This window comes from Rubrobacter calidifluminis, assembly GCF_028617075.1.
In the GTDB taxonomy this organism is placed as follows: Bacteria; Actinomycetota; Rubrobacteria; order Rubrobacterales; family Rubrobacteraceae; genus Rubrobacter_E; species Rubrobacter_E calidifluminis.
In genome coordinates, this window is sequence record NZ_JAQKGV010000010.1 from 55,840 (window position 1) to 113,510 (window position 57,671).

General features: G+C 65.3%; 51 protein-coding genes, 3 tRNA genes, 3 rRNA genes and 1 pseudogene (2 of these 58 only partly in view). 43 read left to right on the top strand and 15 right to left on the bottom strand.

The window, feature by feature from the left end:
* The 14 genes and pseudogenes from PJB24_RS09505 to pheT all read left to right on the top strand — a co-directional run.
* A protein-coding gene (locus PJB24_RS09505; RefSeq protein ID WP_273845192.1) for an isocitrate/isopropylmalate dehydrogenase family protein crosses the window boundary here: on the top strand, positions 1-695 show its 3' portion. Its footprint begins 310 nt before the window's first position; 695 of the gene's 1,005 nt are visible here — the last part of the coding sequence; its start codon lies beyond the left edge, outside the window; the stop codon is at positions 693-695.
* 136 nt (positions 696-831) lie between these two features.
* A complete protein-coding gene (locus PJB24_RS09510; RefSeq protein ID WP_273845194.1) occupies positions 832-1,896 on the top strand; it encodes a glycosyltransferase family 4 protein in 1,065 nt (354 codons plus the stop codon).
* A 45-nt stretch (positions 1,897-1,941) separates the two neighbouring features.
* Positions 1,942-2,014 (top strand) — tRNA-Gly (locus tag PJB24_RS09515).
* A gap of 41 nt (positions 2,015-2,055) precedes the next feature.
* A tRNA-Cys gene (locus PJB24_RS09520) sits at positions 2,056-2,126 on the top strand.
* Between the two features lie 18 nt (positions 2,127-2,144).
* Positions 2,145-2,216: transfer RNA gene (locus PJB24_RS09525), tRNA-Val, on the top strand.
* An 82-nt stretch (positions 2,217-2,298) separates the two neighbouring features.
* Entirely contained in the window at positions 2,299-4,233 is a 1,935-nt protein-coding gene (gene thrS / locus PJB24_RS09530) for a threonine--tRNA ligase (RefSeq protein ID WP_273845195.1), read from the top strand.
* A gap of 145 nt (positions 4,234-4,378) precedes the next feature.
* Positions 4,379-4,915: pseudogene (gene infC, locus PJB24_RS09535) on the top strand (translation initiation factor IF-3); the annotation flags it as partial.
* 130 nt (positions 4,916-5,045) lie between these two features.
* On the top strand, positions 5,046-5,243 hold the full coding sequence (gene rpmI / locus PJB24_RS09540; protein WP_273845197.1) for a 50S ribosomal protein L35: 198 nt from the start codon (positions 5,046-5,048) through the stop codon (positions 5,241-5,243).
* Positions 5,244-5,636, top strand: a complete 393-nt coding sequence (gene rplT, locus PJB24_RS09545; RefSeq protein WP_273845198.1) for a 50S ribosomal protein L20 — start codon at positions 5,244-5,246, stop codon at positions 5,634-5,636.
* Between the two features lie 81 nt (positions 5,637-5,717).
* Positions 5,718-6,989, top strand: coding sequence for a TrkH family potassium uptake protein (locus PJB24_RS09550; RefSeq protein ID WP_273845199.1), 1,272 nt, complete (start codon positions 5,718-5,720; stop codon positions 6,987-6,989).
* Complete coding sequence (locus tag PJB24_RS09555) at positions 6,986-7,657, top strand: potassium channel family protein (protein ID WP_273845201.1); 672 nt, start codon at positions 6,986-6,988, stop codon at positions 7,655-7,657. The genes PJB24_RS09550 and PJB24_RS09555 overlap by 4 nt, the downstream gene beginning before the upstream one ends.
* A complete protein-coding gene (locus PJB24_RS09560; RefSeq protein WP_273845203.1) occupies positions 7,654-8,334 on the top strand; it encodes a TrmH family RNA methyltransferase in 681 nt (226 codons plus the stop codon). The genes PJB24_RS09555 and PJB24_RS09560 overlap by 4 nt, the downstream gene beginning before the upstream one ends.
* Before the next feature lie 8 nt (positions 8,335-8,342).
* Complete coding sequence (pheS, locus tag PJB24_RS09565; protein WP_273845204.1) at positions 8,343-9,371, top strand: phenylalanine--tRNA ligase subunit alpha; 1,029 nt, start codon at positions 8,343-8,345, stop codon at positions 9,369-9,371.
* 12 nt (positions 9,372-9,383) lie between these two features.
* Positions 9,384-11,828 carry a phenylalanine--tRNA ligase subunit beta gene (gene pheT / locus PJB24_RS09570; RefSeq protein WP_273845205.1) on the top strand — a complete coding sequence of 815 codons (2,445 nt, stop codon included), beginning with the start codon at positions 9,384-9,386 and terminating at the stop codon, positions 11,826-11,828.
* A 22-nt stretch (positions 11,829-11,850) separates the two neighbouring features.
* Here pheT and PJB24_RS09575 read toward each other — a convergent pair whose 3' ends face one another.
* Positions 11,851-12,450: a GNAT family N-acetyltransferase gene (locus PJB24_RS09575; RefSeq protein WP_273845206.1), complete on the bottom strand. Its 600-nt coding sequence runs from the start codon at positions 12,448-12,450 to the stop codon at positions 11,851-11,853.
* Between the two features lie 53 nt (positions 12,451-12,503).
* On the opposite strand from PJB24_RS09575, the gene PJB24_RS09580 reads away from it, so the two are divergent.
* Together PJB24_RS09580 and PJB24_RS09585 are read left to right on the top strand one after the other, a co-directional pair.
* A complete protein-coding gene (locus tag PJB24_RS09580) occupies positions 12,504-12,845 on the top strand; it encodes a hypothetical protein (protein WP_273845209.1) in 342 nt (113 codons plus the stop codon).
* Positions 12,842-13,480: a DNA-3-methyladenine glycosylase gene (locus PJB24_RS09585; protein WP_273845210.1), complete on the top strand. Its 639-nt coding sequence runs from the start codon at positions 12,842-12,844 to the stop codon at positions 13,478-13,480. Before PJB24_RS09580 ends, PJB24_RS09585 begins: the two co-directional genes overlap by 4 nt.
* Here the strand turns inward: PJB24_RS09585 and PJB24_RS09590 are convergent.
* Positions 13,453-15,450 (bottom strand): transglycosylase domain-containing protein, encoded by a 1,998-nt coding sequence (locus tag PJB24_RS09590; RefSeq protein ID WP_273845212.1) that lies wholly within the window; start codon positions 15,448-15,450, stop codon positions 13,453-13,455. The genes PJB24_RS09585 and PJB24_RS09590 overlap by 28 nt on opposite strands.
* A 131-nt stretch (positions 15,451-15,581) precedes the next feature.
* Here PJB24_RS09590 and tyrS point away from each other — a divergent pair, with 131 nt between their 5' ends.
* The 10 genes from tyrS (at position 15,582) to ruvC (ending at position 26,902) form a co-directional block, all read left to right on the top strand.
* Positions 15,582-16,778, top strand: coding sequence for a tyrosine--tRNA ligase (tyrS, locus tag PJB24_RS09595; RefSeq protein WP_273845213.1), 1,197 nt, complete (start codon positions 15,582-15,584; stop codon positions 16,776-16,778).
* A 306-nt stretch (positions 16,779-17,084) separates the two neighbouring features.
* Positions 17,085-18,638: ribosomal RNA gene (locus PJB24_RS09600) — 16S ribosomal RNA — on the top strand.
* A gap of 246 nt (positions 18,639-18,884) precedes the next feature.
* Positions 18,885-21,880 (top strand): 23S ribosomal RNA (locus tag PJB24_RS09605).
* Positions 21,881-21,962: 82 nt separating this feature from the next.
* A 5S ribosomal RNA gene (rrf, locus tag PJB24_RS09610) occupies positions 21,963-22,079 on the top strand.
* Together the 16S, 23S and 5S rRNA genes form the textbook arrangement of a ribosomal RNA operon.
* Positions 22,080-22,195: 116 nt before the next feature.
* Complete coding sequence (locus tag PJB24_RS09615) at positions 22,196-22,582, top strand: TraR/DksA family transcriptional regulator (protein WP_273845215.1); 387 nt, start codon at positions 22,196-22,198, stop codon at positions 22,580-22,582.
* Between the two features lie 42 nt (positions 22,583-22,624).
* On the top strand, positions 22,625-23,800 hold the full coding sequence (locus tag PJB24_RS09620; protein WP_273845218.1) for an ArsA family ATPase: 1,176 nt from the start codon (positions 22,625-22,627) through the stop codon (positions 23,798-23,800).
* Between the two features lie 331 nt (positions 23,801-24,131).
* Positions 24,132-25,028: a pyridoxal 5'-phosphate synthase lyase subunit PdxS gene (pdxS, locus tag PJB24_RS09625; RefSeq protein WP_273845220.1), complete on the top strand. Its 897-nt coding sequence runs from the start codon at positions 24,132-24,134 to the stop codon at positions 25,026-25,028.
* Positions 25,018-25,617 (top strand): pyridoxal 5'-phosphate synthase glutaminase subunit PdxT, encoded by a 600-nt coding sequence (gene pdxT / locus PJB24_RS09630; RefSeq protein ID WP_273845223.1) that lies wholly within the window; start codon positions 25,018-25,020, stop codon positions 25,615-25,617. Before pdxS ends, pdxT begins: the two co-directional genes overlap by 11 nt.
* Entirely contained in the window at positions 25,614-26,366 is a 753-nt protein-coding gene (locus tag PJB24_RS09635) for a YebC/PmpR family DNA-binding transcriptional regulator (RefSeq protein WP_273845225.1), read from the top strand. The genes pdxT and PJB24_RS09635 overlap by 4 nt, the downstream gene beginning before the upstream one ends.
* 14 nt (positions 26,367-26,380) lie before the next feature.
* Entirely contained in the window at positions 26,381-26,902 is a 522-nt protein-coding gene (ruvC, locus tag PJB24_RS09640; protein WP_273845228.1) for a crossover junction endodeoxyribonuclease RuvC, read from the top strand.
* Here ruvC and PJB24_RS09645 read toward each other — a convergent pair.
* From PJB24_RS09645 to PJB24_RS09655, 3 genes are read right to left on the bottom strand one after another with little or no spacing between them, the layout of a single operon-like run.
* Entirely contained in the window at positions 26,899-27,702 is an 804-nt protein-coding gene (locus PJB24_RS09645; protein WP_273845230.1) for an ABC transporter permease, read from the bottom strand. The genes ruvC and PJB24_RS09645 overlap by 4 nt on opposite strands.
* Before the next feature lie 5 nt (positions 27,703-27,707).
* Positions 27,708-28,127 carry an ATP-binding protein DrrA1-3 family domain-containing protein gene (locus PJB24_RS09650; protein ID WP_273845232.1) on the bottom strand — a complete coding sequence of 140 codons (420 nt, stop codon included), beginning with the start codon at positions 28,125-28,127 and terminating at the stop codon, positions 27,708-27,710.
* Between the two features lie 56 nt (positions 28,128-28,183).
* On the bottom strand, positions 28,184-28,690 hold the full coding sequence (locus PJB24_RS09655; RefSeq protein ID WP_273845235.1) for an ABC transporter ATP-binding protein: 507 nt from the start codon (positions 28,688-28,690) through the stop codon (positions 28,184-28,186).
* A gap of 121 nt (positions 28,691-28,811) precedes the next feature.
* On the opposite strand from PJB24_RS09655, the gene ruvA reads away from it, so the two are divergent.
* On the top strand, positions 28,812-29,408 hold the full coding sequence (ruvA, locus tag PJB24_RS09660) for a Holliday junction branch migration protein RuvA (protein ID WP_273845238.1): 597 nt from the start codon (positions 28,812-28,814) through the stop codon (positions 29,406-29,408).
* A gap of 25 nt (positions 29,409-29,433) precedes the next feature.
* On the top strand, positions 29,434-30,444 hold the full coding sequence (gene ruvB / locus PJB24_RS09665; RefSeq protein ID WP_420541922.1) for a Holliday junction branch migration DNA helicase RuvB: 1,011 nt from the start codon (positions 29,434-29,436) through the stop codon (positions 30,442-30,444).
* Between the two features lie 42 nt (positions 30,445-30,486).
* On the opposite strand, the gene ilvD is transcribed toward ruvB, so the two are convergent.
* Complete coding sequence (gene ilvD, locus PJB24_RS09670) at positions 30,487-32,166, bottom strand: dihydroxy-acid dehydratase (RefSeq protein ID WP_273845241.1); 1,680 nt, start codon at positions 32,164-32,166, stop codon at positions 30,487-30,489.
* Between the two features lie 81 nt (positions 32,167-32,247).
* Positions 32,248-33,216: a cation diffusion facilitator family transporter gene (locus tag PJB24_RS09675; protein ID WP_273845243.1), complete on the bottom strand. Its 969-nt coding sequence runs from the start codon at positions 33,214-33,216 to the stop codon at positions 32,248-32,250.
* Between the two features lie 82 nt (positions 33,217-33,298).
* Here PJB24_RS09675 and PJB24_RS09680 point away from each other — a divergent pair, with 82 nt between their 5' ends.
* From PJB24_RS09680 to PJB24_RS09740, 13 genes are all read left to right on the top strand, one after another.
* A complete protein-coding gene (locus tag PJB24_RS09680; protein ID WP_273845245.1) occupies positions 33,299-34,222 on the top strand; it encodes a DMT family transporter in 924 nt (307 codons plus the stop codon).
* Between the two features lie 88 nt (positions 34,223-34,310).
* Positions 34,311-34,529 (top strand): DUF2905 domain-containing protein, encoded by a 219-nt coding sequence (locus PJB24_RS09685; RefSeq protein ID WP_273845247.1) that lies wholly within the window; start codon positions 34,311-34,313, stop codon positions 34,527-34,529.
* Positions 34,529-35,530, top strand: coding sequence for a tRNA preQ1(34) S-adenosylmethionine ribosyltransferase-isomerase QueA (gene queA / locus PJB24_RS09690; protein WP_273845249.1), 1,002 nt, complete (start codon positions 34,529-34,531; stop codon positions 35,528-35,530). The genes PJB24_RS09685 and queA overlap by 1 nt, the downstream gene beginning before the upstream one ends.
* Before the next feature lie 20 nt (positions 35,531-35,550).
* The gene (gene tgt, locus PJB24_RS09695; RefSeq protein ID WP_273845320.1) at positions 35,551-36,660 is read left to right on the top strand and encodes a tRNA guanosine(34) transglycosylase Tgt; all 1,110 of its coding nucleotides are present in this window, start codon (positions 35,551-35,553) and stop codon (positions 36,658-36,660) included.
* A 13-nt stretch (positions 36,661-36,673) separates the two neighbouring features.
* On the top strand, positions 36,674-38,152 hold the full coding sequence (gene secD, locus PJB24_RS09700) for a protein translocase subunit SecD (protein ID WP_273845251.1): 1,479 nt from the start codon (positions 36,674-36,676) through the stop codon (positions 38,150-38,152).
* A gap of 3 nt (positions 38,153-38,155) precedes the next feature.
* Positions 38,156-39,070 (top strand): protein translocase subunit SecF, encoded by a 915-nt coding sequence (gene secF / locus PJB24_RS09705; RefSeq protein WP_273845254.1) that lies wholly within the window; start codon positions 38,156-38,158, stop codon positions 39,068-39,070.
* A 62-nt stretch (positions 39,071-39,132) separates the two neighbouring features.
* On the top strand, positions 39,133-39,501 hold the full coding sequence (locus PJB24_RS09710; protein ID WP_273845256.1) for a phasin family protein: 369 nt from the start codon (positions 39,133-39,135) through the stop codon (positions 39,499-39,501).
* A 52-nt stretch (positions 39,502-39,553) separates the two neighbouring features.
* On the top strand, positions 39,554-41,224 hold the full coding sequence (locus PJB24_RS09715; protein WP_273845257.1) for an ABC1 kinase family protein: 1,671 nt from the start codon (positions 39,554-39,556) through the stop codon (positions 41,222-41,224).
* Positions 41,225-41,300: 76 nt separating this feature from the next.
* Positions 41,301-43,529: a RelA/SpoT family protein gene (locus tag PJB24_RS09720; RefSeq protein WP_273845258.1), complete on the top strand. Its 2,229-nt coding sequence runs from the start codon at positions 41,301-41,303 to the stop codon at positions 43,527-43,529.
* 14 nt (positions 43,530-43,543) lie between these two features.
* Positions 43,544-44,125 (top strand): MBL fold metallo-hydrolase, encoded by a 582-nt coding sequence (locus PJB24_RS09725; protein ID WP_273845259.1) that lies wholly within the window; start codon positions 43,544-43,546, stop codon positions 44,123-44,125.
* The gene (gene hisS, locus PJB24_RS09730) at positions 44,122-45,399 is read left to right on the top strand and encodes a histidine--tRNA ligase (protein WP_273845260.1); all 1,278 of its coding nucleotides are present in this window, start codon (positions 44,122-44,124) and stop codon (positions 45,397-45,399) included. Before PJB24_RS09725 ends, hisS begins: the two co-directional genes overlap by 4 nt.
* Positions 45,396-46,139, top strand: a complete 744-nt coding sequence (locus tag PJB24_RS09735) for an SIR2 family NAD-dependent protein deacylase (RefSeq protein WP_273845322.1) — start codon at positions 45,396-45,398, stop codon at positions 46,137-46,139. The genes hisS and PJB24_RS09735 overlap by 4 nt, the downstream gene beginning before the upstream one ends.
* A gap of 32 nt (positions 46,140-46,171) precedes the next feature.
* The gene (locus tag PJB24_RS09740) at positions 46,172-47,362 is read left to right on the top strand and encodes a sensor histidine kinase (RefSeq protein ID WP_273845261.1); all 1,191 of its coding nucleotides are present in this window, start codon (positions 46,172-46,174) and stop codon (positions 47,360-47,362) included.
* On the opposite strand, the gene PJB24_RS09745 is transcribed toward PJB24_RS09740, so the two are convergent.
* From PJB24_RS09745 to aspS, 8 genes are all read right to left on the bottom strand, one after another.
* Positions 47,295-48,827 carry a glycosyltransferase family 2 protein gene (locus tag PJB24_RS09745; protein WP_273845262.1) on the bottom strand — a complete coding sequence of 511 codons (1,533 nt, stop codon included), beginning with the start codon at positions 48,825-48,827 and terminating at the stop codon, positions 47,295-47,297. The genes PJB24_RS09740 and PJB24_RS09745 overlap by 68 nt on opposite strands.
* On the bottom strand, positions 48,824-50,008 hold the full coding sequence (locus tag PJB24_RS09750) for an NAD(P)/FAD-dependent oxidoreductase (protein WP_273845263.1): 1,185 nt from the start codon (positions 50,006-50,008) through the stop codon (positions 48,824-48,826). The genes PJB24_RS09745 and PJB24_RS09750 overlap by 4 nt, the downstream gene beginning before the upstream one ends.
* On the bottom strand, positions 49,998-50,579 hold the full coding sequence (locus PJB24_RS09755; protein ID WP_273845265.1) for a class I SAM-dependent DNA methyltransferase: 582 nt from the start codon (positions 50,577-50,579) through the stop codon (positions 49,998-50,000). The genes PJB24_RS09750 and PJB24_RS09755 overlap by 11 nt, the downstream gene beginning before the upstream one ends.
* The gene (locus PJB24_RS09760) at positions 50,576-51,712 is read right to left on the bottom strand and encodes an acyl-CoA dehydrogenase family protein (RefSeq protein ID WP_273845266.1); all 1,137 of its coding nucleotides are present in this window, start codon (positions 51,710-51,712) and stop codon (positions 50,576-50,578) included. The genes PJB24_RS09755 and PJB24_RS09760 overlap by 4 nt, the downstream gene beginning before the upstream one ends.
* Entirely contained in the window at positions 51,709-52,347 is a 639-nt protein-coding gene (locus PJB24_RS09765) for a polysaccharide deacetylase family protein (RefSeq protein ID WP_273845268.1), read from the bottom strand. Before PJB24_RS09765 ends, PJB24_RS09760 begins: the two co-directional genes overlap by 4 nt.
* 102 nt (positions 52,348-52,449) lie before the next feature.
* A complete protein-coding gene (locus PJB24_RS09770) occupies positions 52,450-52,740 on the bottom strand; it encodes a hypothetical protein (RefSeq protein WP_273845270.1) in 291 nt (96 codons plus the stop codon).
* Between the two features lie 33 nt (positions 52,741-52,773).
* Positions 52,774-54,225 carry an MFS transporter gene (locus PJB24_RS09775; protein ID WP_273845272.1) on the bottom strand — a complete coding sequence of 484 codons (1,452 nt, stop codon included), beginning with the start codon at positions 54,223-54,225 and terminating at the stop codon, positions 52,774-52,776.
* 78 nt (positions 54,226-54,303) lie between these two features.
* Positions 54,304-56,082 carry an aspartate--tRNA ligase gene (gene aspS / locus PJB24_RS09780; RefSeq protein WP_420541923.1) on the bottom strand — a complete coding sequence of 593 codons (1,779 nt, stop codon included), beginning with the start codon at positions 56,080-56,082 and terminating at the stop codon, positions 54,304-54,306.
* Positions 56,083-56,458: 376 nt separating this feature from the next.
* Between aspS and PJB24_RS09785 the strand changes: the two genes are divergently transcribed.
* Complete coding sequence (locus PJB24_RS09785; RefSeq protein WP_273845277.1) at positions 56,459-56,830, top strand: hypothetical protein; 372 nt, start codon at positions 56,459-56,461, stop codon at positions 56,828-56,830.
* A 57-nt stretch (positions 56,831-56,887) separates the two neighbouring features.
* Positions 56,888-57,671 carry the 5' portion of a cysteine desulfurase family protein gene (locus PJB24_RS09790; protein WP_273845324.1) on the top strand. It continues 377 nt past the right edge of the window, so the window shows 784 of its 1,161 coding nt (coding positions 1-784); the start codon lies at positions 56,888-56,890; the stop codon falls past the right edge of the window.

Here is a 57,671-nt window from a genome sequence, read left to right on the forward strand (position 1 = left end):
TCGACCTCCCGTACAAGGACATAGACATCGTCCTCTACCGGGAGAACACCGAAGATCTCTATGCGGGCGTCGAGCACTGGGTCGGCAAGCACGCGGCGGAGTCCATCAAGATCATCACCGAGGAAGGCACCGAGCGCTTCTGCCGCCTGGCCTTCGAGCGTTCCAGGGAGCAGGGCCGCAGGCACGTAACGGTCGTTCACAAGGCCAACATCATGAAGTACACCGATGGGCTCTTCCGGGATGTCTTCTTCCGGGTCGCAAAAGAGTACGAGGACGACTTCGAAGAGATAGACGACCGCATCGTTGACAACATGGCGATGCAGCTCGTCACGAAGCCTCATCTCTACGACGTGCTCGTCTGCCCCAACCTCTACGGCGACATCCTCTCCGATCTCTGCGCCGGCCTCACCGGTGGTCTCGGGGTCGCGCCCGGAGCCAACATCGGGGACGAGATAGCCGTCTTCGAGCCGGTGCACGGCTCCACCCCCAAGTACGCCGGTCAGAACAGGGCCAACCCGCTCGCGACCCTGCTCTCGGCCAAGAACATGCTCATCCACCTCGGTTACGAGGAGGACGCGGAGCGGATGCAGCGAGCCATAGAGGCGGCTCTCAAGAGCCCCGAGACGCGCACCAAAGACCTCGGCGGGACTGCGGGGACCAGGGAGTTCACGAAAACGATCGTGGCCAACCTCTGAGCGCCGGAGCGGTGGGGTCCTGAAGAAGGTGAAGGTCGAGGACCATGGGCCTGCACGCACCGGCCTGAGACCGTCCCGCAGGGCCTTGCGTATAGCGTACTTCACGGAGACTTTCCTCCCTGCAACGGACGGTGTGGTGACCCGTCTGCGCCACACCCTCGACGAGCTCTCCCGTCTCGGAGATGAGGTGGTCGTCTTCGCTCCCTCCGGGGGGCCCGAGCGCTATGCCGGGGCCAGGATCCTGGGGGTCCGCGGGATCCCTTTCCCGATGTACCCCCAGGTCAAGCTCTGTCCGCCCCATCCCGGGCTCGGGCGGGCTTTGAGCGAGTTCGGGCCGGATGTGGTTCACGTGGTGAACCCGGTGATACTCGGACCCGGGGGCGTCTACTACGCCCGCAGGATGGGGGTGCCGCTCGTCGCCTCCTACCATACCAATATAGCCACCTACGCCTCGCTGTACAAGCTGGGTTTTCTGGCGAACTTCGCCCGCCGGGCGATAAGAGGGTTGCACAACCAGGCCAACCTCAACCTCTGTACATCTGAGGCGACGGCGCGTTACCTCCGGAACGAGGGCGTCCGGCGCGTCCGGCTCTGGCCGCAGGGGGTGGACTCGCGCCTCTTCTCTCCCGAGAAGCGCTCGGTGGCATGGAGAAAACGCCTCTCCGACGGACACCCCGACGAACGTCTGCTCTTGTTCGTCGGCAGGCTCGCTCGGGAGAAGGGGATATCTTCCCTCAAGCACGTTCTGCGGGAGCTGTCGGGGGTAAGGCTGGCCGTGGTAGGTGATGGACCGGACCGCGGGAGGCTCGAGCGTGAGTTCTCCGGCCTGCCGGCCACCTTCACCGGTTTTCTGCACGGTGAAGATCTCGCGCGGGCCTACGCTTCCGCGGATCTTTTCCTCTTCCCTTCTACCACCGAGACCCTCGGGATGGCGATGCTCGAGGCCATGGCCTCCGGGCTCCCGGTCGTGGCGGCCCGCAGCGGGGCTTCGGAGGAGGTGGTGGAGGAGGGAAAGAGCGGGCGGCTGTATTCGCCCAAGGATCCGTCCGGTCTGGTCGATGCCGTGAGCGAAATACTCGGGGACGAAGAGCGGATGCGTCGGCTGCGGACGGGAGCCAGAGGTGCGGCTCTGGGGCGCAGCTGGGAGGAGGCGACGCGTACCCTGAGGGGGTACTACAAGGCGCTCGGCGGCCGGTTGTAAGGTGGGCGGAGGCGTGCTAAATTACACGGGCGACCGAGATGTTAGGCGGACGTAGCTCAGCTGGTAGAGCATCACCTTGCCATGGTGAGGGTCGCGGGTTCGAATCCCGTCGTCCGCTCTGGCCGCGGAGCCGGAACATGACCGGCGCTGGCCGGCTTTGGCGGCATGGCCGAGTGGTTAGGCAAGGGTCTGCAAAACCCTGTACCCCGGTTCGATTCCGGGTGCCGCCTCCCGGCTTTATTGAGGACGGGCGATTAGCTCAGGGGGAGAGCGCTTCCTTGACGCGGAAGAGGTCAGTGGTTCGAATCCACTATCGCCCACTTCGCTCTTGTGTCACCCGAACTAGTTAGCCGGCGCTGAATTCCCACGCTGTCCGATTTCTGAGAGAGAGGCGCAGGATCTATGTCTTCAGTCAGGTTGCCCGATGGAACAGAGTTGCACGTCGAGCCCGGGGAGCGGGCCAGTGACGTCGCGCGGAGGATAGGTCCCCGCCTGGCGCGTGAGGCGGTCGCGGCGCGCCTGGATGGGCGACTCGTCGACCTCGATGCGCCGCTGGATGGGGCGCGGGAGTTCGAGGTCATAACCAGGGATTCGCCTGAGGGGCTCTACGTGATGCGGCATTCGGCGGCGCACGTGATGGCGCAGGCGATACTCGAGCTCTATCCCGGCAGCAGGCTCACCATCGGGCCGCCGGTCGAGGACGGTTTCTACTACGACATCGAGGTGGCGGGGCGTATAACCGAGGAGGATCTGCCGCGCATCGAAGAGAAGATGCGCGAGATCGTGGAGAGGGATCTCCCGATAAGGCGCGAGGAGGTCTCAAAAGAGGAGGCCGAGCGGCTCTACGCGGACAACCCGTACAAACTGGAGCTGATCCAGGATCTGGAGGACGGGGAGATCTCCATCTACCGGCAGGGTGATTTCTACGATCTGTGCCGGGGGCCGCACGTGCCGAGCACGGGCAGGATCGGGGCTTTCAAGCTGCAGAGCATCGCTGGAGCCTACTGGCGGGGGGATGAAAATAACCCCATGCTCACCCGCATCTACGGCACCGCATGGCCGAGTGAGAAGCAACTCAAGGCGTATTTGAAGAGGCTCGAGGAGGCGAGGGCCCGGGATCACCGCCGACTTGGGCGCGAGCTGGATCTTTTTACCTTTTCTTCCGAGGTCGGGGCCGGGATACCGCTCTTTTTACCCAAAGGAGAGACGCTCCGGCACCTGATGGAGAGCTTCGTGCGAGAGGTGCAGAGCCGCCACGGTTACGAGCACGTCTGGACGGGCAACGTGGTCAACGAAAAGCTCTACGCCCGCTCTGGGCACCTCGACCACTACCGGGATGCGATGTTCCCCCCGATGAAGGACGGGGAGAACGTCTACCGGCTCAAACCGATGAACTGTCCGAGCCACATGGTCCTCTTCAACTCCCGCTCTCACTCCTACCGGGATCTCCCGGTACGCTACGCGGAGTTCGCCACCCTCTACCGCTACGAGAAGAGCGGAGAGCTCTCCGGCCTGACGCGGGTGCGCGCGCTCACCCAGGATGACGCCCACGTCTTCTGCACCGAGGAGCAGGTGCAGGAAGAGTTCGCCCGGGCGCTCGCGATCATCCGGGAGGTGCTCGATACCTACGGTTTTACCGACTACCGGGTGCGGCTCTCGCTGCGCGATCCCGACAGCAGCAAGTACATCGCCGACGAAGAGAAGTGGCAGCGGGCCGAAGACGCCCTGCGGAGCGCGCTCGACGCCGCCGGGATAGCCTACGAACCCGTCGAGGGCGAGGCTGCTTTCTACGGGCCTAAGGCAGACTTCATGGCGAAAGACGTACTCGGGCGTGAGTGGCAGCTCTCCACGATCCAGGTCGACTTCATCCAGCCCGGCCGGCTCGGGTGCGAGTACGTCGGTGAGGATGGAGAGAAACACACCCCGGTCCTGCTGCATCGGGCGGTGACGGGAACCACCGAGCGCTTCATGGCCGTGCTAATCGAGCACTACGCGGGTGCGTTTCCGGTCTGGCTCGCTCCGGTGCAGGCCGTCGTGATCCCGGTCGCGGACCGTCACCTGGAGTACGCCAGGGAGGTGGGCGGGAAGCTCTCTGCCGGAGGGGTACGGGTAGAGGTAGACGACTCTCCGAACACCATGCAGAAGAAGATCCGGGAGAACTCGCGCAGAAAAGTCCCCTACCTGCTCATAGTAGGAGACAGAGAGGCCGAGGCGGGGAGCGTCAACGTACGTCGGCGAGGGGAGAAGAAGCAGGAGGAGATGGACCTCGCTTCCTTCGTCGCTCTCGTCGATGGTCAGGTCGGAGAGGTCTTCGGCTCCCGTAGACGTCCGAGTTGAGGGCGCAGTATAATCAAAGATGAAAGGGTCCGCTTGATCACCTCGCAGAGACGATAAAGGGCGAACTATTGATTATCTCCGGACCCGCGTAGGCTAGCTCAGAGAGGAGTGGTGTACAGTAGCACCTGAAGGAGAACCGAGAGTAAACGACCAGATCCGGGCTCGCTCGGTGCGGTTGATCTCGGAAAAAGGCGAACAGCTCGGCATAAAGCATATCCGCGAGGCTCAGGAGTACGCGGATAGGCTGGACCTCGATCTGGTGGAGGTCGCGCCGAACGCCAACCCGCCGGTGGTTCGTCTGATGGACTACGGCAAGTACAAGTACCAGAAGGAGCAGGCCCGCAAGGCCGCGCGCAAGAAGCAGACCAACATAAACGTGCGCGAGATAAAGCTGCGGCCCAAGATCGGGGACCACGACTTCAACACCAAACGCTCCCACGTCGAGCGGTTTCTGCGCGGCGGAGACAAGGTCAAGGTGACGATCATGTTCCGCGGGCGCGAGGTGCAGCATCCGCAGCTCGGGGAGCGTCTCCTCAGAAGGCTTGCCGAAGACCTGAAGGATCTCGGGCAGATAGAAAGCCAGCCCAACCTGGATGGCAGGAACATGATCATGGTCCTCGCCCCCAGGAAGGACGCCCAGGGGGGCAAGGATCAGCAGAAGAAGAGCGCGGCCCGCGGCTGACCTCTGGCGGGTGGTGTAGAATAGTCAGCCGGAGCAGAGAAAGGGAGGCGAAACGGCCTGCTCCCGTGCCGCGAGCCTCCATCTTCAATCCGTCTTTGCGTCCGTAGGAAAGAAAAACGTGGAGGAAGAGATGCCGAAGATGAAGACGCACAAGGGCGCCGCCGGGCGCTTCGAGGTGGGCAAGCGAGGGAGGATCCGGCGCCGCCGCAGCGGTCACAACCACATCCTGGAGAAGAAGAGTCCGAAACGCAAGCGCAGGCTCAACACCGAGACCACGGTCCATCCGAACGACGTGGCTCAGGTGCGGCGTCTTCTGGGGGTGAGGTAGTTGGCCCGGGCGGCGCGCAGCGTACACGCCCGCAAGAAGCGGCGCAAGATCCTCAAGCAGGCCAGGGGCTATCGCGGGACCAAGCACAGCTCCTACAAGCGGGCGAAGGAGCAGGTCTGGAAGAGCGGCGTCTACGCCTACGTCGGGCGCAAGCAGAAGAAGCGTGACTTCAGGGCGCTCTGGATCCAGCGGATAAACGCCGCCGCCCGTCAGCACGGGCTATCCTATTCGCGGTTCATCCAGGGCGTGAAGCTGGCCGGAATCGACCTCGATCGCAAGATCCTGGCGGACCTCGCCGTGAACGAGCCGGAGGCTTTCGCCGCCGTGGTCTCGCGGGCCAAGGAGGCGCTTGAGGCCGACGGGGAAGCGCGGCAGCCGGCTGCCGCAGACTAGGGGGTACAGCCGGCACTGGGAAGGGGCCTGTTTTCCAGGTTCTCGGCCCCCAGGCTGATAGCGGCCGGGTTCGCCACGCTCATGCTCGCCGGTACCCTGGCGCTGAAATTTCCGGCGTCTACCCGGGAGGGAGGTATCTCCTGGGTGGACGCCTTTTTCGTCTCCGTCAGCGCTTCCAGCGTGACAGGGCTCACGACGGTGAGCTTCCCGAAGACCTTCACCGCCTTCGGTGAGGTGGTGGTCATGGTGCTCATGCAGCTCGGTGGTATAGGGATCATGACGTTCGCGACGCTGGGTGTCCTTCTGTCGGGGGGAAGGGTCGGATTTCGGGAGATACTGGCGGTGCGCGAAGAGCTCGGGACCTTCGACTCGCCGCGCAACACCCTGCGGCTGGTGCGGCAGATAGCGGGGATGACGCTACTCGTAGAGCTCGTGGGAAGTTTGCTTCTGGCCGCGGGTTTCGTCCTGCACGGCATGGGACCAGGAGAGGGCGCCTTCCAGGGTGTCTTTCATGCGATCATGGCGTACTGCAACTCGGGTTTTGCCGCTCTTCCGCACGGGGACCTTCTCCCTTACGCGGGTGATCCCCTGGTGATCCTGCCACTCTCCTTTCTGATAGTGCTCGGCGGGCTTGGTTTCCCCGTGCTCGCGGACCTCTACCGCTACCCGAAGGTCCGCCATCTCAGCCTGCACTCCAGGCTGACGCTCGTCGCCACCGGGCTCCTCATCATGATCGGGGCCCTGAGCGTCGCCATCCTGGAATGGGACAACCCGGCGACCCTCGGGGGCCTGGGGCCGGCAACAAAGATCCTCGCGGCGCTCTTCCAGGGGATCACGCCGCGCACGGCCGGGTTTAATACGGTCGACTACCAGGGGCTGCATCAGCCGACGGTCCTGGTACAGATCGTGCTGATGTTCATCGGGGGAGGGCCGATCTCGACGGCGGGGGGGATAAAGGTGACGACGGCGGCGCTGATGGTGCTCTCGGTGGCCGCGGTGATCCGGGGAGAGGAACACGTCTCGGTCTTCGGGCGTCGTCTGCCACGCCAGCTGATGGCCCGGGCGCTGGCTCTGGTTTCCCTCTCGGCCCTGCTCGTGCTCTCGGCCACCTTCGCCCTGATGCTCTCGGATGGACTCCCCCTTATCCGGGCGCTTTTCGAGGTGGTCTCGGCGTTCGGGACCGTGGGGCTGACACTGGGCGTCACACCCCACCTGAGCTTCTTCGGTAAACTTCTCATAGCGGTGGTGATGTTCCTCGGAAGGGTCGGTCCCGTGACCTTCGTGGTCGCGCTCTCGGCCCGCTACAGGCCGCGCCGGTACGCCTACCCGGAGGAGGAAATAGCCATAGGATGAGCAAGCAATTCGCTGTCATCGGGCTCGGGAGGGTGGGGGCCTCCCTGGCCAGGACCCTGCGCGAGATGGGGCACGAGGTTCTCGCCATGGACCGCAACGAGGATCTCGTGCAGGAGCTCTCGGCCGAGATGCCCGGCGTGGAGCTGGTTAGCGCGGATGCTTCAGAGAGCGGGATACTCGCCGGGTTTGGCCTGGAGGACTTCGATGGAGCGGCGGTGGTCATAGGGGAGGATATACAGGCGAGCGTGCTCATAACCCTGATCCTGAAGGAGCTCGGTGTCCCTCTGGTGCTTGCGCGTGCGGGGAGCCCGCTACACGCCCGGGTTCTGGAGAAGGTCGGCGCGGACCACGTGGTAGAACCGGAGCGAGAGTTCGGGGAGCTCCTGGCGCACAGGATGTCTTCGCCAGCGATACAGGAATATCTGGAGATAGGCGGAGGGCAGGCGGTAGCCCGGGTGGCCGTCCCCGGGGAGTGGGTTGGACACAGCCTCTCCGAGCTCGGGCTGCCGGGCAGGAGAGGATTGCTCGTACTCGCCATCCAGCAGCCCGACGGGAGCTGGAGACTGCCTGATCCCGGGGAGAAGTTGCGATCCTCGGATACCTTGATGCTGGGTGGTCCAAGACGCGAGCTCGACCGCCTCGAGATCCCGGCTTCGCGAGAAGGTTGAGCTCGAAGGGTTCGCTCAGGCGCTACGCGAGGCTGCGACTCAAGAAGTACCGCGAGAGGGAGAGGCTGTTCCTCGCGGAGGGAGAGACCCTGTTGCGCGAGGCGACGGTGCCCTACGTGGCCTTCTTCGAGAGGCCAGAGGAACTGCGCGCCATCTCCACGCTCTCTACCCCCGCGGGCCCCGCTGCCGTCTTCCCCTTCCTGGATGTCGACGCTGGCGAGCTATTGGAAGTTGGCGGTCCCATCGTCGTGCTCTGCGGCGTGCAGGATCCTGGGAACGTCGGCACCGTGGTGCGCTCGGCGCAGGCCTTCGGCGGATCCGTGGCGCTCTCCAGGGGGTGTGCGGACCTTTATAATCCCAAGACGGTCCGGGCCACGATGGGCTCCTTGTTCCACGTGCCGGTGGCGCGAGACGTCGATCCGGTGGAGTTCCTGCGTCTCGCCTCGGAGTGCGGTTACCGGAGCGCCGCCGCGGTGGTGGAGGGTGGCGTCCCGCCGCGCCGGATGCCCGGTGGGAAGGTGCTGCTGGTGGTGGGAAACGAGGGGGCCGGGCTCCCTGTAGAAGTGGTGCGGGCCTGCGAGCTGCGGTTGACCATACCGTCCCGGGCACCCTCGCTCAACGCGGCGGTGGCCGCTTCGATCCTGCTCTACGAGGCTGCGGCGCGTGTGCTACCATAGCGCCCTGCATGGAGGCCTTAGAGCGCATAAGAAAGCTGAAATCTCAGGCGCTGGAAGATGTCGCACGCGCTCGCTCCACGGCCGAGGCTGAGGAAGCGCGCATCAGGCATCTGGGCAGGAGCTCCGGACTCGCGGGGATGCGCAGGTCCATCGGGACGCTGCCCCCGGACGAGCGCCGCGAGATTGGTCGGGAGGTCAACCTCGCGGTGCGGGAGGTCGAGAGCGCGCTCAGAGAACGGTTGGCGGAGCTCGCCGGGGCTGAGCTGGAAGAGAGGCTGCGTGAGGAGGCCGTGGACGTAACCCTCCCCGGCGTTCCCTATCCCAAAGGACACCTTCACCCCACGCAAAGGATCATAGACGAGGTCGTTGATTTCTTCGTGGGGCTGGGCTACCGGGTCGCGGAAGGGCCGGAGGTCGAGACCGACTACTACAACTTTACCGCGCTCAACATCCCACCCGGCCACCCGGCTCGCAGCATGCAGGATACCTTCTTCCTCGACGAAGGGCTGGTCCTCCGGACCCACACCTCGCCGGTGCAGGTCCGGACGATGCTCTCGCAGGAGCCGCCGGTCTACGTGGTCGTTCCCGGCAGGGTCTACCGGCGCGATTCCGACCCCACCCACACCCCGATGTTCCACCAGATAGAGGGGCTCGCCGTCGACCGGGGTCTCTCGCTCGCCCATCTCAAAGGCACGCTCGCGGCGATGGCCCGGCACGTCTTCGGTGAGGGCGTCGGTATACGCCTCAGGCCCAGCTACTTTCAGTTCACCGAGCCGAGCGTCGAGCTGGACGTGAGCTGCTTCGTCTGCGGCGGGGCCGATCCGGATTGTCGGGTGTGTAAGGGGGCCGGCTGGCTGGAGATGCTCGGGGCCGGGATGGTGGACCCGGCGGTCCTGGAGGAGGTCGGCTACGACTCCGAGGAGTATACCGGGTTCGCCTTCGGGATGGGGCCGGATCGGATGGCGATGGTCAAGTACGGCATCCCGGACCTGAGGCTTTTCTTCGAGGGTGATCTGCGCTTCCTACGTCAATTCTGAAGGAGTCCCGATTTGCGCGTTCCGCTTGGCTGGCTGCGAGAATACGTAGACTTCGAGCTCTCCGCGGAGGAGCTCGCCGAGCTCTTCTCCCTGCACAGTCAGGAGGTCGAGGGTATAGACCATCTGGGCGTCCTCGACGGCGAGGTGGTGGTGGGCGAGGTGGTGGAGTTCGGCCCCCATCCCAACGCCGATCGGCTCTTCGTGGCGAAGGTAGACCTGGGGGGCGAGGAGGTGCAGATAGTGGCCGGCGCCTCCAATCCCTATCCCGGAGCTCGGGTGCCGGTGGTTCTGCCGGGCAGCACCCTCGCCGGCGTCGGGAAGATAAGGAAGGCCAGGTTGCGCGGGCTGGAGTCCTACGGGATGATGATGAGCGAGCGCGAGCTCGGCGTCTCTGGCGACCACGAGGGGATACTGCTCCTCGACGGTGACTTCGAGGTCGGACGCCCGCTCTCGGATTACTTCCCGGTCGGGGAGACCGTGCTCGATATAGACGTGATGCCGAACCGACCGGATCTGTGGGGCATGATCGGGGTGGCCAGGGAGCTCTCCGCGATCCTCCGCACGGGTTTCCGGGTGTCGGAGGTGGACTTTGATACGCGCGGGGACAAGACCGCCGAATTCACCCTGCGGGTGGAAGAGCCGGATCTCTGTCCCCGCTACGACCTGAGGCGTGTGAGCTCGCTCACGCAGGGACGGGCGCCGGTCTGGATGCGCCGCAGGATACATGCTGCCGGCATGCGCCCGATCAACGGCATCGTCGACGTGACCAACTACGTGATGCTCGAGACCGGGCAGCCTATCCACGCCTTCGACTCGTCCAAGGTGCGACGCGGGATCGTGGTGCGCCGCGCCGGCGCCGGGGAGAGGCTCACCCTGCTCGACGGCTCGACCCGCACTCTGGACGCTGACACGCTCGTCATCGCCGACGAGGAGCGTCCGCTGGTCGTCGCGGGGGTGATGGGCGCGGAGGACGCCGAGGTCGGAGAGGAGACCTCGGATGTGCTCGTGGAGGTCGCGACCTTCGACGGACGCAGCATCCTCGAGACCTCCTCCAGGCTGGGGTTGCGCACCGACGCCTCCGGGCGATTCGAGCGCGGGCTCGACCCGAACATGGTCGACTACGCGATGGGTCGGGTGTGCCAGCTGCTTTCGGGTCTTTACGGCGGACAGGTGGCCCCGGATGTGCTGAGGCACTATCCCGAGCCGGTCGAACCGTGGCGGGTTCCGCTCCGACTCGAGAGGTCCGCACTCCTGCTCGGTGTGGAGGTGGATGACAGGGAGGCTGGCGAGGTTCTGGAAGGGCTCGGATGCGAGGTCTCGAGAGAGCAGGAGAGAGCTTTCTCGGTCATGGTCCCCACGTTCCGGCGCGATCTCAGGCGCGAGGTCGATCTCATCGAGGAGATCGGCAGGATCGTCGGGCTGGAGAGGGTTCCAGAGGAGGTGCCCTCCACGAACCTCCCCGGAGGTCTGAGCGTACCACAGCGCAGGCTCCGTACACTCCGGCGTCTGCTCGCGGACCTCGGTCTCGCCGAGACGATAACCTATCCGTTTGGGCCGGATCTATGGGAGGAGGTGCTGGGGCTGCCTGGTGATCCCGTGCGCATCCAAAACCCCCTTAGCTCCGAGGAGAACAACCTGCGGCGCTCCCTGTTGCCGGGGCTCTTGGGGGCGGCTGCCCGCAACCGTGCTTTCGGGGAACGTGGCGGGGCTCTCTTCGAGATAGGGAAGACCTTCGAGCTGCTGGAGGTCGGAGAGCGCGAGGCCGCGCTCCGCTTCCGGTTCTCCGGGGAGTCGTCAGGGGGGCTGGAGGAGGTCTCCCTCGTTGGGGTCGGGGAGCGTTCCCGGCTGGGGGTACTGATGTTCGGCTCTTTCCAGCCTCAGGGCTGGAACGCTCCCGAGCGCCGGGCAGGGTACTTCGAGGTTCGGGGTATCGCCGAGAGGGTGGTGCCCGGTGCTCTCTTCGAACCCCCGGAGGGTGATGCGCTCCCGGCGTTTTTGCATCCGGGACGGTCGGCGTGGATATCGAGTAATGGGAGCCGGGTCGGTTGGATCGGGGAGCTTCACCCGGAAACCGCCGAGAATTTCGACCTGCAGGGGATGCCGGTCGCGTTCTTCGAGGTGGAGCTCTCGTCCTGCGATCCAGACCCCGAGCCGCGCTTCGAGCCTTTCGTGAACGTGCCCGCGGTGGGGCGCGACCTCGCGGTGGTGGTTGACCGTGGGGTGAGAGTCGGTGATATGATGCGTGAGATAAGGAGCCTCGAGGTTCCGATCCTGGCCGGGTTCTGGCTCTTCGACGTCTACGAGGGTGAGCAGGTGCCTGAAGGAAAGAAGAGCGTCGCCTTCGGTTTCAGCTTCCAGGGAGACAGGACCCTCACGGACGAGGAGGTCGATGCGGAGCTCGATCGCATCGCCTCCCGGCTGCACGAGCGCTTCGGCGCAGAGGTAAGGGGACGGTAGAGTCCGTTCGCGCCCCTCTGGGCTAGGGGGTCTCCCTGCCCCGCTCCTCTTCTGGATTCCCTCTCTCCTTCCTCTGCTCCCACTCCACCTTCGAGAGGGACATCAGGATGGCGTCATGGAGTCTTTCGCCGCGCCTTACCGCCCGGTTCATCCGCCCGTCCTCGTGGAATCCCAGCTTCCGATAGGCCGAGATGGCCCGCTCGTTGAACTCAAAGACCGAGAGGCCGACCCGCTCCAGCCGCAGCGTGCCGAAGGCGTGATCCAGGAGCAGGCCGATCGCCTCCGGTCCGTAGCCCTTCCCCCTGCTCTCCGGCGGTCCGAGCATGACCGAAAGATCCGCCGAACCCTTCGTCCGGTTGATGTTCACCAGGCTTATTATCCCGATCGGTTCGTCCTCTCCTCTCACGTGGATAGCGAAGGATTCCTCGGTGGGGGATGCCTCCCGGTCCCGGAAGAGTCTCTCCGACTCGCGCCGGGTCAGCGGGGCCGGGGCCCAGCTGGTGAGGTTCCATATCTCTTCGTCTGCGTACCACTCACCGTAGAGAGGGTAGTGTCTGCGCGAGTGGTGCCTGAGCTCCACCCTTTCCCCGGTCAGCTTCCGCGGCCTTCGTATGAGCCTCATGCAAGAAATATATCCGTTTCGGAATCTCCCCGCTATGTTAAGATTCGTTCAACATGAAGGTCATGCGGGATCGTATCGTGCCCCTGGGATTTGGCAAATACGTTCGCTCGGACAGGATCGTGGCGCTCGTGCCCATCGAGGAGGATCGTGGGAGCGGTCGTCGGACGCTGGTGTACGTCGAGGGGGTGGACGAGCCGATCGTGGCCGGGCGCACCGAGTCGACCATCCTGCGGGATATGGTTGGTGAGGAGAGCGGATACGCGGAGCTCCTGCGCGAGCTGCAGGCTCAGATAGGACAGGTGCGGCCACTCCTCAAGGCTTCGATACGCTCCGAGGCGGGGTTGGATCTCGACGAACTCTCCCGCCGGATCTCCGAACTCACCGGCGAGCGATGAGCCTCGGCGAGCCGCTCCCGGCCGACTTTTTCGACCGCGACCCCCGGGAGGTGGCGGTGGACATCATCGGGTTCGTGCTGGCGCACCGTTCTCCGGAAGGGGTCACCTCTGGGATTATCGTTGAAACCGAGGCTTACCGCCCGGATGACCCCGCCTGCCACGCGTACCGCGGGCCCACGATGCGCAACCGGACGATCTTTGGGCCACCCGGGCTGGCCTACGTTTACCTCTCATACGGGATGCACAGCATGCTCAACGTGGTCTGCGAGCCAGAAGGCGTGGGGAGCGCGGTGCTCGTCAGGGCCCTGCGCCCGCTGGAGGGGAAGGATCTCATGGCCCGCCGCCGGGGGCGTTCGTCGCATCTGTGCGACGGACCGGGCCGGCTTGCCCAGGCTCTCGGTATAGGGCTCCACCACGATGGTTGCGACCTCACCCGGGGGCCCATTGTCCTGCGCCCCGGTGCTCCCCCGGAGGGGGAGATCGTATCGACCACCAGGGTTGGCATCAGCCGCGGAACCGGGCTGCCTTGGCGATATCTCCTGCTCGGGGACCCGGACGTCTCGGTGCACCCGAAGGTGGTTTTCGAGCGGGGTCTGGTACGCTCAGACTACCTCGCCGGTAGCGGGTTGCCGTAGAAATCGGTTGCGTCCGACCCAGAGGGGGGCTTCACGCCGTCGAACCTCTCCACCGGCTCACCCTGCAGCGCCCGCTGCATATAGTCGTGCCAGATGATGGTGGGTGTCGGGGCGTCGCCTATCTGCTGTGCCTCCGGCCCGATGATTCCTTCGAGAGTCTTCCCACCCTTCGCATAGCCCATCCATACCGCGGTGGTGAGCTGCGGTGTGGAGCCGATGAACCACGAATCGAAGAAATTCTCCGAGGTTCCGGTCTTCCCTGCTACCTGACGCCCCGGGAGGGCGGCCTCCCGCGCAATACCCTGGGTCACGTCGCCAATCATGATGCTCAGGGTTTTCCGGGCGACGTCCTTCGGGATCACACGCTCGCCTCCTGGGCTGGCCGGGGCATCGTAGAGGATCTTCTCCCTGCCTTTGCCCTCCTCCCGCATCACCCGGACGATCGCCCTGGGTTTCAGCCTGCGGCCCTCGTTGGCTATCGTGGCGTAGCCCTGTGCCATTTCGAGCGGTGAGGTCTCCTTCGTCCCGAGAACCACCGACGGGCCTGGATTTCTGCCGTAGTCTGCCTCTACACCGGCCTCTCTCGCTACTTCGACGACCTTTTCTGGTCCGTCTTTCAGGCCCCGGCCTTTCGCGTTGGTGACGAGGTCGGTGAAGACCGTGTTGTCCGACTGCCAGAGGGCGTTCTCCAGCGTGATCGGCCCGCGCTCTATACCACCGTAGTTGTCGACCTTCCAGACCTCGGTCCTGCCTCCGGGCTTTCTGAGGTGGTAGGTTTTCTTCTCCGAAACGTACTCTCTCTTCGGGCTTATGACCTGCTCGATCGCCGCTATCAGCGCGAACGGCTTGAAGGAACTGCCCGGCTGCCGGCGACCCTGGGTCGCCAGGTTGAAGTCGGACTTCCCGCCATGACCGCCGATCATCGCCTTTATGTCGCCGGTTCTCGGGTCAAGAGAGACTAGTGCTGCGTCCGGATAACCGGGGTGGGAGAGGTGGCCGGAAGGCCCGTAGAGCACATCCCAGGCCGACGTCTGGTCTTCGAGGTCCAGCGTCGTGTAAACGCTCAGGTTTCCTTCCAGCACGGCGCGGGTTCCGTACCGCCTCGTCAGCTCCTGCTCGACCATCGCCGCGAAGTCTCTGGTGAGCATCGGGGCTTCGAGTCCGCTCCCGTGTGGAGGGCTGGAGGGCCATCTCTCCGGCATGGGTTCGTGGAGCGCTCTTTCGTAGTCCTGCTCCGTGATGTAACCGGCCCCGAGCATCTTCTTCAGGACGAGATCCCGCTGTTTTCGGGCGGCTTCTTTGTCGGACCCGAGCGTGGATGGTGACCACAGGAGCCCCACCAGCGTGGCTGCCTCTGCGGTAGTGAGGTCTTTCACCGGTTTTCCGAAGTAGGTCTCCGAGGCGGCCCCCACGCCGTAGGCGTTGTTCCCGAAGTAGACGGTGTTGAGATACTTCGCCAGGATCTCGTCCTTCGAGTAGTGGCGCTCTATCTCGATCGAGATCAGAGCCTCCCTCAGCTTGCGGGTGAGCGTGGGAGCCGGGCTGAGATAGGCGTTCTTGACGTACTGCTGGGTGATGGTCGAGGCTCCCTGCACCGTTCTCCCGGCCTTCAGATCCGCGTAGAGAGCCCGGATTATCCCCCACAGATCTACCCCTCCGTGTTCCCTGAAGCGCCTGTCTTCTTTTACGACCACGGCGTTTAGCAGGCCCGGTGGCATGTCCCGGAGGGGTGTCTTGAGGTGGTTGCGCGCCGGATAGATGATGCCTATCACCCGGCGGGTGTCGTCCCCTTTGCCGAGGGAGGCCGAATATATGTAGGTGGGGCCGGTGGAGACTCCGGATGGATCTCCGAGGCGGTCGACCGCACGCATCAGGCCGATGTAGCCACCGGCGGAAAAGCCGGCTGCTGCTGCGAGCAGGGTAAGAAGAAAGAGCAGGAGGCGTCTTGATCTCACCGTTGCTCCGTCCATCGGTCCCTTCGAAGCCCCGGCGTGTCCGCTCGTCGCACCTTTTGGACGGGGCCCGCTCATGGGGCTGGTATATTACAACAGTCTGTTTTCGCATTGGTTGCCCATCGGAGAGCTTGAGGGGTCTTCGCTTTATGGCTGATAACACGGATTTTGAGGGTATCTTCCGCAACGCGGTGGACGTGGTGAGCCGCGAGGAACTCGAGCAGCGCATGCGCGAAAGGCGGTTGCGCGTCAAGCTCGGCATAGATCCCACCGCACCCGACATACACCTCGGGTTCACCGTGGTCCTGCGTAAGCTACGCGCGTTCCAGGACCTCGGTCACACCGCGGTCCTGGTGATAGGCGACTACACGGCGCGCGTGGGCGATCCTTCGGGACGCTCCAAGACCCGCCCCGTCCTCTCGGTCGAGCAGATAGAGCGCAACACCGAAACCTACCTGGATCAGGCATACCTGATCCTCGACCCCGAGCGCACCGAAGTCCGGCGCAACTCGGAGTGGCTGGGCGGGCTCACCATGGCGGATATCATCCACCTGACCCGGGCCGTGACCGTGGCCCGCATCCTGGAGCGTGACGACTTCGCCAGGCGCTACGCCTCCGGCAGCCCGATCTCGCTGACCGAGCTGCTCTACCCGCTCATGCAGGCCTACGACTCCGTCGCCATCGATGCCGACGTCGAACTCGGCGGCACCGACCAGCTCTACAACCTGCTCATGGGACGCCAGATAATGGAGTACTACGGCAAGCGTCCTCAGTGCATCCTCACCGTGCCCCTCCTCGTCGGCACCGACGGCAAGGTCAAGATGAGCAAGTCCGTCGGCAACTACATAGGGGTCACCGATCCACCGGAAGAGATGTTCGGCAAGGTGATGAGCATCCCCGACCAGATCATGGCGGATTACTACCGGCTCTTGCTCGATCGCGAGCCGCCCGAGGCGGAACCCGTCGAGCAGAAGCGCGAGCTCGCCCGCTCCATCGTCCAGCAGTTTCACGGTGAGGAACAGGCCCGATCCGCCGAACACCACTTCGACACCATCGTCAGGCGCGGAGTTCCGGAGGACGTCCCTGAGGTGTTCCTCCCCGACGAGCCGCAGGTCTGGATAGTAGACCTCATAACCCGTGCCGGCTTCGCCCGGACGAACGGCGAGGCCCGCCGCTTCATCCGGGGAGGTGCGGTCAGGCTCGATGGGGAGCAGGTCACCAAGGAGGACCTCAATATTCCTCTTGACAGGCTACAGGGGGCCGTGTTGCAGGTCGGCAAGCGTCGCTACGCCCGGCTCGCCGCTCCTTCTGAAGGGGCCGGAGAAAAATTTTCCGCAGGTCGTTGACAACCCGCCGGGGCCTGCTATACTCCTCCACGCACATGAGAGGGAGATTGACAACCGAAGAGGGACTCACCGGGTAGGATCCCCGAGAAGAGGGATCTCCGGAGCCCGCCGACAGGCGGGCGTTTGAGTCGCTCGAAGGTCTTCCCTCCGCCAGTCCCGCCGAGAGGCGAGGGACCTGGAGGTCTTGAAAACTGAATAGCAGCGAAACAGAGTGACGGAACCCGTCATCTGAGATGAGCCAAGGCTGACTCCCTGCGATCCGGGAGTCTAATGTGGATCGCCAAGGCGGGTAGCGCCCGCAGGTCTAGTTCGGAGAGTTTGATCTTGGCTCAGGACGAACGCTGGCGGCGTGCTTTAGGCATGCAAGTCGAACGCGAAAGCCCCTTCGGGGGTGAGTAGAGTGGCGAACGGGTGAGTAACACGTGGGTAACCTACCCCTCGCAGGGGGATAACCGGGGGAAACCCCGGCTAATACCCCGTACGCTTGGCGGGGCGCATGCCCCGGCAAGGAAAGGTAGCTTCGGCCATCCGGCGAGGGATGGGCCCGCGCCCCATTAGCTAGTTGGTGAGGTAACGGCTCACCAAGGCGACGATGGGTAGCTGGCGTGAGAGCGTGGCCAGCCACACTGGGACTGAGACACGGCCCAGACTCCTACGGGAGGCAGCAGCCAGGAATCTTGCGCAATGGGCGAAAGCCTGACGCAGCAACGCCGCGTGGGCGAAGAAGGCCTTCGGGTCGTAAAGCCCTGTTGTCGGGGACGAAGGGCGAAGGGTTAATAGCCCCTAGCCTGACGGTACCCGACGAGGAAGCCCCGGCTAACTACGTGCCAGCAGCCGCGGTAATACGTAGGGGGCGAGCGTTGTCCGGAATCATTGGGCGTAAAGAGCGTGTAGGCGGCCCGGTAAGTCTGCTGTGAAAACCCGGGGCTCAACCCCGGGCGTGCAGTGGAAACTGCCGGGCTAGAGGGCGGCAGAGGCGAGTGGAATTCCCGGTGTAGCGGTGAAATGCGCAGATATCGGGAGGAACACCAGTAGCGAAGGCGGCTCGCTGGGCCGTTCCTGACGCTGAGACGCGAAAGCTAGGGGAGCGAACAGGATTAGATACCCTGGTAGTCCTAGCCGTAAACGATGGGCACTGGGTGTGGGGGGAGTCGAATCCCTCCGTGCCGTAGCTAACGCGTTAAGTGCCCCGCCTGGGGAGTACGGCCGCAAGGCTAAAACTCAAAAGAATTGACGGGGGCCCGCACAAGCAGCGGAGCATGTTCTTTAATTCGATGCAACGCGAAGAACCTTACCTGGGCTTGACATGCTGGTGGTAGGCGCCGGAAACGGTGTCCGACCCTTCGGGGAGCCAGCACAGGTGCTGCATGGCTGTCGTCAGCTCGTGTCGTGAGATGTTGGGTTAAGTCCCGCAACGAGCGCAACCCCCGCCCTGTGTTGCCAGCATTGAGTTGGGGACTCACAGGGGACTGCCGGTGACAAACCGGAGGAAGGTGGGGATGACGTCAAGTCATCATGGCCCTTATGCCCAGGGCTAGAAACGTGCTACAATGGCCGGTACAATGGGCTGCGATGCCGCGAGGCGGAGCGAATCCCATCAAAGCCGGTCTAAGTTCGGATTGGAGTCTGCAACTCGACTCCATGAAGGCGGAGTTGCTAGTAATCGCGGATCAGCATGCCGCGGTGAATACGTTCCCGGGCCTTGTACACACCGCCCGTCACACCACGGGAGTCGGCAATACCCGAAGCGGGTGCGGCCAACCCCTTTTGGGGAGGCGGCTCGCGAAGGTAGGGCCGGCGACTGGGGTGAAGTCGTAACAAGGTAGCCGTACCTGAAGGTGCGGCTGGATCACCTCCTTTCTAGGGAGAGGTTAGGGCAGCAATGCCCGACCGGTCGGCCGTCTGGAGGTCAGGCTGGAGCTTTGCTCGCCGCTCCGGTGGTCGCCCTAGGATACTTCGACCGGTCTTGGCTTTCGGGTTTCGTCCTCTTGGGGAGCTGCTATTCAGTTTTCAGGACCTTTCGGGTCCTGGGGCTTGAACCTTGCGCCCGCGAGAGCGGAGGTGCCTGGTCTTTGAAAACTGCATAGTGTCAAGCCGATACTACGCCATTAAGATAGTAAGGGCGCATGGTGGATGCCTTGGCACCGGAAGCCGATGAAGGACGTGGCAAGCTGCGATAAGCCACGGGGAGCCGCAAGCAGGCTTTGATCCGTGGATCTCCGAATGGGGGAACCCGGCGGGGGTAACGCCCCGTCACCCACACCTGAACACATAGGGTGTGTGGAGGTAACCCGGGGAACTGATACATCTTAGTACCCGGAGGAAAAGAAAGAAACTCTCGATTCCCTGAGTAGTGGCGAGCGAAAGGGGAAGAGCCCAAACCGGATACGTGGAAGGCTGCGGCCGTTGCGTATCCGGGGTTGTAGGACCGGACTTGGTCGCTCCGCAGGGCGGCCGGGGAGTTACAAATCGCATGGGTAGCCGAACCGGGCTGGAACGTCCGGCCGTAGAGGGTTAGAGCCCCGTAGGCGAAACCCTGGCGACTCCCTTGTCCGGCTCCTGAGTAGGTCCGGACACGTGAAACCCGGACTGAATCCGCGGGGACCACCCCGCAAGGCTAAATACTAACGGTGACCGATAGTGGACCAGTACCGTGAGGGAAAGGTGAAAAGTACCCCGCAAGGGGAGTGAAACAGTACCTGAAACCATGCGCCTACAAGCGGTCGGAGCACCCCTTTTGGGGTGTGACGGCGTACTTTTTGCATAACGGGCCAGCGAGTTGCTCGTGCCTGGCGAGGTTAAGCGTAAGCGAGCCGAAGCGAAAGCGAGTCTGAACAGGGCGTTCAGTCAGGTACGGCAGACCCGAAACCGGGCGAGCTATCCATGGCCAGGCTGAAGCGGGGGTAAGACCTCGTGGAGGGCCGAACCCACCAGGGTTGAAAACCTGGGGGATGAGCTGTGGATAGGAGTGAAAGGCTAATCAAGCTCGGCGATATCTGGTTCTCCCCGAAATATATTTCGGTATAGCCCGGCGTGTTTCGTCGCGGGTGTAGAGCACTGTTTGGGCGCGGGGCCCTACAAGGTTACCAACCTCAGACAAACTCCGAAGACCGTTGACGTGAGAGCGCCGGAGTCAGGGGCCGGGGGATAAACTCCGGTTCCGAGAGGGGAACAACCCAGACCGCCGGCTAAGGTCCCAAAATGACGGCTAAGTGGTGAAAAGGATGTGGCGCTGCCCAGACAGCCAGGAGGTTGGCTTAGAAGCAGCCATCCTTTAAAGAGTGCGTAATAGCTCACTGGTCAAGTGGTGCTGCGCCGAAAATTCAGCGGGCCTGAGAAGCCGTCTACCGAAGCCGCGGACTTCCGCTTTTGCGGGAGTGGTAGGGGAGCATCCCGTCGCGGGTGAAGCGGCGCCGCAAGGCAGCCGTGGACGCATCGGGAGAGAGAATGCTGGCATGAGTAACGAGAGACGGGCGAGAAACCCGTCCGCCGAAAGCCCAAGGGTTCCTGGGTAAAGCTAATCTTCCCAGGGTCAGTCGGGACCTAAGCCGAGGGCGAAAGCCGTAGGCGATGGACAGCAGGTTGATATTCCTGCACCACGTACGTGGCGTTTGAGCGATGGAGGGACGGAGAAGGGTAGGCCATCCACGGCGCTGGTCGACCGTGGGCCTGACCGTAGGGCGGGGACCAGGAAAATCCGGGCCCCGTTACATGCCTGAGGGTTGGGCCGAATCCCGCTTTAGGGCAAGTGGCTGAACCCATGCTTCCTGGAAAAGCTTCTAAGCGAGTCACGTGCGTGCCCGTACCCCAAACCGACACAGGTGGGCGAGTGGAGAACACTAAGGCGATCGAGCGAACTCTGGTCAAGGAACTCGGCAAACTGCCCCCGTAACTTCGGGAGAAGGGGGGCTCCTGCCGGTGAAGGCCCTCGCGGCCGGAGCTGGCGGGAGCCGCAGAGAATAGGCCCAGGCGACTGTTTACCAAAAACACAGGTCTCTGCTAAGTCGCAAGACGATGTATAGGGGCTGACGCCTGCCCAATGCCAGAACGTTAAGGAAGGGGGTTAGCCTTCGGGCGAAGCTCCCGACCGAAGCGCTGGTCAATGGCGGCGGTAACTATAACCGTCCTAAGGTAGCGAAATTCCTTGTCGGGTAAGTTCCGACCTGCACGAAAGGCGTAACGATCTGGGCGCTGTCTCGACCAGAGGCTCGGTGAAATTGTAGTATCGGTGAAGATGCCGATTACCCGCGGAAAGACGGAAAGACCCCGTGAACCTTTACTGTAACCTGGCATTGGACATCGGCACGCCTTGTGCAGGATAGGAGGGAGGCTGAGAAGCCGGGGCGCCAGCCTCGGTGGAGCCGTCCTTGAGATACCTCCCTGGGCGTGTTGGTGTTCTAACCCGGCGCCGTGATCCGGGTCGGGAACAGTGTCAGGCGGGCAGTTTGACTGGGGCGGTCGCCTCCTAAAGGGTAACGGAGGCGCCCAAAGGTTCCCTCAGCACGGTCGGAAATCGTGCGCAGAGTGCAAAGGCATAAGGGAGCTTGACTGCGAGAGGGACACCTCGAGCAGGGACGAAAGTCGGGCTTAGTGATCCGGCGGTTACGCGTGGAAGTGCCGTCGCTCAACGGATAAAAGGTACTCCGGGGATAACAGGCTTATAGCTGCCAAGAGTTCACATCGACGCAGCTGTTTGGCACCTCGATGTCGGCTCGTCGCATCCTGGGGCTGGAGCGGGTCCCAAGGGTTGGGCTGTTCGCCCATTAAAGCGGTACGCGAGCTGGGTTCAGAACGTCGTGAGACAGTTCGGTCCCTATCTTCCGCGGGCGTTGGAGGCTTGAGGGGAGCGACTCCCAGTACGAGAGGACCGGAGTGGACGCACCTCTGGTGTACCGGTTGTCCTGCCAAGGGCATCGCCGGGTAGCTATGTGCGGAAGGGATAACCGCTGAAGGCATCTAAGCGGGAAGCCCACCCCAAGATGAGGCCTCCCACCCCTTCGAGGGGGTAAGGCTCCTGGTAGACTACCAGGTTGATAGGCCACAGGTGTAAGCGCCGCGAGGCGTTCAGCCGAGTGGTACTAATAGGCCGAGGGCTTAATGGTTTTCGGCTTGGCGCTATGCAGTTTTCAGAGACCGGGCCCGTTTCTCGTATGGGCGCGTTTAAAACAGAATAGCTGCTTTCGAAAGGGTGACGATAGCGGCGGGGATACACCTCTTCCCATTCCGAACAGAGAAGTTAAGCCCGCCAGCGCCGATGGTACTGCGGGGGGGACCCCGTGGGAGAGTAGGTCGTCGCCCATTTTTTATGCGCTTTTTCGGTGCTGGTTCCGAGCCCGCCGGTCTCTGGCGGGTCCTGTCTCTACGATCTGCGGTTTGTAGTATAAGGAAGGTGTGATACGGGTGAGACAGGGGGTTGCGTGAAGAACGAAGAGATCGACGAGGGGTTCGTGACGCGTCAGCGAGAGAGGCTCGAGCGGCTGCGGGAAGAGCTCGTGCAGAGACGGCGCGGCATGGAGGAGGACGAGCGGGAGCGGAGCGAGGAGCAGCAGGACGTCCAGCCGGACTCTGGGGATCAGAGCCGATACATGTTCGATCGGGAGATGGACGCCACGATCGGGGAGCGTGCCGCCCGGCGCCTGGAGGACGTCGAACGGGCGCTGGAGAAGATCGAGGAGGGGACCTACGGGATCTGTGACGATACTGGACAGCCGATCCCGCGGGGGAGGCTGGAGGCGATGCCGGAGGCCATACGGACGGTCGAGGCACAGGAGAGGTTCGAGCGCGAGCGGCGCCCCGGACGTTAATGGGAGGAGCGCTGGTGGTGTACCGAGAGAGGGTCGGCGGATTTGCGGATCATACTGTACACGGGTAAGGGAGGCGTCGGGAAGACGAGCGTTGCGGCCGCGACCGCGCTGAAGGCGGCCTCGGGAGGGAAGAAGGTGCTCGTCATGAGCACCGACCCTGCGCACTCGCTCTCGGATTCCTTCGACGAGGAGGTTGGCGCGGAGCCGAGAGAGATCGTGCGGGGCGTGTGGGCCCAGGAGATGGACCACACGACCATGGTCGATAGGCACTGGGGTGAGATACAGGGCTATCTGAAGGCCCTTTTCGAGTGGCAGGGGACCGATTCGCTGACGGCAGAGGATCTCGCGATGTTGCCGGGGGCGGATGAGATCTTTGGGCTCCTGCTGGTGAGGGAGCACTGCAAGGGGGGGATTTACGACGCCTTGATCCTGGACGCCGCGCCGACCGGGGAGACGTTGAGGCTACTCAGCCTGCCGGACCAGCTCAGCTGGTACGTGGAAAAGATCTTCCCGATACAGCGTCGAGCGGCGAGGCTGGCGAGGCCTTTCGTGCGACGGGCGAAGTCGCTGCCGCCCATGCCCGATGAAGAGTTTTTCGCCGCGGCCCAGAGGTTCTACGATATGCTCTCCGAGGTTAAGGACATGCTGGCCGACAGGGAGAGCGCCTCGGTGCGGCTGGTGGTCAACCCCGAGAAGATGGTCGTTGCGGAGGCAAGGCGATCCTACACCTACCTGAACCTCTACGACTACGGGGTGGATGCGGTGGTGGTGAACAGAGTGTTGCCCGAGGATGTCTCCGATCCTTACTTCGACCGCTGGCGTGAGGCTCAGAAAAGGCATCTTGCTGCGATAGAGGAGTCGTTCTCTCCGCTCCCTATATTCAGGTCCAAGCTCTTTGGCAGGGAGATGTTCGGCGTGGAGGCTCTATTGGAGCTCGGGGACGAGATATTCGGGGAGCGTGACCCCCTCGAAGTTTTCTCCAGGGGCAGGGTCCACCGGATAACCAGGGGACAGGAGGGATACGAGGTTTCTGTACCGCTGCCGCTGGCCAGGAGGGAGGATCTCGAGCTATCCAAGCGAGGGACGGAGCTGGTGGTGAAGGTGAGAGGATACAGGCGGAACATACTACTGCCAGACTTCATGGGTAGGTTTGAGGCCGGGGGTGCCAGCTTCGAGGACGGCATGCTAAAAGTGAGGTTGCATGACGAGACCCGGTAAGAAGGAGCAGGTCGGGCGCTACCCCTTCCTCGGCCTCATCGCCTACGTTCTGGTTCCCGGAGAGCGTAGAAGCCGCGCTGCGGATCATATGCAGAGGGCAGCTATCGAGGTGGCAAGGGGCCTGCGCGCGCTCGCCGTTCCCCAGGTTCGCGAGGAGGAGAGACCCCGCTCTGGGGGCGGTTCAGGCCAGAAGATAGAGATACGGTAAGCGGGCTTTCCCGCACGGTTGGGTTCGCGCCCTGTGGGCGTGATTGGCTAAAAGTATGCCCGGTAGTAAGATTATCTTGGCGGAGTTCGATCGTGTGAGGATCGTATAAGACAGGAGAGAAGCATGGCGGAGAACGAGCAGGTCACCGGCACCTTCAGGGTGAAGAGCGGGATGGCCCAGATGCTCAAAGGTGGGGTCATCATGGACGTCGTGAACGCCGAGCAGGCCAAGATCGCCGAGGAGGCCGGGGCCGTGGCGGTCATGGCGCTGGAGAGGGTTCCGGCGGACATCCGGGCGCAGGGCGGGGTCGCCAGGATGAGCGACCCGGAGAAGATAATCGAGATCCAGGAAGCCGTCACCATCCCGGTGATGGCGAAGGTGCGCATCGGACACTTCGTCGAGGCGCAGGTTCTCGAGGCACTCGAGGTGGACTACATCGACGAGTCGGAGGTCTTGACCCCGGCGGACGAGACCAACCACATAAACAAGTGGGACTTCACGGTTCCCTTCGTGTGTGGGGCGACGAACCTCGGGGAGGCTCTCCGGCGCATCGGGGAGGGGGCGGCGATGATCCGCTCCAAGGGCGAGGCCGGAACCGGGAACGTCGTGGAGGCCGTCAGGCACATGCGGGCGATCGTGGGCGGGATAAGGAAGCTCACCACGCTCGGTCCTGAGGAGCTGATGGCCGAGGCGAAGTCTCTCGGGGCGCCGTACGAGCTGGTCAAGTGGGTGGCACAGAACGGGAAGCTCCCGGTGGTGCTCTTCACCGCCGGTGGGATCGCCACGCCGGCGGATGCCGCCTTGATGATGCAGCTCGGGGCGGATGGCGTCTTCGTGGGGAGCGGGATCTTCAAGAGCTCCGACCCCGCGAAACGGGCGGCGGCGATCGTGAAGGCGACGACCAACTACGACGATCCGAAGGCCATCGCGGAGGTGAGCCGGGGGCTCGGCGAGGCGATGGTCGGCAGGGAGATGAGCGAGCTTCTCGAAGGGGAGCGTCTGGCGACGCGTGGCTGGTAAGGAAGCGGAGAGAGACGGCAGGCGGATAGGGGTGCTCGCGCTGCAGGGGGATGTACGTGAGCACCTCCAGATGCTGCGCGAGATAGGCGTCGAGGCCGTGGAGGTCAGAAAGCCGGAAGACCTCCGGGGGCTCGCGGGCGTGATCGTGCCGGGTGGGGAGTCCACGACCATTGGCAAGATGATGGCCGAGGGTGGGCTCCTCGACGCCATAAGGAGCTTCTTCTACGGCGGCGGCGGCGTCTGGGGAACCTGCGCGGGGATGGTCCTCGCGGCTTCGGCCACCACCGGTCCTTCGCAGCCGCTGCTCGGGTTGATGAACGCGCTGGTCGAGCGCAACGGCTTCGGGCGGCAGGTCAGGTCTTTCGAGCGGGATCTCGAGGTGAAGGGGTTCGATCGTCCGTTCAGGGGGGTCTTCATCCGGGCCCCGTTCTTCGAAGATGTAGGGCCCGGGGTGGAGGTGCTCTCCGAGGTGGATGGCAAGGTGGTCGCCGCCCGCGCAGAGAACGTGCTGGTGACCGCGTTCCACCCGGAGCTCACCGACGACACCCGCTTCCACGAGTACTTCTTGAAGGAGGTCTGCAAGAGATGAGCGGTCATTCCAAATGGTCTACGATCAAGCGCAAGAAGGGTGCCCAGGATGCCAAGCGCGGGGCGCTCTTCGGGAAGCTCTCGCGAGCCATAACCGTGGCGGCCCGGGAGGGAGGAGGGGATCCGGGTGCGAACCCGGCGCTCGCCCTGGCGGTGCAGAAGGCGAAGGACGCCAACATGCCCAACGACAACATACAACGGGCCATAGACAAGGGGACGGGCGCCGGCTCCGAGGCGGAAGCCTACGAGAGGATCACCTACGAGGGCTACGCGCCGGGCGGTGTGGCGGTGCTGGTGGAGGTGCTCACCGACAACCGCAACCGGGCGGCCTCGGACGTACGATACATCTTCTCCAAGCACGGCGGGAAGCTCGGGACCACCGGGTCGGTGTCGTACCTGTTCGAGCGCAAGGGCGTGATCCTGGTCCCCAGAGAATCTGTGGACGAGGACCGGCTGATGGAGGCGGCGCTCGAAGTTGGGGCCGAGGACGTCGAGGTGCAGGAGAACGACTACAGGATACTCACCACCCCGGAAGATTTCGCCCGGGTGCGGGACGGTCTGCGCGAGGCCGGGATAGAGATAGAGGACGCGCAGCTCACGATGGAGCCGCAGAACACGGTGCCGCTCGATCCCTCGACCGCCCGCCAGACCCTGCGCCTGATCGACGCACTCGAGGAGAACGACGACGTGCAGGAGGTCCACGCCAACTTCGACATCTCCGACGAGGTGATGGCCGAAGTGGCGGGCTGAGACCCGACCACCCGTTGGGCCACGACATCCAAAGGGGGCGAGTCATACTCGGCGTGGACCCCGGCACCGCGACGACGGGCTGGGGGGTGATACGCCAGAACGGCAACCGCATCCGCTACGTGCAGCACGGAGCGATCACCACCCCATCCGAATGGGAGATGCCCCGGCGCCTGAACCGGCTCTTCGAAGGGGTATCTGAACTCATAAAGGGCTACCGCCCCGATGCGGTGGCGGTGGAGGAGCTCTTCTTCAACACCAACGTGACGACCGCCATCACCGTCGGTCAGGCACGGGGCGTGGTATTGCTGGCGTGCCACCGTGCCGGGGTAGGGCTCTACGAATACACCCCGCTGCAGGTCAAACAGACGATCACCTCCTACGGCCGGGCGGACAAGCGGCAGGTGCAGGAAATGGTCAGGACCCTGCTGAACCTGCGCGAGATCCCGCGCCCGGACGACGCGGCGGATGGGCTCGCCATAGCCCTCTGCCACGCGTTCACCTCGAGGATGTCTGGTAGGATCGAGGCTGCCCGCTAACCGCGGCGGGTAGCGGCGATCGCGCTACGGGCGGCGAATACCCAGGTCAGCGTGGCGAAGATCACCACCGCGCCGAATCCCTGTACGAGAGGTATCGTCTGCCAGCCGTCGAGCAGCACAGAGCGCATCCCCTCGAAGACGTAGGTCGTCGGGTTTATGGTGGCGGCGAACTTGATCCAGCCGGCTCCGAGCAGGTCTTTGGGGACGAAGGTGGTCGAGAGGAAGATGAGCGGGAAGAACACGAACGTCGCCGCCTGCGCGGCCTGACCGTTGCCGCTCCGGAGTGCCACCCCGACCGAGTAGCCGGCGAAAGCCAGACCCCAGAAGAGCGCGAGTATCAGGACCACCGCGTAGCCACCCGGGCCCGTGGCGGAATGCAGGCCCAAAAGCTTGCCGACTATGATGAGGAGCACTACCTGCAGAGCGAGCTGCAGGGCGCCGGCGAGCATCGGACCGAGGACTATGGCCGCCCGGCTCGCCGGTGTCAGCAGCAGCTTGTCGAAGTAACCGTTCTCGAGGTCGCGCACGATGGACTGGCCCGAGCTCCCGGCCCCACCGACGGCAGCCGAGACGATCGCGACCGGCAGGATGAACCCCAGGTAGTTGTCGGTGCCAAATCCGGGGATGTCGACGAGCTTGCTGAGCGAACCGTTGTACACGAAAAGAAAGAACAGGGCTATCGCGGTGCCCGGGATCCAGGCCGAAGGTACCCGCCAGGTAGTCGCCACGGCTCTCCAGGTCAGAACCCTGAAAGAGGTAACCCACGAGGCTCTGCCAGCCGGCTTGACCGATACTGCCATCTTTGCTACCTCCTTCTCTCCTCGTGCTGATCCGCGAGTTCTTCCTGCTCCTGCCCGGAGGTGAGACGCTCGCCGGTGACCTGAAGGAACACGTCGTCGAGGGAGGGCTCCGAGAGGTTTATCCTCGCCGGAGGTGCTCCCGCGCCGTCGAGGGCCCGCACTATCTCCGGGATGGCGGTAGCGGCCTCGGGCAGGTAGAGGGTGAGACGCCCGTCCTCTCCGCGTACCTCCCCGAATCGGGAGATCGTGCTGGAAGCCCTCTGGGTGGTCGCTTCATCCTCGAACTCCAGCGTGACGGCCTGCCCTCCGATCTGCTCCTTGAGCTCGTTCGGGGTCCCCTCGGCGACGATCCGGCCATGGTCTATTATCGAGAGCCTTCCTGCGAGCTGGTCGGCTTCCTCCAGGTACTGGGTGCTGAGCAGCACCGTAGCCCCACCCTCCTGGTTGAGACGCCTGATCTCTTTCCAGATGTCCCGCCGGCTCACCGGGTCGAGGCCGGTGGTGGCTCGTCGAGGACGAGTATCCCAGGGCCGTGTACGAGCGCGAGGGCCAGGTCGAGCTTGCGGCGCATGCCCCCCGAGTAACTGCCGGTGCGCCGCCCGGCCGCCTCTTCGAGCCCGACGAGCGAAAGCAACTCGTCGGCCCTCTGTCGTGCCCGGCGCTTCGGCATCCCAAAGAGGCGCGCCTGCACCTCGAGCAGCTCCCGCCCGGTGAGCAGCGGATCCACACCGATCTCCTGCAACGCCACCCCCACCTCCATCCTTACGGCACCGGGCTCCTTTACCACATCGTGCCCGGCAACCTCGACCTTCCCGGAGGTGGGCAAGAGCAGCGTGGTGAGAATCTTTATCGTGGTGGACTTCCCCGCCCCGTTGGGACCGAGAAAGCCGAAGATCTCTCCCTCCTCTACCCGAAAGCTGATTCCGTCTACCGCCGCAAAGGCGCCGTATTTGCGTACCAGATCCTCGACCACTATGCTGCTCGCCACATGTGACCTCCATCCTTTCGATGGATGTGCTGATATTTAAGTCAATAATAAAGATACTACATACAAAAGATAAATGGTGTACGGGTATAGGAAACCGGCTGTGTTGTAGGATAATCGGCGTATGATCGAAAGGTTGAGGGGCAGGCTCATCGAGCGGGACGACTCGGGTGTCGTGGTCGAGGTTGGCGGTGTCGGCTACCGGGTGCTCGTCTCGCGTTCGTCGCTGCGGGAGCTTCCGGAGCTCGGGGAAGAGTGCGTGCTGTACACCCGGATGGTGGTGAGGGAGGATGCGATCACGCTGTTCGGGTTCGCGGGGTCGGACGAGAGAGGTGCCTTCGATGCGCTCACCTCGGTGAGCAAGGTGGGCCCGAAGCTCGCGCTCGCGGTGCTTTCGGCGCTCTCTCCGGAAGAACTGGCGGAGGCCGTTGCGAGGGGGGACGTGATCCGGCTGTCCAGCGTGCCGGGTCTCGGGAAGAAGACCGCCGAGCGGCTGGTCCTGGAGCTGCGCGGCAGAGAGTTTGCGGCGTGTGGTGCTACCGTGGATGGTGGTGTAAATTCCGGGGGGCACCAGGGGCCGTTCATGGAGGCGAGGGAGGCGCTCGTCGGGCTCGGGTACACGCTGGAGGAGGCCGAGGAGGCGCTCTCAGGGGTGCCGCAGCAGGATACGGTCGAAGGTTACGTGAGAGAGGCGCTAAGGCGGATAGGGAGCAGGCGCTAGGGTGGAAGAGTTCGACGACTTCACGGTGCACGGGGAAGGAAGAGAGCGGCCGCTCGACCCCGGGGAATTCCCGGAGGACGACGAGCCGACCCTGAGGCCGCGTACCCTGGACGAGTTCATCGGGCAGGACGAACTCAAGGAGAACCTGAGGATCTTCGTCGAGGCCGCCAGGCGGCGTAACGAGCCGCTCGACCACGTGCTCCTCGCCGGGCCCCCGGGGCTCGGCAAGACCTCGCTGTGCTACATCCTGGCGCGTGAGATGGGGGTCGGCATCCGGATAACCAGCGGTCCGACGCTCGAGCGGGCCGGGGACATCGCGGCGATCATCACCAACCTGGAGGAGGGCGACTTCCTGTTCATCGACGAGATCCACCGTCTCAACCGGGCGGTGGAGGAGGTGCTCTACCCGGCGATGGAGGAGTTCGCGGTGGACATCGTGCTCGGGCAGGGACCCTCGGCGCGTACGATAAGGATGGACGTGCCGCGCTTCACGCTCGTCGGGGCGACGACGAGGACGGGGCTCATCACCTCGCCCCTGCGCGACCGTTTCGGCTTCTCCAGCCGGCTCGACTACTACTCGCCGGAGGATCTGGAGAAGATCGTGCTGCGCAACGCCAGGATACTCGGTGTCCCGATCACCGGGGAGGGGGCGCGCCAGCTCGCCCGGCGCAGCCGCGGGACCCCGCGGGTGGCGAACCGGCTGCTCAAGCGGGTGCGCGACTACGCCGAGGTCGTCGGCGACGGCAGGATCGACGAGAAGACCGCCCGTGACGCGCTGGCGATGCAGGGGGTGGACGACCTCGGGCTCGACCGCATCGACCGCGAGTACCTCAGGCTCATCATCGAGAAGTTTGACGGCGGGCCGGTCGGGCTCGGGACGCTCGCGGTGGCTCTGGGAGAAGCGCGGGACACGGTGGAGGACGTCTACGAGCCGTACCTGCTGCAGAGCGGGCTCATCCAGCGTACCAGCCGCGGACGCATCGCCACCCGCCGGGCCTACGAGCACCTGGGGATCCCGCTGCCGCATCGGAGCTAGGACGGACGGCTCGCGAGCCGTCCGTCCCAGGACCTCACCTCGTCAGCGGGGACGGGTGATCGCCCCCTCCGAGGCGGACGCGACGAGCGCTGCGTACTTGGCCAGCACGCCGGTCTTGTAGCGAGGTTCGGGCTCGCGCCACCGCGCCATCCGGGACCTTATCTCCTCCTCGGAGACGTCCATGTTGAGGGTGCGGTTCGCCACGTCTATCGTGATGGTGTCCCCCTCTCTCAGGGCGGCGATGGGGCCGCCCTGGGCTGCCTCGGGGGCTATGTGGGCGGCCATGAGGCCGTGGGTCGCGCCGGAGAAGCGGCCGTCGGTGAGCAGGGCAACCGAGTCACCGAGGCCCTCGCCGACGAGGGCCGCCGTGACGCCGAGCATCTCGCGCATCCCGGGGCCGCCCTTCGGGCCCTCGTAGCGGATTACGACCACGTCGTTCTCGCGTATCTCCCCGGCCGTCACCGCGCGCATCGCGTCCTCCTCGGAGTCGAAGACGCGCGCCGGGCCGGTGTGGAGCATCCGCTCGTGACCGGCGACCTTCAGGACGCAGCCTTCCGGGGCGAGGTTGCCGTGCAGGATGACGAAGCCGCCAGTCTTCTTCAGCGGTTTCTCGACAGGCACGATCACGTCCTGCCCCTCCGTCTCCCGGGCCTCTCCCACCTCCTCTGCCAGGGTGCGGCCGGTGGCATTGAGGCAGGAGCCGTCTATGAGTCCGGCGTCGAGGAGGCGTTTGCCGAGCAGGCGGCTCCCGCCGGCCCGGTCCATATCGACCGCGGTGTAGCGCCCCCCGGGCTTGAGGTCTGCGATGATGGGAGTGCGTTCGCTCACCCGGTCGAAGTCGTCTATGTCGAGCGGGACGCCAGCCTCACGGGCTATGGCGAGCAGGTGCAACACGGCGTTGGTCGAGCCGCCAGTGGCGGCGACCGTGGCGATCGCGTTCTCGAACGAGGCGCGGGTCAGGATGTCTTTGGGGGTGAGGTCGCGCTCGAGGAGCCGCATGAGGAGGGAGCCAGCCTCGTGGCAGATCTCGTCCTTGCGGGCATCGAGGGCTGGAGGGCTCGCCGAGCCGAGCGGAGAGAGCCCGAGGATTTCGAGGGCGAGGGCCATCGTGTTCGCGGTGTACTGGCCGCCGCAGGCGCCCGCGCCGGGGCAGGCCGAGCCCTCCAGCTCCCGCAGGTCTTCATCGGAGATCTTTCCTGCGGCGTGCGCCCCGACGGCTTCGAAGACGTCCTGGATCGTGACGTCGCGCCCCCGGAAGCGGCCCGGGGCTATCGAGCCGCCGTAGATGACGAAGGAAGGGATGTCGAGGCGCACGAGCGCCATCGCGGCGGCCGGTATGGTCTTGTCGCAGCCGACCAGGACGACGAGGGCGTCGAACATGTGTCCGCGCCCGAGCAGTTCTATCGAGTCGGCTATCACCTCGCGGGAGACGAGCGAGGTTTTCATGCCCTCGGTGCCCATAGTTATGCCATCGGATATGGCGATGGTGTTGAACTCCATCGGAGTTCCGCCCGCCTGGCGGATACCTTCCTTTATGCGTTCGGCGAGGCGACGGTGGTGGAAGTTGCAGGGCATCGTCTCCGTCCAGGAGTGTGCCACGCCTATGATCGGTTTGCTGAGATCTTCGTCGGTGTAGCCTATGCCCTTCAGGAAGGAGCGGGCGGCGGCGCGCGAGGGACCATCGTAGAGGATGCGGCTTCTACGGCGGGTGTCGGTCTGCATGATCTGCTATCGCTCCCTGGGTTCGGATTGCTTACAGCGCGGAGTATAGATACGCCGTGGCTGGAGCGCCAGCTCCGGTTTTCAGCCCGGGCCCGGCCTGTTCTGGCTGCGGCCGGGGTGGAGCTCGATGAAGGTCTGGGTGACCTCCGGGACTTCGCTGCGTACGGCCTGCGTGATCCTCTCCAGCAGGTCCTCTATCGCGTCGGTATCGAGCCCGTCCACGACGTGTATCTCGGCGTTGAGCAGGACCGAATCGGGTCCCAGGTGCATGGTGAGCAGGCGCAGGACATCGCGCACCTCGGGGAAAGAGGAGATGATCCTGAGGGCCCTCTCGCGGTCTTCCTTCACCATGGCCTCGCCCAGGAGCAGCGCGTGCGAGTCTGCGCCGAGCCGCCAGGCCACCGCGGCGAGTATCAGGCCAATGCAGATGGAGGCGAGCCCGTCGAAGAGCTCGCGCCCGGTGATCTGCGTGAGGGAGATGCCCGCGGCGGCGATCACGACGCCGACCAGTGCCGCCGCGTCCTCGAAGAGCGGTACCTTCATCGTGGTGTTGCGGGTGAGCCGGAAGTGTTCGAGCGGCTGGCGTCCCTCGCTGCGGGCCTCGTGCAGGAACTCCCGGCTATTTATCGCAAGCGCACTCCCCTCGAAGACGAACGCCGCGAGCAGGACCAGGTAGTTGATCAGGAAGGACCCCCGGTCGCCCTCTCCGCCGAGCACGGCTTTCAGACCCGTGTAGAACGAGAAGAGTGCTCCGACGAAGAAGATCAGCACCGCCACCAGGAAAGACCAGAAGAATCGGTCTTGTTCGTGGCCGAAGGGGTGCTCTTCGTCGGGGCGGCTGCTGGAGGTGCGCAGCCCGATGAGGAGCAGCACCTCGTTGGCGCTGTCCGCTATGGAATGGACACCCTCGGAGAGGAGGGCGGCGCTGCCCGAGATGCTCCCGGCGAAGAGCTTGGACGCCGCGATCAGGACGTTGGCAGCCAGTGCCGCGTAGACGGCTTTTCTGGTTCCGGGCTCTGATCCGGAGGTTCTGTCTGCTCTTTCTGTCACCCTGCTCCTTCCTGCTCGTTTCTTCATGCAGGTTACCCGATGACGACGCGGGCGGGTCGGGGCGGCGTGTAGAATTTCTCCGGTGAGGAGAGATCGTTCCGACGTCCGATTCCAGGTGGCGCTAGGCGTGACGCTGGTTTTCTGGGCCTCGGCTTTCGCGGGTATTCGCCAGGCGATGACCTCTTACGGGCCTGGGGAGGTGGCTCTCTTCAGGTTGCTCGTAGCCTCTGCGGTGCTCGCGGTATTCGCCGTCGCGAACGGTATGCGGCTTCCGGAGGCGCGGGATCTGCCGGCCATACTCGCCTGCGGTCTGCTTGGCTTCACCGTCTACCACGTGGGGCTCAACTTCGGGGAGCGCACGGTGGAGGCGGGGGCGGCGAGCCTGCTCATCGCCACCGCACCAATCTTCGTCGCGCTACTCTCCCACCTCTTCCTCAGCGAGCGCTTGAGGATGGCGGGGTGGATCGGGATGTCCCTGAGCTTCTGTGGGGCTGCAGTGATCTCCTTTGGACAGGGCGGTGGGTACGCCTTCGATCCGAACGCCCTGCCCGTGCTGCTTGCAGCCCTGGGGGAGAGCGTTTACTTCACCATCCAGCAGCGCTACCTTCGCAAGTACGGATCGCTCGCCTTCACGACGTATGCGATCTGGGCGGGGACGCTCTTCGCGCTCTTCTTTCTGCCGGGGCTGGTGGCGGAGGCACCCAGTGCTAGCCTCCAGGCCACGATCTCAGCCGTGTTCCTGGGGTTGTGCCCGACCGCGGTAGCCTACGTCACCTACGCCTACGTCTCTTCCCGCATGAGCGCCCCGGTATCTGCGAGCTTTCTGTACCTGATCCCGGCGCTCGCTTTTCTGATCGCCTGGCTCTGGCTCGGGGAGGTGCCCGATCTTGTCTCGGTGTTGGGTGGGATCGTCACGCTCTGCGGCGTCCTGGTCGTCAGTGTGTGGGGACGTGGTGCTGATGCGCCGCCGCGAAAAACGGGCTCCGGGCCTCCGCGAGACATCTGACTGCTGCATGCGGGAGTCCGCACGCGAGACCCCGCGGTGCTCCTCGTGGCGGGTTGGAGGCCAGCCGGGTGCATCGTAAAATATTCGCGTGGGACTCGAGGCGATAGGCAAGCTGCTCATCGGGGCCGCGGTGCTGCTTCTGATAATAGGCGGCCTGTTTTTGCTGCTCGGCAGGTTCGGGGTGGGCCGGTTGCCGGGGGATCTGGTCTTGCGGCGCGGCAACCTCACGGTCTACTTCCCGATAGGGCTCATGATCCTCGTCTCCCTCGTCGGTACGATCCTGTTGAACCTGATCTTCCGCCGGTAGTGCGCATCTCCGAGCTGGATTACGAGCTCCCGCAGGAGCTGATCGCTCAACGGCCCGCCGAGCCGCGCGACTCCTCGCGTTTGATGGTCGTGGACGCCGAAAACGGGGAGATCTCGCACCACGTCTTCCGGGAGCTGCCGGAATTTCTCGGGGAGGGGGATGCGCTCGTCCTGAACGAGACGAAGGTCATTCCGGCGCGGCTCTACGCCAGAAGGCCGGGGGGTGGCAGGGTCGAGCTGCTCTTCCTGCGCGGAGAGGGAGAAGGTTGGGAGGTGCTCGCGCGGCCGAGCAAGCGCCTGAGGTCCGGGCTCGTGCTCGAGGCCGGCGGCGAGAAGCTCGAGGTGGTCGAAAGCCGGGGCGAGGGACGGTGGATATTGCGGGGTGGCGACGTGTCCGCTCTGCTGGAGCGGGAGGGGCACATGCCGCTCCCGCCGTACATCGAGTCCACGCCAGAGGCCGAGCGTTCCTACCAGACCGTCTACGCCAGAAACCCCGGCTCCGCCGCCGCGCCGACGGCCGGGTTCCACTTCACCGAGAGGGTGCTGGACGACGTCGAGCGCAGGGGGGTCGAGATCGCGCGCATCACGCTGCACGTGGGGGTGGGGACCTTCACCCCGGTCAGGACCGAGCACGTGGAGGAGCATCGGATGCACTCCGAGGAGTACCACGTGCCGGAGGCTGCGGCCCGCACCATAGAGCGGGCTCGACGAGTGGTCGGCGTCGGGACGACCGTGGCGCGGACGCTGGAGAGCTGGGTGCAGACGGGGAGGAGATCCGGTGAGTCCGACCTCTACATCTATCCCGGCTACCGCTGGCAGGCGCTCGACGCTCTCGTGACCAACTTCCACCTGCCGCGCTCGACGCTGCTCGCGATGATCATGAGCTTCGCCGGGAGCAAGGAGCTCATCCGGGAAGCCTACGCTCTGGCGGTCAAGGAGCGCTACCGCTTCTACTCCTTCGGGGACGCGATGCTCATCCTCAACGGCGGGAGGAACCGGTAGGAGCCCCGGTCTCCATAGAGATCGCCGCCGTCAGCGGCGAAGCACGGGCCGGGGTGCTGAAGACGCCGCACGGCGAGGTCGAGACGCCGACCTTCATGCCGGTCGGGACCCGCGGGAGCGTGCGGGGTCTCTCGCCGGCGGAATTGAGGGCGGCCGGGGCTGGGGTCGTGCTCGGCAACACATACCACCTCTACCTGCGGCCCGGGACGGGCGTGATACGGGAGGCGGGGGGGCTGCACGCCTTCACCGGCTGGGACGGACCGATGCTCACCGACTCCGGCGGGTATCAGGTCTTCTCGCTCTCCAGGATAAGGAGGCTCTCCGAGGAGGGGGTGGAGTTCACCTCGGTCTACGACGGCTCCGTGCACTCCTTCACCCCCGAGCTGGTCACGAAGGTGCAGGAGGAGATCGGGGCGGACATAGCCATGGTCCTCGACGAGTGCCCGCCGGCCGACGCGCCGTACGACTACCACGCCGACTCCATGCGCCGTACGGCACGCTGGGCGGCACGGTGCAAGGCCGTGCACGACCGGCGGGATCAGGCACTCTTCGGGATCGTGCAGGGCGGGCTGTTCGCGGATTTGAGGGCCGAGAGCCTGCGGCGCACGGTCGAGACGGGCTTCGACGGGTACGCGATAGGCGGGCTCTCGGTCGGGGAGAGCCGGGAGGAGATGCTGGAGGTGCTCGGCGGGGTTGCGCCGGAGCTTCCGGAGGATAAGCCCCGCTACTTCATGGGCATCGGGGATCCGATCGGGGTGCTGCAGGTTATCGCGCTCGGGGTTGACATGTTCGATTGCGTGCTCCCGACCCGGCTCGCCCGGCACGGGGCCGCACTCACCTCCCGCGGGAAGATCAACCTGAAGAACGCCCGCTACCGGACGGACTTCGGGCCTCTGGAGGAGGGATGCCCCTGCGAGGCCTGTTCTGGTTACAGCCGGGCGTACCTGGCGCACCTAGTGCGGGAGGGGGAGCTTCTGGGGGCGCGGCTCCTCTCGCTGCACAACGTGACGTTTCTCGGCAGGTTGTGCAGCGAGGCCCGGCAGCACATAGTCTGCGGCGACTACGAGGGCTGGATGAGCCACCGTATAGAGCTGTACGCGTCCGGGGAGGCGCGAGGGGTGCTAGAATAACTCCCCGATCTCTATGGGCAGCCGCAGAAACAACCTCCTGATCCTGGGCCTCGTGGCCCTGATGCTCGCCGCGACCGTCTATGTCATATTCATCCGGCAGCCGGTGCAGCAGGCGACCCGGCTCGGGCTCGATCTCAAGGGAGGTGTCGCCGTACAGCTCAAGGGCTACCACACCAACGGGCAGCCCGTGACCCGCGACGAGATGCAGCAGGCCGTAGAGGTTATCCAGCGCAGGATAAACAGCCTCGGGGTCACCGAGCCCGAGGTCCAGATCCAGGGTCAGGACCAGGTCTCGGTGCAGATCCCCGGCCTCACCAACGAACGGCAGGCTATCCGGGTGATCGGGAAGACCGCCCAGCTCGGCTTTTACCCGGTCAGGGACTTCGCCGCCCGGCAATCCGTGCCCAAGGACCAGGTCAAGAAGGTCGAGAGCGCGCTGGAGAAGAAGCTCAAAGGTTCCAGTGCATATAAGAAGGGCAAGACCAAGATCCTCTTCGAGGAAGACCCCTCGCTCTCCGGCAGCGGCATCGACGTGACGGGGTATGTGGTCCCGGATCAGCCCGCCATCACCGGAAAGGCCCTCAAACCCAACGGCGCGAAAGTGGACTTCGACCAGGCCAACAAGCGGGTGGTCACGCTGCAGCTCACCTCCGATGGCGGCAAGAAGATGAGCCAGCTCACCCAGAAGATGCTCACCCGGTCCCAGATGAGCGGGAAGCCGCCGCTGCTCGCCATCGTGCTCGACAACGACGTGATCAGCGCCCCCCAGGTGCAATCCGTCCTGGCGCAGAACATCCAGATCTCGAACGACAGCCTGCCGCAGGGGCTGCCGGAGAGCGAGGCGAAACAGCTGCAGGTGGTGCTCAACGCCGGCGCGCTGCCGGTGAACATGAAGGTGCTCTCGGTGGAGCAGGTCGGTCCAACGCTCGGGGCCGACTCCCTGAGGAGCGGGCTTACCGCGGCGCTCGCCGGGTTCGCGCTGGTGCTCGTCTTTCTGGTCTTCATCTACCGGGTGCTCGGGCTCATCGCCGATCTGGCGCTCCTCATCTACGCTTTCTTGCTGTGGGGGATAGTCGTCGCGGTCCCGATCACCATGACGCTCCCCGGCATAGCCGGCATCGTGCTCTCGGTCGGAGTGGCGGCGGACGCGAACATCGTGATCTTCGAGCGGATCAAGGAGGAGGTGCGGCGCGGCAAATCCTCGCGCACCGCGATACAGCTCGGCTACGACAGAGGTTTCCGGGCCATCCTCGACGGCAACATCACCACGCTCATAACGGCGTTCATCCTGTTCGCTCTCTCGACGGCCCAGGTGAAAGGCTTCGCCTTCATGCTCGCCGTGGGCGTGGTCCTCTCGATGTTTACGGCCGTCATGGTCACCAGGGCCCTGCTCGGTCTCCTGGCCGGACGCCGGGTGCGGCTGACCCCGCCGATGATGGGGGTTTCCAAGAAGAGCGTGCAGGAGAACCGGACCGCGGTGGGGGCGAAGTAGGCAGTGTTCGAGCGAACGGTGCAGCGGATTGACTTCGTGGGCCGCTGGAAGGTCTGGTTTGCGATCTCCGGAATACTGCTTCTCGCCGGGCTCGTGTCTATAGGACTCGGCCGGCTCAACCTGGGCATAGACTTCGAGGGCGGGGCCAAGTTCACCGTCTCAGGAGTCGATCGTCATCTGAGCACTGGCGAGGTCCGGGGCCAGGTGCTCCCGAACTACGCTGCGAAGGGAGCGGTGATCCAGCCCACCGGCAGGAACGGTTACCAGATCCAGACCCCGGTATTGAGCCAGAAGCAGATACAGCGGGTGGAGCAGAACCTCAAGCATGGGTTGGGCGGCGAGGTGAGCGTCACCAGCGTGAGCCCGACCTTCGGCGGGCAGGTGCAGACGCAGGCCCTGCAGGCGGTGGGGGCGGCGTTCCTGATCATCGTGTTGTTCATAAGCTTCCGCTTTGAGTTTGCGTTCGCGCTGGCGGCGATGCTCGCGCTCGTGCACGACCTGCTCATGACCATAGGCTTCTATGCGATAGTGGGGCGGGAGGTCAGCCTGATCACGGTCGTGGCGGTCTTGACAATCCTCGGGTATTCGCTCTACGACACGATCATCATCTTCGACCGCATCCGGGAGAACACACCCGCGGTTGGCTACAACCGCCGTCGCTTCGACCAGACGATAAACACCTCCATAAGACAGGTGATAAGGCGTTCGATCTACACTTCGCTCTCGACGGTCATCCCGGTGGCGGCGCTCTTGATCTTCGGTGAGTCGACGCTGAGCGACTTCGCGTTCGCGCTCCTGGTCGGGATCATCTCCGGTACCTACAGCTCGATCTTCATCGCCTCGCCGATACTCTCTCTTTACAAGGCCTGGCGGGGCGGGAAGCTGGGGCGGGCCGCCCCTGCGTCCTCTTCCTCCTGATTGCGGTCCGTCGGTTATCATGTGGTCCTGAGGAGGCCCAGAGAGAGCGGGAGGTGCAAAGGATGTTCGATACCCTCGAGCGCCTGGTTCTGCTGCAGATAGGCGCTGCGGCCGTGACCCGGGAGCGGGTCGAGCGTGCGGTGAACGAGCTCGTCGAGCAGGGCAGGCTGCAGCGGGAGGAGGGGCGCAGGGTGGCCGAGGAGGTCATGGAACGTGCCCGGCAGCGGTCCGGCGGCGCGCGTGCCCTGGCTGAGTCTTCGCTGCAGCAGGTGCTCCGGGAGACCGGATTGCCCACGCGCGAAGATTACGAGGATCTGCTCTTCAGGGTGGAGCAACTGGAGCACCGCGTACGCATGCTGGAGGATCGCAAAGCCTCTTCCGGTGGGGTCTCGGGAGCGACGCAACCCCCCGAAACCCCGCCGGGCGCCTAGGGTGGGACAACCGCTCCGGTAGCCGCGCCCTTACATGGCGGAGCGCCCTTACATGGCGGAGCTCTCCACCCGCGGGACCAGCGGAACCGGGCAGCTCACCCGCTTCTCGCAGATCGGACGGATACTCGTCCGGCACGGGTTCGGGTTCCTCTTCGATGTCCGGCGCGAGCGACGCGAGAGCAGGGGGGTGCAGGAGCTGCTTGCCCCGAACTTCGGCGTCAGGTTGCGTCGGGCGCTCGAGGAGCTCGGCCCGACGTTCGTCAAGTTCGGACAGCTACTCTCGACCCGCTCGGACATCTTTCCGGAGAGCGTCCTCTCCGAGCTGCAGAAGCTGCAGGATGCGGCCTCCCCGGTGCCGCTGGAAGCGGTGCAGCGGGTGATCGAGGAGGAGCTCGGCGCGGGGGTGGGTGAGGTTTTCTCGGACTTCGACCCCGTTCCGCTCGGGTCGGCGAGCATAGGGCAGGTGCACCGCGCCACGCTACGCCGCGGGGAGGAGGTGGCGGTCAAGGTGCAGCGTCCGGGCGCCCGGAGACGGATCGAGGGCGACCTCGTGCTGATGCGCGAGCTCGCCGGTTTCGTCGACACCAGGCTCGGGGAGCGCCTCTTCGTGAGTGTGCGTCCCCTCGTCGCCGAGTTCGAAGGGGTCATCCGGCGGGAGCTTGACTACTCGGTGGAGGCTGAGAACGCGCGGCGCTTCGCGCACAACTTCGCCGGCACCCCGGTGAAGATCCCGTCAATCCATCAGGAGTTCTCCACGCCGCGCATCATAACCATGGAGTTCATCCGGGGGAGGCGTTTCAACGAGCTCAGGCCGCTCTCACTCGCCCCCGCCGAGAGGAGGCGGGTGGCCTCGATGGGGGCGGATGCGATCTTCAAGATGGCCTTCGAAGATGGGTTCTTCCATGGGGATCCGCATCCCGGCAACCTCTTTCTCACCCCGGAGGGGGAGCTCGCGCTGCTCGATTTCGGGATGGTCGGCTACATGAGCCGCAGCGACATCGACGCCCTCTCGCGGCTGTTCATCGCCGTCATCCGGCAGGATGCCGAGGCCGTCCTGCGGGGGCTGGATGACCTCGGGGTGCGCTACGAGGCCGAGGTACGCGACGACCTGGTGCAGGAGCTCAGGGAGTTTCTGTTCAAGTACTCCGGGCTCTCGGTCGGAGAGGTCACGCTCGGTCAGGCCCTCTCCGAGCTGATCTCGCTCGTCAGACGCTACAGGCTCCGGGTCCCGCCGGTCTTCCCGCTCCTGGTGAAGGCGCTCGTCACCGCCGAGGGGATCTCCCGCTCCATAGACCCCACGCTCAACGTCTACGAGGTGGCCCGCCCCTACGCCCGCCGCCTGCTCTCCGAGCGCACCAGCCCCGGTGCCCTCTCGCGGGCCGCCCGTGAGAGGGCTGTCGAGTACTCCCGCTACGTCGCGGACTATCCGGAGCAGGTGCACCGGTTGCTCTCCGAACTGGCGGACGGGGAGCTGGAGGTCAGGCTCAATCACCGGGGGCTCGACAGGCTCGGCTCGCAGGTCGACGTGCTCGCCAACCGGCTCGTCTTCGCACTCGTGACCGGTGCCCTGCTCATCGGCTCTGCCCTCATCGGGGGGTTCGTGCGGGGTGGACCACGGGTTCCCTACCTGGACGTGCCGGTGCTCGCCTTCTTCGGATTCTTCCTGGCGGTGGTGCTGGCGGTTCTGGAGCTCGTCGTGATCTTCCGTTCAGGCAGGCTCTGAGACCGCCTCCCGCTTTCGGTACAGCCGGGCTCCGGTTTTCGTGAGGCTCCGGGGGTGATGTTAGAATCTTGCTGCCATGGAGCTCGCCAGGACGACCGAACAGCCGGGACGCAACCAGGGAGAGGGCCTCACCATCTCCTCCCTCATAGAGAAAGTCTCCTCCTACAGCCCGGAGGGACGGGAGGAAGAGATAGCCGAGGCCTACCGGCTGGCGCACGCCGCCCACCGGGGGCAGACGCGCAAGAGCGGGGAGCCCTTCGTCGAGCACCCGCTCGCCGTGGCGGACATCCTCGCCGATCTGCGGATGGACACGACGACGATCATCGGGGGGCTCCTGCACGACGTCATAGAAGATACGGACGTGACCAAGGAGGAGCTCGAGGAGCGCTTCGGGGCCGAGGTTGCCGAGATCGTCGACGGGGTCACGAAGCTCAAGCGGCTTCCGTCCGGAAACCTGGAGGAGGCGCAGGCCGAGTCGCTGCGCAAGATGGTCGTCGCGATGAGCCGGGACGTGCGCGTGATCATCATCAAGCTCGCCGACCGGCTGCACAACATGCGTACGCTGGAGTACCTTCACCGCGACACCCAGATAAAGAAGGCCACGGAGACGCTCGAGATCTACGCACCGCTCGCCCACCGGCTCGGGATCCACTCGATCAAGTGGGAGCTGGAGGATCTCTCGTTCGCCACGCTCCACCCGCGGCGCTACGAGGAGATAAAGCGGCTGGTGGCCGCCCGCCGGGCCGACCGGGAGGCGTTCATCGCACGGGTGGCCGAGGAGCTCAAAGGGCACCTTGGCGAGGCCGGGATCGAGGCCGAGGTGCGCGGGAGGGTCAAGCACTTCTACTCGATCTACGACAAGATGGTCCGGCGCAACAAGGAGTTCAACGAGATCTACGACTTGGCCGGCCTGCGGGTCGTGGTGGACTCAGTGCGCGACTGTTACGGGGCGCTCGGGGTCGTACACTCGGTGTGGAAGCCGATCCCGGGGCGTTTCAAGGACTACATCGCGATGCCCAAGTTCAACATGTACCAGTCGCTGCACACGACGGTGATGTCCAACGAGGGCAAGCTGCTCGAGATCCAGATCCGCACCCACGACATGGACATCACCGCCGAGTACGGGATCGCGGCGCACTGGATGTACAAGGAGCGCGACGGCGGCAGCCGGGCGGACCGGCTCAACTGGCTGAAGAACATGATCGAGTGGCAGAAGGAGACGACCGACTCGACGGAGTTCATGAACTTCCTCAAGGACGAGCTGGTCGCCGATGAGGTCTTCGTGTTCACACCCAAGGGAGACGTGATAAGCCTGCCGGCCGGCGCCACCCCGATAGACTTCGCCTACCACGTCCACACCGAGGTCGGCCACCGCTGCGTCGGGGCGAAGGTCAACGGCAGGATAGTGCCGCTCGACTCGGAGCTGGTCTCGGGCGACAGGGTGGAGATCCTCACCGGGAAGACCCCGAGTCCGAGCCGGGACTGGCTCTCGGTGGTGCACAGCGGACGGGCGCGCAACAAGATAAGGCAGTACTTCAACAAGGCCGACCGGGAGGAGAACCTGACCTCGGGTCGGGAGAAGATCCAGGAGCTCTTGAAGAAGCGTCACGTGGAGCGGGTGCCGCAGGCGGTCTGGGAGGAGGTCGCCGAGAAGGTAAACTACCCCTCTCCCGAGGAGATGCTCATCGCCGTGGGGGCTGGTTCGCTCTCGGCGGAGAACGTTGCCAACAGGGTCGCCGAGCGGGTGCTGGCGACGCAGGAGGAGAACGGCAGAGAGGAGGAAGGGCGTACGAGCCCGGCGCTCGCGCCGCTGCCGCTTCCCTCCGAGGGGGAGGAGACCGGCGTGCGGGTCGTCGGTTCGAGCGGGGTCCTCACCCGGCTCGCCCGATGCTGCACGCCTCTTCCCGGGGACGAGATCGTGGGTTACGTCTCGCTCGGGCGGGGGGTGGTGGTGCACTCGGCCGGCTGTCCGAACGCACGCTCGCTCAGGGCACGCAGCCCCGAGCGCTTCGTCGAGGTGGAGTGGGCGGCGGGGCCGGGCAAGCTCTTCACGGTCGAGATCCTCGTCGAGGCGCTCGACCGGACGCATCTTCTGAGCGACATCACCCGGACGATCTCCGATGCGGGGCTGAGCATCATCTCTGCGCGGGTGGACACCATAGAGGAGCGGACGGCGCTCTCCCGATTTGCCTTCAGGGCCTCGAGCACCCAGCATGTGAAGGACGTCATACGCAAGATCCGGGCCATCCCCGACGTCTACGACGTCTGCCGGGTCTCGCGTGACGGCACCCCGATAGAACACTAGAGAAGAGGAGGCGCGTGAGCGAGATCGAGCAGATCACCGTGTCTTTCGGCGGCATGGACGTGAACTCCTACGTGATACACGCTCCGGAGGGGTCCATCATCGTCGATGCCGGGGCCGAGCCGCAGAAGATCCTCGGCGCGACGCGGGGTGCCGTGGCGGCGATCCTCATCACCCACGGCCACACCGACCACATCGGTGCCCTCGAGGAGGTGCGTGAGGCGAGCGGGGTGCCGCTCTACATGCACCCGCTCGACGCCGAACCCGCCGGCATCGAGGACTACGAGCCGCTGCAGGACGAACAGGAGCTCCATCTCGGCGGAGAGGTGATCCGGGTGCTCCACACCCCGGGACACTCACCGGGCGCGGTGACGTTCGTCGTCGGGGATGACCAGATCGTGGGGGACCTGATCCTCCCCGGGAGCGTCGGCAGGACCGACCTGCCGGGGGCTTCCTGGGAGGAGATCGAGGTCTCGGTGCGCAGGGTGATGGCGCTCTGGAGCGAGAAGACCCGGCTCTATCCTGGTCACGGACCCATCCTGGAAGCGCGGGAGGAGCTGCGGAGGAACCCCTACCTGCCACCGGTGGTGAGAAGGTGAGCTTCCGCAGGCCGAGAGGAACCTACGACGTGTACCCCGGCGGGCGCGAGCCGCACGAGCGGCCCGAGCTCTGGAGCCGCGTCTACGAGGTGGCGCGGGAGCTCTTCCGCACGCACGGCTACACCGAGGTTCGCATGCCGATCTTCGAGGACGCCGAGATCTACGCACGCAGCGCCGGGGAGGCCTCGGACATCGTGCGCAAGGAGATGTTCACCTTCGAGGACAAGGGCGGCAGGCTCATGGCCTTGAGGCCCGAGGCGACCCCCGGGATCGCGCGGGCCTACATCGAGCACGGGCTCTACAAGCTCGCCCAGCCGGTCAAGATGTGGTACATGGGCCCGATCTTCCGCCACGAGCGCCAGCAGAAGGGCCGCTACCGCCAGCACGTCCAGATCGACGCCGAGGTCCTGGGATCCGCCGACCCGCTGGTCGACGCCGAGGTGATAGCGCTCCTCTACCGGCTGCACCAGGCCGTGGGGGTGCGCGATGAGGTCGTCTACCTGAACAACCTCGGGGACTTCGAGACCCGCCGGAACTACGCGCCGGAGCTCCGGGCTTTCCTGAAGAAGCACATCTCCGAGCTCGACCCCGACTCGCGCGAGCGCATCGACGTGAACCCCCTGCGCACGCTCGACTCGAAGGACCCGAACACCCGAGAGGTACTGGCCGAAGCCCCCTCGATCCGGGACTTCCTCAGCCCGGAGGCAGACGAGCACTTCACGGCGGTCAGGGAGGCCCTGGAGGCGCTCGGCGTGCCTTACGAGGTGGACGAGAGGCTGGTCCGCGGGCTCGACTACTACACTTTAACGGTCTTCGAGGCGAAGAGCACCTCTTTGGGGGCCCAGGACACGGTCGGGGGAGGGGGGCGCTACAACAACCTGATCTCGGACCTCGGCGGCCCGGAGACGCCGGGGATAGGCTTCGGCACCGGGGTGGAGCGCATCCTGCTCGCCGCCGCCGCGGAGGAGGAGCCGGAGGCCCCTGGCGTCGACGTCTTCTTCGCCACGCTCACCCCCGCAGCCCGCATCCCGGCTCTCGAGCTCGCGAGCCACCTGCGCGGGAGGGGGGTGCGCTGCGAGCTGGACTACGCCGGGAGGAGCGCGAAGGGGCAGTTCAAGCAGGCCGACCGGCTCGGAGCTTCCTTCACGGTCGTGATCGGCGACGACGAGCTTTCTTCCGGCGAGGTGACCCTGCGCGACATGCGGAGCGGCGAGGAACGCAAGGTGCCGGTCGCGGAGGGCCCGGGGCGGCTCCTGGAGGAGATCGGAGGCTGACGACGGTCCCCGCGGAGCTCGTCCGGGCGTTGCGGCAAACCTCCGCGGTTGCCGTACTCACCGGGTCGGGCGTCTCCGCGGAGAGCGGCATCCCCACCTTCCGGGGAGGCGGGGATTCCCTCTGGGAGCGTTATGACCCCCGGGAGCTCGCCACCCCGGAGGCGTTCTCGCGCGACCCTCGCCTCGTGTGGGAGTGGTACCTCTGGCGCCGGTCGCTGGTGGTCGAAGCCGAGCCCAACCCCGCGCATCTCGCTCTCGCGAAGATGGAGCGGCTCGTTCCTTCCTTCACGCTCATCACCCAGAACGTCGACGGGCTGCACGAGCGGGCGGGGAGCCGCAACGTCCTGGAGCTGCACGGGAATATCCTGCGCTCGAGGTGCACGGCCGAGGGAGAGATCTCGGAGCCGCGGCGGCAGGAGGTACCGCCCCGCTGCCGGCGGTGTGGGGCCCTGCTCAGGCCCGACGTGGTGTGGTTCGGGGAGATGTTGCCGGAGGGGGCGGTGCGGGCGGCGTTCGAGGCGTCCAGCTCGTGCGGGGTCTTCTTCTCGGTCGGCACCTCCTCTCTGGTCTACCCGGCCGCGGCTCTTCCTGAGGAGGCCAGGGCCTCCGGGGCGCTCCTGGTCGAGATCAATCCGGAGGAGACCCCGCTCACCCGACAGGCGGATTTCTCGTTCAGGGAGAGCGCATCGGTGGTGCTCCCCGAATTAGTGAAACGACTCCGTACGCAGGGTGATTCTTGAGCCCCACCCGGACCGGGAGGATAATATCGTATGTGACGAACGCCGGTCGGTTAAAGGGCTGGGATCCGGGCGGGGCGCGTGGAGGTGCGAGCTCCCGCTGGGTGGCGCGTCTCTTCGTGCTGGTCTGGCTGGTCTACCTCGCCTACCCGCTGTCGAGGGTTTTCTCCGGCGGCGAGAGGATCTCCGTGGTGGTGCAGCTCTCCGGAGCCGCCCTCTTCGTCGTGGTCTACCTCTGGGTCGTGCTTTTCGAGCGACCCTACTGGAGAGGGACGGACCCCCGTCGGGTGATCAACCACAGGGTTGCCGTTGGTGCCCTGTTTGGCGTTGCTCTCTCGCTGAGCCTGCTCTACGGGAGCGTCTGGGCCGGGCTGTTCGTCTACGCGAGCGTCGCCGCCGGTATATCTCTGCCGCCGCGGGAGTCGCGTCCTGTCATCGCGATGCTCGCCGTGGCGGTGGCTGTCTGCTGCGTGGCTTCCGGCATGTCCTGGACCGGCGTCGGGCAGTTCGTGCTGCTCGTCGGGGGGATAGGTTTCGGGCAGGTGCTCTGGTCTCGCCTGTTCTCGACCGTCAGGGAGCTGGAGGCGGCCCGCGAGGAGATAGCCCGGCTCGCGGTGGCGGAGGAGAGGCTGCGCTTCGCGCGTGATCTTCACGATCTGCTCGGTCACAGCCTCTCGCTCATAGCCGTAAAGAGCGAGGTGGCGCGAAAGGTTGCCGACAGAGATCCCAGGCGTGCCACCGCGGAGATGCGCGAGGTAGAGGAGATCTCGCGTCGGGCCCTCGGAGAGGTCAGGGAGGCGGTCTCCGGATATCGCAGGCCGGTCCTCGAGGCCGAGATCGCGAACGCCACCCAGATGCTCGAGGCCGCCGGTGTTTCCTGCGAGATAGAACGTCCGGGGCAGACGCTGCCCGCGGAGGTGCAGGAGATCTTCTGCTGGGTGATAAGGGAGTCGGTGACTAACGTCATCCGCCACAGCGGTGCCAGAAGGTGTTGGATCCGGGCCGGCGCCGAAGGGAGAACGTGTTTCCTGGAGGTGCGGGATGACGGCCGCGGTGTGACCGGAGGACACCCCTCGGGTTGTGGTTTGAGCGGGCTCTCGGAGCGCGTGCGGGCGGGAGGGGGAAATCTTTTCGCCGGTCCGCTTCCCGCTCGCGGGTTCAGGGTGAGGGCCGAGCTTCCGTGGCGGGATTCCGTACCGAGAGCGGATCGTACTCATCGACGATGACCCGTCTAGGGTCCGGTCCGTGGGCACCGGGCAGCAGGAGCGGCCCCACGGCCTCGTCGGTCTCCCGGGATCCAAGACGCGTGCGCCGGGCGGCGGCTGCCAGCAGCGCGTAGGCGACCTCCTGGCTTTCGGCAGGGGAGGAAGGGGTGCCATCGAGCCTGGTCTGAGCCAGCGCGTGTACGCCAGCTTCTCGTGAGGCGTCGACGAGGAGGCTCAGGCGCACGCCTTCGCCCGCGGGGAGGGGGAGTCGCTCGAGAAGGCCGCGCCGGGCGGCCAGGTTCATCGAGAGAGGATCGACAAAGCCGGCCAGCTGCGGGAAATGGAGGCTTATCAGGGGACGTGCGAGAAGCTCCGTCAGATCGTCCGTCGCAGGGAGGGCCCCTTTCACCAGCGCGAGATCATCGCGCTCTTCGAGCGGACCGATCAGCCGGCACACATTCGACGTGGAGAGGCAGCCCCCGTCGGAGAAGAGGACGACTATCTCACCGGTCGAGCGCTGCAGGGCCCGCCGCAGGCCGCAGCCGGTCCCGCCGGTGATTGAGAGAGGGATCGCTTCGTCCACCAGACCCGCTTCGACGATGGGCCCGGCGTCCGAAGCCCCGGTGGTGGGATCCCAGATCAGGGTCACCCTGTGGCTTCTGGAGCGGAGGACGTACTCCCTGGTGAACCTGCCTCCGTCGAGGGTGTTCTTCTCGGTCCAGAAAGCCAGTGCGAGGTCGCGTGAGAGACCACGGACGGCCCGGCCGGAGAGACGGGCCGAGGTTCTGACCCGGACCGAGAGCGGGCGTTCTATGGGTATGCCGTGATCGCGCAGCGCCCGCTCGAGCTGCTCGTCTTCGAGGGCGGCCAGGGGTTCCATGCCGCCCACCTTTCGGTAGACCGAGGCCCTGAGCGAGAGGGACGCCCCGCTGAACTGCCAGTGCTCGATGCGTCCTCCGGGTCCGGGACCGCGATCGTGCAGGAGGTCCAGCTGCCGGGCGCGTCCCTGCTCGAGCCACCAGCGCCGGACGTTCTCCGGGAGGTGGTGGCCGGGGTCGTACAGCTCGATGCGCCCTCCTATGGCCAGCGCGCCGTGTCGCTCGGAGAGTTCCAGCTGCCGCACGAGCCAGTCCCGGTCTACCACGCTGTCGGCGTCGGTCGAGGCTATGAGCCCGTCCGGATTGCCTGCTGCGTAGAGCCGCTCGCAGGCTGTCTCCATTCCCAGCCTGCGGGCGTGTCCCGCACCCCGGCCCGGTCCGTCGAGCAGACGCAGGCGGAGCGCGGGATGCCCGCTGGCCGCCTCCAGAGCCCTCTCCCGGGTGCGGTCGGTGCAGGCGTCGAGGACCAGGACCACCTCGTATTCATCTGGTCGGACTCCCTGCTGGGAGGCCAGGGCCCGGATGCAGCGCCCTATCAGGGCCTCCTCGTTGCGGGCCGGTACGACTACGCAGGCCCGGAGCGGGGGGACGGGAGCGGGCCTGCTCATACCGGTATGCGGCCCCCGGACTCGACGATCCTGCGTCCCCGCTCGTAGTCCTCGTCGCGCTCGTGCGTGAGCACACCGACGCAGACGCCCTCCATCCCGTACCAGGCGGTGAAGGATCCACCCCCGTGGTCGACCAGGCGCACCTCGTCGAAACCGTCCCCCCAGGCGACGTACTTGATCCTCCGCTGCCCGATCGTGGACCAGAAGCCCGGCGCTACGTCCCAGGCGGCCTCTTCTCCGGCGATGATCCTGCCCGCGACCCGGCCGTGGTTCAGGGCTTCGCCCCAGTGTTCGACGTGCAGTCGCCTGCCCGCGGACTCGTTGTGCGCCAGGGCCACGTCTCCGGCGGCGAAGACGCCGGGTGTCCGGGTGTGCATCGAGGTATCGCAGAGGATCCCCCCCTCATCGACTTCCAGGCCCGCATCTTCTGCGAGGCCGGTGCGGGCCTCGACGCCCGTGCCGAAGAGGACGATGTCCGCCTCGACTTCGGGCCCCGGGCCGGATGGTGAGATCCTGAAGCCACCGTCGGCACGCCTCTTTATTTCCTCTACACCCTCGCCGAGGCGCAGCGCGATGCCGTAGTCCTCGAGCCAGCCCCTGATCTTCTGACCGATTTCCTCGCCGAGCCGCGTCTTCTGTGGGAGATCCTCCAGGCTGATCATCGTCACCTGCGCGCCGCGCATGGCGAGGGATGCTGCCGCCTCGCAGCCGATGAACCCGCTTCCAACGACCGCGACCCTGCTGCCCGGATGCACGCGTTCGCGCAGGGCGTCGGAGTCTTCCAGGGTGCGTATCGTCAGGATCTCCGGATCGTCGGCTCCCGGTACGGGCAGCCGGATCGGTTCGGAGCCGGTGGCGAGGACGCAGGCATCGTAGGGGATCTCCTCGCCTCCGGCTGCAATGATGGTCTGGTGTTCGGGATCCAGCTTCCTGGCCTCGACCCCCGTACGTAGCCTGATCTCGTTTTTGCGGAACCATGCCTCCGCCTCGAGCGGGAGCTCCTCACGCGGGATCTCGCCGCGCAGGTACTCCTTGGTGAGCGGCGGACGCCGGTAGGGCGGGAAGTTTTCCGCGGCCAGAATCGTCACCCTTCCTCTACCCCCCGCCTCCCGGTATGCTCTTGCGGCCGAGAGGCCGGCCGGACCGCCTCCGACGATTACTACGTGCTGTTCATGGTCCATCTCTGTCCTCCAGGAGGTCGAGTCTGTATTCCGGCTCGATGGCACTCTCCACCAGGTGGAGCCGGCTGTGCTGTAGCAGGAGGGCATGCACCTCGTCCCCTTGCAGGGGGTAGGTCTTCGTCTCTCTGCGCCAGTGCACCGCGAGGAGAAACCCGCCAGGGGCGAGCTCCTCCTCGAAGCGGTCCAGGGCCTCGAGCAGCACATCTCTGGTCAGGTAGTAGAGTATCTCCGAGGCGACGATGAGGTCGAAGGGGCCTTCGGGCATCTCTTCCGGGAGGGTGCGGCGTTCGATTCGGACGTGGCTCTGGCGCCGGAGCCTCTCCCGTGCGGTCCGCACCGCCCTCTCGGAGACGTCCACGGCGAGGAGTTCTGTGCACCTTGGAGCGAGCATCTCGGTGAAGACCCCGATCGAACAGCCGGCCTCGAGGGCCCGCCGGAAGCGGCGCTCTCCGAGTGCCTGCAGCGTCCTCCGGTACTTGCGCCTCTCGTAAGCGCTAGTCTCGAAGTTCCAGGGGTCACGCTCGCGCGCATAGAGCCTCTCGAAGTATTCGCGACCCAGGCGATCCCTCAACCGGCACGCCTCCGAATCTCTTCTCTGCCGGCCCGTGCCAGGGCGGGCTCCAGGCGGTGCTGCAGGAGGAAGAGCTCCAGGTCGCGCCGCGCGCGATCCAGGTCGTCGGCGACGGCGAAGGGCCGCGAGCCGCAGGCCCGGGCGGCCTCGTCGAGGATCTCGCGGCAACAGCGGGCGACGCGCTCGCGCAGATGGATCGCGAAGGGTGAAAGCGAGGCCGTGGGGTCCGCGTCCGCCGCGCGGGCGGCGTGCTCTAGCCAGCGGTCGATCGTCGCCTGCGCTTCGAGGATGCGGCCGGCAGCCAGGGAGAGAGCCTCGTCCGGTTCACCGCCGGTTTTGGCGGCCAGGGTGTCGAGCGCGGCGTCCACCGCCCGATCGGACATGCCGGCCCAGCAGAACGCTGTCCTGATCGCGTCGCGGTTGAAGTACGGCTCGCGGGCGAGCTCCCCCGGCTCTCCGAGGATCGCCAGGACCGGCGTCCCGTGGAAGATGACCCGGTGACTCTCCGAGGCACGCATCCCGGCTCCCCGGAACCAGTTCCTGTCTACCTCCACGCTCTCATCGAGGGCGAGATATACCAGGAGCGGCGGGCCAGGGGGGGAGCCTTCCGGCGGACGAGCGAGGATGAGCGCCCGGTCCACGCCGGTGGCGCCGGAGCAGAAGGTCTTCGTACCTTCGACCACCGGTTCGCCGCCCGCCTTCGAGAGCCGGGCCGGTTCCCCTTCGCCGGGTATGGGATCCGCCCCCCACACCCCGAGCAGCAGCCGGCCCGCGGCGATCTCCTCCAGTTCGCGTGAACGTAGCGGTTCGGGGGCCAGGGCGGCCACACGCTCGGTCCCGTTGAAGTGCCCGTCGAGTATGCGCCCGACGGAGCCGTCGGCCTTCGAGACGGCTCTGAGCGTGCTCCACTCTTCGGAGAAGGGGAACCGGCGCGGTCTCTCACCGGGGGAGGTGATCTCTTCTGGCAGGGCCATCCCGAGTACCCCGGCGCGTACGAGGGCCCTGAATGGAGCGTGCGGAAAGTCCGGGTGTGCGTCGCGTTCAGCCGCCCCCTCGTATATCTCGTCGAGTACGGGTCTCAGCGCATCCGGAGACAGGAGTGCCTCGCGGCTCTTGCCGGGGGATCCTTTCACGGGGTGGCCTCGTTCTTGCCGGGCAGGAGATCCGGCTCGCACCCGACCTGCCGGATCCTCTCGGTGAGAGCCGCGATGAGGCGTACGGTCTCTCCGCAGCCCCTCCTTTTGGCTCCTGGCCCGAGGCCGTCGTGCATGAGGATCACGCTGCCCGGGCGTAACCCCTCCGAGATCCGCTCCATCATCTCCCCTGCGCCATCTCCTCTCCAGTCGTGGGTGTCCAGCGTCCAGAGGACGAGCTTTAGCCCATTTTCCCGGGCCACCTGCAGGGTGTCCCCGGTCATCACCCCCCAGGGAGGTCGCCAGAGTCTGGGGTTGACACCGATCGTGTGCAGATCGCGCAGGCTCAGCGCGGTATCGGCCCGCAGCTTTTGAAGCGTCATCTCCGTGTGCCGGATGTGGGCGCGGCAATGGAGACCGACCTCGTGCCCACCGCGAACTATCCTGCGGATCAGGCCGGCATGCTCGATGGCTCTGCGCCCCAGCACGAAAAAGGTGGCCCTGGCGCGCACGCGATCAAGCGCTTCCAGTACCTTCGGCGTCCAGACCGGATCCGGCCCGTCGTCGAAGGTCATCGTGATCCTCCCTTTTTTCCCTCCCGATGTTGTGTCCAGCCTTCTGACCTCCGCTCTCAAGGGTCGGCCGTGTGGGAGACCTGCTGCCGGCTTTACACCGGACGAGCCCCCGCTATGGGTGCCGTTCGTTGTGTGGTTCTCTTCTGCGTCCTCCGGAGGGTGTTATACCCCACCCTCGCTCTTCTCCGGCCTTCCGTAGAGGGTGCGCCCCTCGGGCACACCGCGCCGGACCCGGCGTATCCTGCCCTGTTTGAGTGCCTCGTTCACCGCCCTTTTGAACCTGCCGGGCCCCCAGTAACGGGCCCCGACGAGTTCGGCGAGGGTCTTCTGGTCGGTTATCCCGACGTCCGCGACGGCCCGGGCTATCTGCTCGACCTCCCGGCTCACGTCTTCGTCGGTTGCACCGTGCGAGATCTGCGGGTGCGGGGACCATCCGTGTGGCCTCTCATCCAAATCCGATCACCTCCTTTCCGTACCGTTCGGCCTTCATGCGCGGGTGGTGCTCTCCTCTGCGGCGGAGAGCGGGGCGGCGATGTTCTCGAGAGACTGACGCTCGGCCTTGACCCCCATAACGACCTCCACGCCCGCGGCCAGGACCATGAGCACGGCGGCGAGCAGGTATCCGTGGAAGACGCTCTCGCGCGAGCCACTGCTGATGAGCGCGCCGAAGATGGAGGGGGCCACCACCCCGCCTATCGCCGTTCCAACCGCGTAGAAGAACGCAATCGCCATGGCCCTGGTCTCGAGCGGGAAGATCTCGCTGACCGTGAGGTAGGCGCTGCTGGCTGCCGCGGTGGCGACGAAGAAGATCACGCTCCACGCTATCGTCTGGGTTACGGCGTTCAATACCCCCTGGGTGAAGAGGTAGCCGGTTATGGCGAGCATGATCCCGGAGGTCGCATAGGTGCCGGCGATCATCGCCTTGCGTCCGATGGTGTCGAAAAAGCGTCCCAGGAAGATGACGCCGAAGAAGTTTCCCGCGGCGAACGGCAAGAGGTAGAGGCTGACGTTGCCGACGTGGTAGAAGGTGCTCAGGATGAGCCCGTAGGTGAAGAAGATGGCGTTGTAGAGGAAGGTCTGGGCGATCATCAGCGACAGCCCGAGGATCGAGCGCCTGGGGTACATCTTCATCGTCTGGACGATCGGCCCGAAGCCTATCGCCCCGCGCTGGCGCACCTTGATAGACCCCTCCGGCTCGGGGAGCTCTTCGATGCCCGTCTCCCGCTTGACCTCCTCCTCGATCTCTCCGACGAGCTCTTCCGCCTCGTCGTTCCGGCCATGAGTCATCAGCCAGCGCGGACTCTCCGGGACGTGTCGGCGTATGAGGAGCACCCCGATGCCGAGCACCGCCCCGATCCAGAAGACGACTCGCCAGCCGTACTGGTGTGGCACCAGATTTGGGTCGAGTAGGACCGTACCGATTATCGTTGCCACCGCCGCCCCCACCCAGTAGGTGCCGTTTATGACCAGATCGGCCCATCCTCTCACCCGGGCGGGTATCAGCTCGTCGATGGCCGAGTTGATCGCGGCGTACTCACCACCTATGCCCGTGCCGGCTATGAAGCGGAAGAAGACGAAGCTCCAGAAACCCCACGAGAGCGAGGCGAGGAAGCTGCCGATCAGGTAGACGCTCAGCGTGACCATGAAGAGCTTCTTCCTTCCCACCCGGTCGGTGACGTATCCGAAGAAGAGGGCCCCGAACACCTCGCCGGCGAGGTAGATGGAGGCGGCGTTGCCAACCTCCGAGGTGCTGAGTCCCAGGGTGGATTTCTCGGTGAGTATCGGCCCGACCTCGCTGACCAGCTGTACCTCGAGGCCGTCGAGGATCCAGGTGATTCCGAGCGCGATTATCACCATCCAGTGCCAGCGGCTCCAGGGCAGTCGGTCCATGCGTGAGGGGACCCTGCTCTCTATGACTTTGCTTTCCGGGGTGCTCACGACTCTCCTCTCGTCCCGTTCCCTCTACCTGTGTTGTTCTTTACCCTCGAGGGGCGGGTCGTAAGCCGCGAGCTCCCCCTAGCGTTTCCGTCGGACCTCTATGTGCAGCTCCCTGAGCTGCTCCTCGGTGACCGGGGAGGGGGCATCCATCATCTCGTCGCGGGCTGCCTGGGTCTTTGGGAAGGCCATGACCTCGCGTATGTTGGGCTCGTCGCGCAGCACCATGACGAGGCGGTCTATCCCCGGTGCTATCCCGCCGTGCGGCGGTGCCCCGTAGCGGAAGGCTCTCAGGATGGCCCCGAAGCGGCGCTCGGCTTCTTCTCTGTGTATCCCGATCACGTCGAAGACCTTCTGCTGCAGGTCCGGGCGGTGGATCCTGATGCTCCCGGAGGCGAGTTCGACCCCGTTGGCGACCAGGTCGTAGAGCTGCCCGGTGACCTTCAGGGGGTCACTCTCGAGCAGAGGGATGTCCTCCTCGCGCGGCATGGTGAACATGTGGTGCATCGGCTCGATGCGCTTCTCTTCCTCGTTGTACTCGAAGAGGGGGAAGTCCGTAATCCAGCAGAACGCGAGCTCGTCTTTGTCTACCAGACCGAGCCTATCGCGCAGGTGGAGCCTGAGGCGGCTGAGGCTCTCGAAGACGACCGGGTCCCGATCGGCGACGAAGAACATCCAGTCTCCCTCCCCAGCGTCGAGCTTTTCGCGCAGGATGCGCTGCTCTTCTGCGGAGAAGAACCTGGCTATCGGGCCCGAGAGTCCATCGCGGGTGACCCTGAAGTGGGCGAGCCCGCGCGCCCCGCCCTCGGAGGCGACGGCGGTGAGCTCGTCTATCTCGCGTCGGGTGAGGTCGCCGAGTCCGGGGACCGAGATGCCGCGCACCGACCCGCCGGATTCCACCGCCCCCCGGAAGACTTTGAACTCGCTCGTTCGGGCCACCTCGGAGACGTCGGCGAGCTCGAGCCCGAAGCGTACGTCCGGCTTGTCGGTCCCGAAGCGGCGCATCGCCTCGGCGTAGGTGAGGCGGGGGAAGGGCTTGCTGGCGAGGCGCTTGTCGGTCAGCTCCTCGACTATCCCGGTGTAGAGCCCCTCGATGAGCTCCAGCACCTCGTCCTGGGTGGTGTAGCTCATCTCCAGATCGAGCTGGGTATGCTCCGGCTGACGATCGCCGCGCTGATCCTCGTCGCGCAGGGCGCGGGCGATCTGGAAGTAGCGCTCGAAGCCGGCGACCATCAGAAGCTGTTTGAACTGCTGCGGGGATTGGGGCAGGGCGTAGAACTCCCCGGGGTACAGGCGGGAGGGGACGAGATAGTCGCGGGCCCCTTCCGGGGTGGAGGCGGTCAGCAGCGGCGTCTCTATCTCGACGAAGTCCCTCTCGGAGAGGTAGTCCCGGATGTACTTGACGACCCGGTGTCGGAAGATGATGTTCTCCTTCATCCGCTCGTGGCGCAGATCCAGGTAGCGGTAGCGCAGCCGGAGCAGCTCGTCTACCGGACGCTCGCGGTCGATCTCGAATGGGGGGGTGTCGGAGGTGTTCAGGATCTCCAGCGAGGTGGCTTCTACTTCGATCTCCCCGGTCGGGAGTTCGGGGTTCTCGTTGCCCTCCGGTCGCCTCCTCACGGTCCCCGACACCGAGATCGACCACTCCGGTCTCAGGCGCTCGGCGGCCTCGAAGGCCTCACCGTGTTCGGGGTCGAAGACTACCTGCGTTATCCCCCAGCGATCGCGCAGGTCTATGAAGATGAGCCCCCCGTGGTCCCGCCTGCGGTTCACCCAGCCGGCGAGCCGCACCTGCCTTCCTGCGTCGTCGGCCCGCAGCTCGCCGGCCGTGTGCGTCCTGTAGGGGTTCGCGCTCCCGATGGCGTGGTCTTCGCTCCGCAACGTCTCTCCTCTCGGTTTTCTACTTCCTTCGGTGGTCAAATAACAGATCGTAACGCATCTCCGGCGCCGGCGGGCCGGGAGGTTTGCGGGCGGTGGTCCCCTGTGCTAAGTTGGGCCGGAAACCTGCACTCGGCGGTGACATCATGCCCGGGAGAGGATCCTGAGAAGACGGTTCTCATATTTCGTGTTCGTCCTGTTCGCCGTCTCGTCGCTCCTCGCGGGTTGCGGGGGAAACAGGGGCGCGTCTTACCCCGCTTCCACCTCCGGATCTCCGGCCGCCTCTCCGACGTCCTCTGCGCCCGCCTCTCAGGCTGCATCTTCTGTCGGCTCCCTGCGGGCCGGGGATAGGTTCGTGTTGAACGAAAGCCAGCCGGTGCCGCGGGACTTCGCGAGCGCCTACAGGCGCGGGCAGCCGATGGCGGTGCTCTTCTACGAGGGGGCCCAGAATCCCTTCTACCCGCAGGGGATCGAAGTCGATTCCAGGGTGAGGTCGTACCTGGAAAGCCTGGAGGGCCGCTACCGGGGGATCGCCTACTTCTCCTACGACGTGAACGACCCAGAGCACTATGGCTCACTCGCCGCCCAGCTCGGCGTTGGCTACACGCCGTGTGTGATCCTGCTCTCCCCGAGCGGCGGGCACTACGTGGTACGCGAAGTCTACTCCGGGTATGTGCCACGGACCCTGCTTGCGCAGGCTCTCTACGATCTCTCCTCCCAGAGGGCCTAGGCTCGCGATCTCTCCCTGACCCGTGCAGGGACCGCCACCTGAGTTAAACTAGCCGTGATGCAGGGCAACGGTGTATACCTCGACTACGCGGCTACCTCCCCGCTCGACGGACGGGTTCTGCAGGCCATGCTCCCCTACCTGAGGGAGCCCGCCGGTAATCCCTCCTCTCTGCACTCCTTCGGTGCCAGCGCCTCGGAGGCTATCGAGGAGGCGAGGGGGAAAGTCGCGGCGATGATCGGCGCGTCCCCCGAAGAGGTGATCTTTACCTCCGGCGGCACCGAGTCGGACAATTTGGGTGTCCTGGGGCTTGCCCGGGCAAACCCCGAAAAGCGCCACGTCGTCGTCTCGCCAGTCGAGCACGCGGCGGTGCGCGAGTGCGTCGCGAGCCTGGAACATGAGGGATATGAGATAAGCCGCCTGGCGGTGGACGGCCACGGCAGGGTCGACCCCGGGGACGTCGAGAGCGCGCTGCGACCCGACACCGCGCTCGTCGCGGTGATGTGGGCGAACAACGAGGTCGGGACCGTGGAACCCGTGGAGGAGATCGCGCAGGTGTGCGCGGAGCGTGGTGTACCGCTGCACGTGGACGCGGTGCAGGCGGCTGGCCGTCTCCCAGTGGACACGGGCCGGGTGCCGCTCTCGACGCTCGCGCTCTCCTCGCACAAGCTCTACGGCCCGCAGGGCACCGGAGCCCTGTACGTGCGGGAAGGGGTGCGCCTGGCGCCAGTGGTCCACGGCGGGGGACAGGAGCGGGGCCTGAGGAGCGGCACGGAGAACGTCGCCGGGATCGTCGGCCTCGGCGAGGCCGCCCGGATCGCCGGGCTCGAGAGGGAGCAGCGAG

Coding starts and splice junctions, on each gene's coding strand:
- PJB24_RS09550 (WP_273845199.1), top strand. CDS start 5,718: ATGCTCGCCGGTACCCTGGCGCTGAAATTTCCGGCGTCTACCCGGGAG.
- PJB24_RS09635 (WP_273845225.1), top strand. CDS start 25,614: ATGAGCGGTCATTCCAAATGGTCTACGATCAAGCGCAAGAAGGGTGCC.
- PJB24_RS09575 (WP_273845206.1), bottom strand. CDS start 12,450: ATGAGGCTCATACGAAGGCCGCGGAAGCTGACCGGGGAAAGGGTGGAG.
- ruvA (WP_273845238.1), top strand. CDS start 28,812: ATGATCGAAAGGTTGAGGGGCAGGCTCATCGAGCGGGACGACTCGGGT.
- PJB24_RS09750 (WP_273845263.1), bottom strand. CDS start 50,008: ATGGACCATGAACAGCACGTAGTAATCGTCGGAGGCGGTCCGGCCGGC.
- PJB24_RS09580 (WP_273845209.1), top strand. CDS start 12,504: ATGAAGGTCATGCGGGATCGTATCGTGCCCCTGGGATTTGGCAAATAC.
- PJB24_RS09585 (WP_273845210.1), top strand. CDS start 12,842: ATGAGCCTCGGCGAGCCGCTCCCGGCCGACTTTTTCGACCGCGACCCC.
- PJB24_RS09590 (WP_273845212.1), bottom strand. CDS start 15,450: ATGGACGGAGCAACGGTGAGATCAAGACGCCTCCTGCTCTTTCTTCTT.
- PJB24_RS09745 (WP_273845262.1), bottom strand. CDS start 48,827: ATGAGCAGGCCCGCTCCCGTCCCCCCGCTCCGGGCCTGCGTAGTCGTA.
- tyrS (WP_273845213.1), top strand. CDS start 15,582: ATGGCTGATAACACGGATTTTGAGGGTATCTTCCGCAACGCGGTGGAC.
- pheS (WP_273845204.1), top strand. CDS start 8,343: ATGGAGGCCTTAGAGCGCATAAGAAAGCTGAAATCTCAGGCGCTGGAA.
- PJB24_RS09645 (WP_273845230.1), bottom strand. CDS start 27,702: ATGGCAGTATCGGTCAAGCCGGCTGGCAGAGCCTCGTGGGTTACCTCT.
- secD (WP_273845251.1), top strand. CDS start 36,674: ATGGGCAGCCGCAGAAACAACCTCCTGATCCTGGGCCTCGTGGCCCTG.
- PJB24_RS09720 (WP_273845258.1), top strand. CDS start 41,301: ATGGAGCTCGCCAGGACGACCGAACAGCCGGGACGCAACCAGGGAGAG.
- rpmI (WP_273845197.1), top strand. CDS start 5,046: ATGCCGAAGATGAAGACGCACAAGGGCGCCGCCGGGCGCTTCGAGGTG.
- ilvD (WP_273845241.1), bottom strand. CDS start 32,166: ATGCAGACCGACACCCGCCGTAGAAGCCGCATCCTCTACGATGGTCCC.
- pdxS (WP_273845220.1), top strand. CDS start 24,132: ATGGCGGAGAACGAGCAGGTCACCGGCACCTTCAGGGTGAAGAGCGGG.
- PJB24_RS09555 (WP_273845201.1), top strand. CDS start 6,986: ATGAGCAAGCAATTCGCTGTCATCGGGCTCGGGAGGGTGGGGGCCTCC.
- PJB24_RS09715 (WP_273845257.1), top strand. CDS start 39,554: ATGGCGGAGCTCTCCACCCGCGGGACCAGCGGAACCGGGCAGCTCACC.
- PJB24_RS09710 (WP_273845256.1), top strand. CDS start 39,133: ATGTTCGATACCCTCGAGCGCCTGGTTCTGCTGCAGATAGGCGCTGCG.
- thrS (WP_273845195.1), top strand. CDS start 2,299: ATGTCTTCAGTCAGGTTGCCCGATGGAACAGAGTTGCACGTCGAGCCC.